55 protein-coding genes and 2 tRNA genes (1 of these 57 running past the window's edge) are annotated in these 56,453 nt (G+C 65.8%); 24 read left to right on the forward strand and 33 right to left on the reverse strand.

Going from position 1 to position 56,453, the window contains the following annotated elements:
- Nucleotides 1-112: 112 nt before the first annotated feature.
- The gene (locus tag ON062_RS10340; protein WP_274647064.1) at nt 113-577 is read right to left on the reverse strand and encodes a DUF3817 domain-containing protein; all 465 of its coding nucleotides are present in this window, start codon (nt 575-577) and stop codon (nt 113-115) included.
- A 60-nt stretch (nt 578-637) separates the two neighbouring features.
- Between ON062_RS10340 and ON062_RS10345 the strand changes: the two genes are divergently transcribed.
- Nucleotides 638-1,756: a class I SAM-dependent methyltransferase gene (locus tag ON062_RS10345; protein WP_274647065.1), complete on the forward strand. Its 1,119-nt coding sequence runs from the start codon at nt 638-640 to the stop codon at nt 1,754-1,756.
- A 1-nt stretch (nt 1,757) separates the two neighbouring features.
- On the opposite strand, the gene ON062_RS10350 is transcribed toward ON062_RS10345, so the two are convergent.
- From ON062_RS10350 to ON062_RS10365, 4 genes are read right to left on the reverse strand one after another with little or no spacing between them, the layout of a single operon-like run.
- Nucleotides 1,758-2,144 carry a hypothetical protein gene (locus ON062_RS10350; RefSeq protein WP_274647066.1) on the reverse strand — a complete coding sequence of 129 codons (387 nt, stop codon included), beginning with the start codon at nt 2,142-2,144 and terminating at the stop codon, nt 1,758-1,760.
- Between the two features lie 12 nt (nt 2,145-2,156).
- On the reverse strand, nt 2,157-2,732 hold the full coding sequence (locus ON062_RS10355; RefSeq protein WP_274647067.1) for a flavin reductase family protein: 576 nt from the start codon (nt 2,730-2,732) through the stop codon (nt 2,157-2,159).
- The gene (locus ON062_RS10360) at nt 2,729-3,778 is read right to left on the reverse strand and encodes a methionine synthase (RefSeq protein WP_274647068.1); all 1,050 of its coding nucleotides are present in this window, start codon (nt 3,776-3,778) and stop codon (nt 2,729-2,731) included. Before ON062_RS10360 ends, ON062_RS10355 begins: the two co-directional genes overlap by 4 nt.
- Before the next feature lie 19 nt (nt 3,779-3,797).
- Nucleotides 3,798-4,790: a putative oxygenase MesX gene (locus ON062_RS10365; protein ID WP_274647409.1), complete on the reverse strand. Its 993-nt coding sequence runs from the start codon at nt 4,788-4,790 to the stop codon at nt 3,798-3,800.
- A 124-nt stretch (nt 4,791-4,914) separates the two neighbouring features.
- On the opposite strand from ON062_RS10365, the gene ON062_RS10370 reads away from it, so the two are divergent.
- Nucleotides 4,915-5,856: a LysR family transcriptional regulator gene (locus ON062_RS10370; RefSeq protein ID WP_274647069.1), complete on the forward strand. Its 942-nt coding sequence runs from the start codon at nt 4,915-4,917 to the stop codon at nt 5,854-5,856.
- 15 nt (nt 5,857-5,871) lie between these two features.
- Here the strand turns inward: ON062_RS10370 and nrdF are convergent, their stop codons facing one another.
- The 4 genes from nrdF to nrdH are packed head-to-tail and all read right to left on the reverse strand — an operon-like array spanning nt 5,872 to nt 9,720.
- A complete protein-coding gene (gene nrdF / locus ON062_RS10375; RefSeq protein ID WP_274647070.1) occupies nt 5,872-6,846 on the reverse strand; it encodes a class 1b ribonucleoside-diphosphate reductase subunit beta in 975 nt (324 codons plus the stop codon).
- 33 nt (nt 6,847-6,879) lie between these two features.
- Complete coding sequence (gene nrdE, locus ON062_RS10380) at nt 6,880-9,036, reverse strand: class 1b ribonucleoside-diphosphate reductase subunit alpha (RefSeq protein ID WP_274647071.1); 2,157 nt, start codon at nt 9,034-9,036, stop codon at nt 6,880-6,882.
- Complete coding sequence (gene nrdI, locus ON062_RS10385) at nt 9,018-9,482, reverse strand: class Ib ribonucleoside-diphosphate reductase assembly flavoprotein NrdI (RefSeq protein ID WP_274647072.1); 465 nt, start codon at nt 9,480-9,482, stop codon at nt 9,018-9,020. The genes nrdE and nrdI overlap by 19 nt, the downstream gene beginning before the upstream one ends.
- 4 nt (nt 9,483-9,486) lie before the next feature.
- Entirely contained in the window at nt 9,487-9,720 is a 234-nt protein-coding gene (gene nrdH / locus ON062_RS10390; protein ID WP_274647073.1) for a glutaredoxin-like protein NrdH, read from the reverse strand.
- 359 nt (nt 9,721-10,079) lie between these two features.
- Between nrdH and ON062_RS10395 the strand changes: the two genes are divergently transcribed.
- The gene (locus ON062_RS10395; RefSeq protein WP_274647074.1) at nt 10,080-11,285 is read left to right on the forward strand and encodes an MFS transporter; all 1,206 of its coding nucleotides are present in this window, start codon (nt 10,080-10,082) and stop codon (nt 11,283-11,285) included.
- Here the strand turns inward: ON062_RS10395 and ON062_RS10400 are convergent.
- Nucleotides 11,278-12,279 carry a TIGR00341 family protein gene (locus tag ON062_RS10400; protein WP_274647075.1) on the reverse strand — a complete coding sequence of 334 codons (1,002 nt, stop codon included), beginning with the start codon at nt 12,277-12,279 and terminating at the stop codon, nt 11,278-11,280. The genes ON062_RS10395 and ON062_RS10400 overlap by 8 nt on opposite strands.
- A gap of 77 nt (nt 12,280-12,356) precedes the next feature.
- Here ON062_RS10400 and ON062_RS10405 point away from each other — a divergent pair, with 77 nt between their 5' ends.
- A complete protein-coding gene (locus ON062_RS10405) occupies nt 12,357-13,535 on the forward strand; it encodes an acyl-CoA dehydrogenase family protein (protein WP_274647076.1) in 1,179 nt (392 codons plus the stop codon).
- Nucleotides 13,536-13,551: 16 nt separating this feature from the next.
- Here the strand turns inward: ON062_RS10405 and ON062_RS10410 are convergent, their stop codons facing one another.
- Nucleotides 13,552-13,851 carry a hypothetical protein gene (locus ON062_RS10410; RefSeq protein WP_274647077.1) on the reverse strand — a complete coding sequence of 100 codons (300 nt, stop codon included), beginning with the start codon at nt 13,849-13,851 and terminating at the stop codon, nt 13,552-13,554.
- Nucleotides 13,852-13,925: 74 nt separating this feature from the next.
- On the opposite strand from ON062_RS10410, the gene ON062_RS10415 reads away from it, so the two are divergent.
- The 4 genes from ON062_RS10415 (at nt 13,926) to ON062_RS10430 (ending at nt 17,000) form a co-directional block, all read left to right on the forward strand.
- A complete protein-coding gene (locus ON062_RS10415; protein WP_274647078.1) occupies nt 13,926-15,197 on the forward strand; it encodes a DUF445 domain-containing protein in 1,272 nt (423 codons plus the stop codon).
- Between the two features lie 69 nt (nt 15,198-15,266).
- Complete coding sequence (locus tag ON062_RS10420) at nt 15,267-15,635, forward strand: gamma-glutamylcyclotransferase family protein (protein WP_274647079.1); 369 nt, start codon at nt 15,267-15,269, stop codon at nt 15,633-15,635.
- Nucleotides 15,625-16,533, forward strand: a complete 909-nt coding sequence (locus ON062_RS10425) for an arginase family protein (protein ID WP_274647080.1) — start codon at nt 15,625-15,627, stop codon at nt 16,531-16,533. The genes ON062_RS10420 and ON062_RS10425 overlap by 11 nt, the downstream gene beginning before the upstream one ends.
- Nucleotides 16,530-17,000 carry a histidine phosphatase family protein gene (locus ON062_RS10430; protein WP_274647081.1) on the forward strand — a complete coding sequence of 157 codons (471 nt, stop codon included), beginning with the start codon at nt 16,530-16,532 and terminating at the stop codon, nt 16,998-17,000. The genes ON062_RS10425 and ON062_RS10430 overlap by 4 nt, the downstream gene beginning before the upstream one ends.
- A gap of 16 nt (nt 17,001-17,016) precedes the next feature.
- Here ON062_RS10430 and hutI read toward each other — a convergent pair whose 3' ends face one another.
- The 3 genes from hutI to hutH are packed head-to-tail and all read right to left on the reverse strand — an operon-like array spanning nt 17,017 to nt 21,589.
- Nucleotides 17,017-18,303 (reverse strand): imidazolonepropionase, encoded by a 1,287-nt coding sequence (gene hutI, locus ON062_RS10435; protein WP_274647082.1) that lies wholly within the window; start codon nt 18,301-18,303, stop codon nt 17,017-17,019.
- Nucleotides 18,300-20,006: a urocanate hydratase gene (locus tag ON062_RS10440; RefSeq protein ID WP_274647083.1), complete on the reverse strand. Its 1,707-nt coding sequence runs from the start codon at nt 20,004-20,006 to the stop codon at nt 18,300-18,302. Before ON062_RS10440 ends, hutI begins: the two co-directional genes overlap by 4 nt.
- A gap of 23 nt (nt 20,007-20,029) precedes the next feature.
- Complete coding sequence (gene hutH / locus ON062_RS10445) at nt 20,030-21,589, reverse strand: histidine ammonia-lyase (RefSeq protein WP_274647084.1); 1,560 nt, start codon at nt 21,587-21,589, stop codon at nt 20,030-20,032.
- Between the two features lie 62 nt (nt 21,590-21,651).
- Here hutH and ON062_RS10450 point away from each other — a divergent pair, with 62 nt between their 5' ends.
- Entirely contained in the window at nt 21,652-22,419 is a 768-nt protein-coding gene (locus tag ON062_RS10450; RefSeq protein WP_274647085.1) for an IclR family transcriptional regulator, read from the forward strand.
- A 9-nt stretch (nt 22,420-22,428) separates the two neighbouring features.
- Here the strand turns inward: ON062_RS10450 and ON062_RS10455 are convergent, their stop codons facing one another.
- The 4 genes from ON062_RS10455 to ON062_RS10470 are packed head-to-tail and all read right to left on the reverse strand — an operon-like array spanning nt 22,429 to nt 27,324.
- Entirely contained in the window at nt 22,429-22,905 is a 477-nt protein-coding gene (locus tag ON062_RS10455) for a YbaK/EbsC family protein (protein ID WP_274647086.1), read from the reverse strand.
- 46 nt (nt 22,906-22,951) lie between these two features.
- Entirely contained in the window at nt 22,952-23,842 is an 891-nt protein-coding gene (locus ON062_RS10460) for an LLM class flavin-dependent oxidoreductase (RefSeq protein WP_274647087.1), read from the reverse strand.
- Nucleotides 23,843-23,871: 29 nt separating this feature from the next.
- Nucleotides 23,872-26,025, reverse strand: coding sequence for a beta-galactosidase (locus ON062_RS10465; protein WP_274647088.1), 2,154 nt, complete (start codon nt 26,023-26,025; stop codon nt 23,872-23,874).
- Between the two features lie 3 nt (nt 26,026-26,028).
- Complete coding sequence (locus ON062_RS10470; protein ID WP_306802486.1) at nt 26,029-27,324, reverse strand: glutamyl-tRNA reductase; 1,296 nt, start codon at nt 27,322-27,324, stop codon at nt 26,029-26,031.
- On the opposite strand from ON062_RS10470, the gene hemE reads away from it, so the two are divergent.
- Genes hemE through hemL form a run of 6 tightly spaced genes read left to right on the forward strand, consistent with a single transcriptional unit; the run spans nt 27,304 to nt 33,476 of the window.
- Nucleotides 27,304-28,362: a uroporphyrinogen decarboxylase gene (gene hemE / locus ON062_RS10475; protein WP_274647090.1), complete on the forward strand. Its 1,059-nt coding sequence runs from the start codon at nt 27,304-27,306 to the stop codon at nt 28,360-28,362. The genes ON062_RS10470 and hemE overlap by 21 nt on opposite strands.
- Nucleotides 28,355-29,572, forward strand: a complete 1,218-nt coding sequence (locus tag ON062_RS10480) for an NAD(P)/FAD-dependent oxidoreductase (RefSeq protein ID WP_274647091.1) — start codon at nt 28,355-28,357, stop codon at nt 29,570-29,572. The genes hemE and ON062_RS10480 overlap by 8 nt, the downstream gene beginning before the upstream one ends.
- A 28-nt stretch (nt 29,573-29,600) precedes the next feature.
- Nucleotides 29,601-30,287, forward strand: coding sequence for a hydrogen peroxide-dependent heme synthase (hemQ, locus tag ON062_RS10485; RefSeq protein ID WP_274647092.1), 687 nt, complete (start codon nt 29,601-29,603; stop codon nt 30,285-30,287).
- On the forward strand, nt 30,284-31,201 hold the full coding sequence (gene hemC / locus ON062_RS10490) for a hydroxymethylbilane synthase (RefSeq protein ID WP_274647093.1): 918 nt from the start codon (nt 30,284-30,286) through the stop codon (nt 31,199-31,201). The genes hemQ and hemC overlap by 4 nt, the downstream gene beginning before the upstream one ends.
- A complete protein-coding gene (gene hemB, locus ON062_RS10495; RefSeq protein WP_274647094.1) occupies nt 31,198-32,163 on the forward strand; it encodes a porphobilinogen synthase in 966 nt (321 codons plus the stop codon). Before hemC ends, hemB begins: the two co-directional genes overlap by 4 nt.
- Nucleotides 32,160-33,476, forward strand: coding sequence for a glutamate-1-semialdehyde 2,1-aminomutase (gene hemL / locus ON062_RS10500; protein WP_274647095.1), 1,317 nt, complete (start codon nt 32,160-32,162; stop codon nt 33,474-33,476). The genes hemB and hemL overlap by 4 nt, the downstream gene beginning before the upstream one ends.
- Before the next feature lie 53 nt (nt 33,477-33,529).
- Here the strand turns inward: hemL and ON062_RS10505 are convergent.
- The 4 genes from ON062_RS10505 to galU all read right to left on the reverse strand — a co-directional run bounded on the left by ON062_RS10505 (nt 33,530) and on the right by galU (nt 36,177).
- Nucleotides 33,530-33,602: transfer RNA gene (locus ON062_RS10505), tRNA-Ala, on the reverse strand.
- A gap of 63 nt (nt 33,603-33,665) precedes the next feature.
- Complete coding sequence (locus tag ON062_RS10510) at nt 33,666-34,577, reverse strand: large exoprotein (protein ID WP_274647096.1); 912 nt, start codon at nt 34,575-34,577, stop codon at nt 33,666-33,668.
- A 58-nt stretch (nt 34,578-34,635) separates the two neighbouring features.
- On the reverse strand, nt 34,636-35,265 hold the full coding sequence (locus tag ON062_RS10515; protein ID WP_274647097.1) for a GNAT family N-acetyltransferase: 630 nt from the start codon (nt 35,263-35,265) through the stop codon (nt 34,636-34,638).
- Between the two features lie 24 nt (nt 35,266-35,289).
- Entirely contained in the window at nt 35,290-36,177 is an 888-nt protein-coding gene (gene galU, locus ON062_RS10520; protein ID WP_274647098.1) for a UTP--glucose-1-phosphate uridylyltransferase GalU, read from the reverse strand.
- Between the two features lie 84 nt (nt 36,178-36,261).
- On the opposite strand from galU, the gene ON062_RS10525 reads away from it, so the two are divergent.
- Genes ON062_RS10525 through mscL form a run of 3 tightly spaced genes read left to right on the forward strand, consistent with a single transcriptional unit; the run spans nt 36,262 to nt 37,627 of the window.
- On the forward strand, nt 36,262-36,858 hold the full coding sequence (locus ON062_RS10525; RefSeq protein ID WP_274647099.1) for a 5-formyltetrahydrofolate cyclo-ligase: 597 nt from the start codon (nt 36,262-36,264) through the stop codon (nt 36,856-36,858).
- 15 nt (nt 36,859-36,873) lie between these two features.
- The gene (locus tag ON062_RS10530) at nt 36,874-37,149 is read left to right on the forward strand and encodes an FmdB family zinc ribbon protein (RefSeq protein ID WP_274647100.1); all 276 of its coding nucleotides are present in this window, start codon (nt 36,874-36,876) and stop codon (nt 37,147-37,149) included.
- Nucleotides 37,150-37,201: 52 nt separating this feature from the next.
- A complete protein-coding gene (gene mscL, locus ON062_RS10535) occupies nt 37,202-37,627 on the forward strand; it encodes a large conductance mechanosensitive channel protein MscL (RefSeq protein ID WP_274647101.1) in 426 nt (141 codons plus the stop codon).
- Nucleotides 37,628-37,851: 224 nt separating this feature from the next.
- On the opposite strand, the gene ON062_RS10540 is transcribed toward mscL, so the two are convergent.
- Entirely contained in the window at nt 37,852-41,547 is a 3,696-nt protein-coding gene (locus tag ON062_RS10540) for an AAA family ATPase (protein WP_274647410.1), read from the reverse strand.
- A 198-nt stretch (nt 41,548-41,745) separates the two neighbouring features.
- Between ON062_RS10540 and ON062_RS10545 the strand changes: the two genes are divergently transcribed.
- Nucleotides 41,746-42,285 (forward strand): methylated-DNA--[protein]-cysteine S-methyltransferase, encoded by a 540-nt coding sequence (locus tag ON062_RS10545; protein ID WP_274647102.1) that lies wholly within the window; start codon nt 41,746-41,748, stop codon nt 42,283-42,285.
- Nucleotides 42,286-42,334: 49 nt separating this feature from the next.
- On the opposite strand, the gene ON062_RS10550 is transcribed toward ON062_RS10545, so the two are convergent.
- Together ON062_RS10550 and ON062_RS10555 are read right to left on the reverse strand one after the other, a co-directional pair.
- Complete coding sequence (locus ON062_RS10550; RefSeq protein ID WP_274647103.1) at nt 42,335-43,957, reverse strand: cation acetate symporter; 1,623 nt, start codon at nt 43,955-43,957, stop codon at nt 42,335-42,337.
- Nucleotides 43,954-44,304, reverse strand: a complete 351-nt coding sequence (locus ON062_RS10555) for a DUF485 domain-containing protein (RefSeq protein ID WP_274647104.1) — start codon at nt 44,302-44,304, stop codon at nt 43,954-43,956. Before ON062_RS10555 ends, ON062_RS10550 begins: the two co-directional genes overlap by 4 nt.
- Nucleotides 44,305-44,448: 144 nt before the next feature.
- On the opposite strand from ON062_RS10555, the gene ON062_RS10560 reads away from it, so the two are divergent.
- The 5 genes from ON062_RS10560 to ON062_RS10580 all read left to right on the forward strand — a co-directional run bounded on the left by ON062_RS10560 (nt 44,449) and on the right by ON062_RS10580 (nt 47,521).
- Complete coding sequence (locus ON062_RS10560; protein ID WP_274647105.1) at nt 44,449-45,294, forward strand: LuxR C-terminal-related transcriptional regulator; 846 nt, start codon at nt 44,449-44,451, stop codon at nt 45,292-45,294.
- Between the two features lie 17 nt (nt 45,295-45,311).
- Nucleotides 45,312-45,662 (forward strand): Lsr2 family protein, encoded by a 351-nt coding sequence (locus ON062_RS10565; protein ID WP_274647106.1) that lies wholly within the window; start codon nt 45,312-45,314, stop codon nt 45,660-45,662.
- A 127-nt stretch (nt 45,663-45,789) separates the two neighbouring features.
- The gene (locus ON062_RS10570; RefSeq protein ID WP_274647107.1) at nt 45,790-46,068 is read left to right on the forward strand and encodes a Fe-S cluster assembly protein HesB; all 279 of its coding nucleotides are present in this window, start codon (nt 45,790-45,792) and stop codon (nt 46,066-46,068) included.
- Nucleotides 46,069-46,145: 77 nt separating this feature from the next.
- Nucleotides 46,146-46,451 carry an AlpA family transcriptional regulator gene (locus tag ON062_RS10575; protein WP_274647108.1) on the forward strand — a complete coding sequence of 102 codons (306 nt, stop codon included), beginning with the start codon at nt 46,146-46,148 and terminating at the stop codon, nt 46,449-46,451.
- Nucleotides 46,448-47,521 (forward strand): hypothetical protein, encoded by a 1,074-nt coding sequence (locus tag ON062_RS10580; RefSeq protein WP_274647109.1) that lies wholly within the window; start codon nt 46,448-46,450, stop codon nt 47,519-47,521. Before ON062_RS10575 ends, ON062_RS10580 begins: the two co-directional genes overlap by 4 nt.
- 13 nt (nt 47,522-47,534) lie before the next feature.
- Here the strand turns inward: ON062_RS10580 and ON062_RS10585 are convergent.
- From ON062_RS10585 to ON062_RS10620, 8 genes are all read right to left on the reverse strand, one after another.
- Nucleotides 47,535-47,606: transfer RNA gene (locus ON062_RS10585), tRNA-Arg, on the reverse strand.
- 58 nt (nt 47,607-47,664) lie between these two features.
- Complete coding sequence (locus ON062_RS10590) at nt 47,665-48,408, reverse strand: formylglycine-generating enzyme family protein (RefSeq protein ID WP_274647110.1); 744 nt, start codon at nt 48,406-48,408, stop codon at nt 47,665-47,667.
- Between the two features lie 76 nt (nt 48,409-48,484).
- The gene (locus ON062_RS10595) at nt 48,485-48,847 is read right to left on the reverse strand and encodes a nuclear transport factor 2 family protein (protein WP_274647111.1); all 363 of its coding nucleotides are present in this window, start codon (nt 48,845-48,847) and stop codon (nt 48,485-48,487) included.
- Between the two features lie 39 nt (nt 48,848-48,886).
- Nucleotides 48,887-52,291: an error-prone DNA polymerase gene (locus ON062_RS10600; RefSeq protein WP_274647112.1), complete on the reverse strand. Its 3,405-nt coding sequence runs from the start codon at nt 52,289-52,291 to the stop codon at nt 48,887-48,889.
- A 24-nt stretch (nt 52,292-52,315) separates the two neighbouring features.
- Complete coding sequence (locus tag ON062_RS10605; protein ID WP_274647113.1) at nt 52,316-53,959, reverse strand: DNA polymerase Y family protein; 1,644 nt, start codon at nt 53,957-53,959, stop codon at nt 52,316-52,318.
- Nucleotides 53,959-54,687, reverse strand: coding sequence for a hypothetical protein (locus ON062_RS10610; RefSeq protein WP_274647114.1), 729 nt, complete (start codon nt 54,685-54,687; stop codon nt 53,959-53,961). Before ON062_RS10610 ends, ON062_RS10605 begins: the two co-directional genes overlap by 1 nt.
- 133 nt (nt 54,688-54,820) lie before the next feature.
- Nucleotides 54,821-55,318 carry an HNH endonuclease gene (locus ON062_RS10615; protein WP_274647115.1) on the reverse strand — a complete coding sequence of 166 codons (498 nt, stop codon included), beginning with the start codon at nt 55,316-55,318 and terminating at the stop codon, nt 54,821-54,823.
- 342 nt (nt 55,319-55,660) lie between these two features.
- Nucleotides 55,661-56,453: the 3' portion of a M23 family metallopeptidase gene (locus ON062_RS10620; RefSeq protein WP_274647116.1), read on the reverse strand. It continues 155 nt past the right edge of the window; the window shows 793 of its 948 coding nt (coding positions 156-948); its start codon lies off the right edge, out of view; its stop codon occupies nt 55,661-55,663.

Raw genomic sequence — 56,453 nt, forward strand, 5'->3', positions numbered from 1 at the left:
CAACCCCACCAACCCACAAATCCACCCCACACCCCGGGCGTGTCGCACCCCCGGGGTGCTGACCAATCGGCCGGTGACGACCTGATCAAGGGGTGAACTCCCGAGACTCGCACTAGTCGCGTCCCCCGGGAGGCCCGATCAGCAGCAACACGGTGAAGACGACCACGACACCGGCGCCGAGCAGGAGAGCCAGTACCCATGGTCGCCCGAGGAACCAGCGCATCACGCGGTCGTGCCACGCGCTATCACGGGGATCATCCGTTGCGACGATGCGCCACTCCCCTTCGAGTCGGCGGGTGCGGTGCAACCAGATTTCGACGGGGATCGTCGCGTATGGGATCACGGCGCTGACGATCGCGGTCGTGGTGGGGCCGATGCGCCACCGCTGGTTCTTGGCAACCAGCACGGCGGTTGCGGCGTACGCGAGAAAGACGAAGCCGTGGATCCCGCCGCCGATAGACACCGCAACATCCAGCCCCGCTGTCGCCCGCAGGATCAGACCGGCGATGAGCAGCGTCCACGACACCGCCTCCGCGATCGCCAAAGTGCGGAAAAGGGCAAGGGGTGTACGGAACACGTTTCTCCTCGAACGTCGGGTGCCCTCAGCCTACGTCCCCGCCCGCAGTACCGTTGAGGGGTGACAATCTCGCTCGATACGCTGCGCCGTTGGCCGGATCTCGAAGGGCCCGACCTGCACGCGGTGGACGCCGCGGATCGGCTGATCCTCGATGAGTCCGCACCCGCGCGCGATGTCTTTTCTCCCCACGAGATCGTCGTCATCGGAGACAACTACGGCGCGCTCACGCTCGGAGCAGCGAAAGCGGCTCCGCGCAGTGACGGCCGCCGTATCCGCGTGCATCAGGACCCGCTCACCGGTGAACGAGCGCTTGCTACCAACGCAGCAAACGCGGGATTCGATGCGTTCCAATCGCTCCCCCTGAGCCCCGACCTCGTGCGCGATGCTCGCGTGGTGCTCATGCGCCTCCCCCGCGCACTTGAGGCGCTGCGCGATATCGCCGGACTCGTCGCCGCACACGCATCACCTGATGTCGTGGTCTTCGCGGGCGGACGAATCAAGCACATGACGCTCGCCATGAACGAGGTGCTCCGTGAGCACTTCTACACGGTCGACGTCACGCACGCACGACAGAAGTCACGAGTGCTGATCGCCCGCGGCCCACACAACGGGCGCGACCCCGTCCCGCGCCGCGCCGCGCACGATGGGATCACGGTGTGTGCATACGGCGGCGCCTTCGCCGGGGCATCCATCGACATCGGCACACGATTCCTGCTGGAGAATCTGCCGGCGGAGACCCCCATTGACGGCACCGTCATCGACTTCGCGTGCGGCACCGGAATCGTCGCGACTACCCTCGCGCTACGTCACAGTGAGCTCGAGGTGTATGCGTGCGACCAGTCGTACGCCGCGGTCGCGTCCGCCCGCGAAACCGCACGGGCCAACTCAGTGGATCAGCGCATCAACGTCGTGCGCGATGACATGCTTGCCAGTCAAACCGCAGGGTCTGCGTCGTTCATAGCGTTGAACCCGCCGTTCCATGTGGGCGCTGCGCTCTCGGAGCACATCGCGCCGCGCATGTTCGAGGACGCTGCGCGAGTGCTACGCCCCGGAGGCGAACTTCGAGTGGTGTGGAACTCGCCGCTTCAGTACCGCGCCGCGCTCGAACGCATCGTCGGCCCCACGCGGCAGATCGCGCGCAACAGCAAGTTCACTGTCACCTCATCGCTCAAGCGCTGAGTTAGCGCGACGGACGCGTCGACCAGTAGGCCCAAGCCACGAGCACGGGCTGGAACAGCAACCGCACCAGCCGCTTGCGATCCGTGTCCAAACCGAAACCATCGCGCCTCTTCGTGTACTGCTCGATGTTTCCGGGGAAGACGGCCACGAAGAACGCGGCAAGAATGAGTCCGATGCGACTGCGGGAACGCGGGAGCGCAACCAGTGATGCACCGAGCATGACCTCGACGACGCCGGATGCCACGACCACGGCATCCTTGTCGAGCGTCGTGACCTCGGTGGTCCAATCAGGAACCTGGGCTTGAAATTCCTTTCGGGCCCAGAACAGGTGGCTAATCCCGGCGAAAACCAGCGATCCTGCCAGGAGCCATCGCGCAACCGTCTTCATACAGCGATCGAATCACACCTCGATGCGAGAGTGCGTGCCAAGCCGGTGCCAGGTGCGGTTGTGATACACCAGTGGTTCACCGTGCTCGTCCGTGTCCACGTCCCGCTCGATGTGCGATTGCAGCGCGTGGGCGGCGATGACTGTCGAGGTCCCGGCATCCATTCGCTCGATGACCGCGCAACGCACCCACGCCCGCACATCGCGGTAGACCGGCTCGCCCGTGACCAGGCGCGACCAACGGTGCGTTGCCGCAAAGCGATCGATCCCTCGTTCGGCACCGAGTTTGGCCAGTTCCAGGTCGTTCGCGTCAAGGAAGTGGACCACGACGGTCTCGGCACGCGCGAGTACATCGGATGCCGAAGACATGGCCGAGATCGAGAAGATCAGCAGCGGTGGATCGGCACTCACCGACGAGACCGACGTGGCGGTGAGCGCCACAGGTCCGTCCCCCGCGTCAGCGGTGATGACCGCGACTCCTCCCGGGTGCCCGCGGAAGAGAGCCTTGAAGTGATCGGGCGACAGCGACGACGGGAAGCCGTGCGCCGATGCCGGATCATCGCCGTGTGCCGGGGTCGCCGTGGAGCTCATGACACAACGCTCAGCTGCTGCGCGGCCAACTCTTCGCGGAGGATCGCGGTGCCGGCGCTCAGCGCGCTCAACTTCTTGAGTGCCACGTCCCTCGGGAGCGGGGCCATGCCGCAGTTCGTGCTGGGGATGAGCTTGTCGGCATCGACGAACGCGAGGGCCTTGCGGAGGGTGTCCGCTACCTCTTCGGGTGTCTCGACGACCTCGTTTGCGACATCGATGGCTCCGAGCATGACCTTCTTGCCGCGCAGGATCTCAATGAGGTCCATCGGCACATGGGAGTGCTGGCATTCCAGCGAAACGATGTCGAGGGAGGAGCGCTGCAGGAGCGGAAAGGACTGCTCGTACTGCCGCCACTGCGATCCGAGTGAGGCTTTCCAGTCGGTGTTCGCCTTGATCCCGTACCCGTAGCAAATGTGCACGGCGGTCTCGACGCGGAGTCCTTCGGTCGCCCTCTCAAGCGCCGCGACGCCCCAGTCTTTGACCTCGTCGAAGAATACGTTGAACGAGGGCTCATCGAACTGGATGATGTCGACTCCGGCATCCTGGAGTTCCCTCGCCTCCTGATTGAGGATCGTTGCGAATTCCCATGCCAGTTTCTCGCGGCTCTTGTAGTGGTCGTCGTACAGAGTGTCGACCATCGTCATCGGGCCTGGCAGAGTCCACTTGATCGGGCGATCGGTGGCTTGGCGAAGGAACAGTGCATCGTTGACGAAGACAGGATGCTCGCGGGTCACCGAGCCGACGACGGTCGGGACGCTCGCATCGTAGCGATCGCGGATGCGCACGGTCTTGCGGTGCTCGAAGTCCACTCCGCTCAAGTGCTCGATGAACGTCGTCACGAAGTGCTGGCGAGTCTGCTCACCATCGCTGATGATCTCGATGCCCCGACGGGTCTGTTCCTGAACGGCGACGCGCAGTGCATCCTGCTTGCCTTCGCGTAGCGCCGTGCCCTCTAGCTTCCACGGGGACCAGAGCGTCTCGGGCTCCGCGAGCCACGATGGTTTGGGGAGGCTCCCGACGATCGAGGTGGGAAGGAATGTGTTCATGATCGAGAAGCTCCGTTAATCAGCCGACGGGTACGGACCGGTCACTGGCCCACTGCTCCAGCAGCTCGCGATGGGGTGTGATGAAGTGCTCATCGGTGTACGCACCCTGCGTGGCGGCCAGGTGGCTGCGCTCAACGCGGTCGTACGCGATGTCAGTCTGCGAGTGGTTGTGCGCGTCCAGGCTCGGTCGATAGACCGTTGCGGCAGCGGAGTTGGCGTTGTAAATCTCAGGGCGGTAGATCTTCTGGAAGGTCTCCATGGCACTGATCGTCCCGATCAACTGCAGGTTGGAGTAGTCGTTCAGCAGATCGCCGCGGTGGTAGAACGCGAGAGGGGCAACGGCGCCGCGCGGCATGAAGTAGCGCGCCTTCAACCCCATCTTCGCGAAGTACTCGTCCGTAAGGGAGGACTCCTCCTGTTGGTACTCGACGCCGAGCACCGGGTGCCGGTTCGCCGTGCGGTGGTAGGTCTGGCTCGTCGAGACGCTGATGCAGATGACCGGTGCCTGCGGGAACAGTTCCCGGTAGGGCTCGGATTCGAGGAAGTGCTGGAAGAGCTTGCCGTGCAGATCACCGAAGTCGTCCGGAATCGTGGGGTTCGCCTTGTCGGTGTTGACGGCGGGCAGTCGCACGCTGAAGTCGTAGTCGCGCACGTAGGAAGAGAAGTTGTTCCCCACAATCCCGTGGCGGCGGGTGCCCGTCCAGGTGTCGATGATCTGCACATCGAGAACCTCGATGAGTGGGAACTGCTGATCAGCGTCCGCCACGGCGAAACACAGTTCTACCGAGATGATGTCGAGCTGCACCGTGTAGCGGTCTCCGTGGGGGTTATCCCACGAAGCGAGGTCGTTGAAGCGGCGATCGATCATCGTCAGCGCGTTTCTGAGATTCTGCGCGCGATGCTCTCCGCGCGCCAGGTTCGCAAAGTTCGTGGTGGCGCGGGAGTTCTCCGACGGTGAATAGTTCTCGTCAAAGCGTGTCGTCGTGATGTTGAACGTGAAGGCGTTCGCCATGAGTGTCAATCCGGTGGATGTCGATCGGCCGGGCTCGGCCTGCGGAGGTGGTCCATCCATGGTGCAAGCACGGTCAAGCCATCGGGTAACTCACGAAAACTATCCATAGATATAGGCTTTACCTATGGCCAAGGCGACGAGCGGCGTCACGCTGCAGCAACTCCACTACTTCATCGAGGTCGCGGCCGAAGGGTCAATTTCGGCCGCAGCCGACCTTCTCTACGTCGCACAGCCCACCATGTCTGCAGCGATGAAAGACCTCGAAGCTCGCGTCGGTCGGGCGCTGCTCGTCCGCTCCGCTCGAGGCGTCAGCCTCACGACCGATGGCGCCGAGTTTCTCGGGTACGCGAGACAAGTGGTTGAGCAGGTGTCGCTGCTCGAGCAACGCTATCTCGGCCGACCGCCGTCACGGCGCCTCCTCGGCGTGTCAGCGCAGCACTACTCGTTCGTGGTCGATGCGTTCGTCCGAATGGTCAAGGCTTCCGGCGCGATCGAGTATGAGTTCGCGCTGCGCGAGACACGCACGTGGGACATCATCGAAGATGTCCGCACCCTTCGCAGCGAGATCGGGGTCCTTTACCGGAACGACTTCAACCGCAAGGTCATCGACAAGCTGCTTCGGGACTCCGGACTCGCCTTCCATCCCTTGTTCCTTGCCGAACCGCACATCTTCATTTCCCGACGCAATCCGCTCGCCGCTCAATCGCGCGTAACGCTCGACGATCTTGCGGATGTTCCGCGGCTCACCTTCGATCAGGGCGCGAACAACTCGTTCTACTTCGCGGAGGAAATCCTCTCGACACTGTCGAGCAAGCAGGAGATCCGCGTCGCCGACCGCGCCACGATCTTCAACCTCATGATCGGCTTGGACGGTTACACGATTTCGACCGGAATCATCAGCGATCAACTCGATCCTGAGATCGTCGCCATTCCGCTCGACGTCGATGAGCGGATCGAGATCGGCTGGATCGGTCACGCCTCGATCCCACTCACCGAACAGGCCGAGCGCTATCTCACCGAAGTCCGGGCAGTCGTCACGAGCTTCGGAGTTGCGGTCCTCGGCTAACTACCTCTACAACGCTCAGAAATCCCAGTCGTCGTCTTCCGTGGCTTCGGCCTTGCCGATGACGTAGGACGAACCTGAACCCGAGAAGAAGTCGTGATTCTCGTCTGCGTTGGGCGACAGCGCTGACAAGATCGCCGGGTTCACGTCGGTGACGCTCGCCGGGAACATCGCCTCGTAGCCGAGGTTCATGAGCGCCTTATTGGCGTTGTAGTGCAGGAACTTCTTCACGTCCTCGGTGAGGCCCACACTGTCGTAGAGATCCTGCGTGTACTGCACTTCGTTGTCGTAGAGCTCGTACAGCAGCGAGAACGTGTAGTCCTTGATGTCGTCACGCTCAGCCTGGGTGGCCTTCTCCAGACCGCGCTGGAACTTGTACCCGATGTAGTACCCGTGAACGGCCTCGTCACGGATGATCAGACGGATGAGGTCCGCAGTGTTGGTGAGCTTCGCGCGGGATGACCAATGCATCGGAAGGTAGAAGCCCGAGTAGAACAGGAACGACTCGAGCAGGGTCGATGCGACCTTGCGCTTGAGCGGCTCGTCCCCGCGGTAGTACTCCATGACGATCTGAGCCTTCTTCTGAAGGTTCGGATTCTCAATCGACCAGCGGAAGGCCTCGTCGATCTCCTTCGTCGAGCACAAGGTCGAGAAGATCGACGAGTAGCTCTTGGCGTGCACCGATTCCATGAACGCGATGTTCGTGTAGACGGCTTCTTCGTGCGGCGTCAGCGCGTCGGGGATCAGTGAAACTGCTCCCACGGTGCCCTGAATCGTGTCGAGCAGCGTAAGCCCGGTGAACACGCGCATCGTGAGGGTCTGCTCTTCGGGCGTCAGCGTGTTCCACGATTGGATGTCGTTCGACAGCGGCACCTTCTCGGGCAACCAGAAGTTGTTCACGAGGCGGTTCCACACCTCGAGGTCCTTGTCGTCCTGGATGCGGTTCCAGTTGATCGCCTGAACGTGGTCCAGGAGCTGCAGCTTTTCAGCCATCGTCGTCCTTGTCTAAAGTCCCTGATCAGCGCGTCACAGCATGCAGCTGACGCACTCCGTCATGTCGGTTCCCTCGAGCGCCAGCTGGCGCAAGCGGATGTAGTAAATGGTTTTGATGCCCTTGCGCCATGCGTAGATCTGCGCCTTGTTGATGTCGCGGGTAGTCACGGTGTCCTTGAAGAACAGCGTGAGCGACAGGCCCTGGTCCACGTGCTGGGTCGCAGCGGCATACGTGTCGATGACCTTCTCGTAGCCGATCTCGTAGGCGTCCTGGTAGTACTCCAGGTTGTCGTTCGTCATGAACGGCGCCGGGTAGTAGACGCGGCCGAGCTTGCCTTCCTTGCGGATCTCGACCTTCGAGGCGATCGGGTGGATCGAGCTCGTCGAGTTGTTGATGTACGAGATCGAGCCGGTCGGCGGCACCGCCTGCAGGTTCTGGTTGTAGATGCCGTGTTCCTGCACGCTCGCCTTGAGCGCCTTCCAGTCCTCCTGCGTCGGGATCGGGATGCCGGCGAAGAGATCCTTGACCTTCTCGGTCGCCGGCTCCCAGATCTGGTCGATGTACTTGTCGAAGAACTCACCCGTCGCATACGTCGAGTCGGCGAAACCGTCGAATGCTTGGTTTCGCTCGATCGCGATCTGGTTGGACGCGCGCAGAGCGTGGAACAGCACGGTGTAGAAGTAGATGTTCGTGAAGTCGATGCCCTCTTCAGAGCCGTAGTGCACGCGCTCACGAGCGAGGTAGCCGTGCAGGTTCATCTGCCCGAGACCGATGGCGTGTGAGCGGTCGTTGCCGTCCTCGATCGAACGCACCGAGCTGATGTGGCTCTGGTTGCTCACGGCCGTGAGCGCGCGAATAGCGGACTCGACGGTCTTGCCGAGGTCGCCACCGTCCATGGCCAACGCGATGTTCATCGAGCCGAGGTTGCACGAGATGTCCTTGCCGATCTCGGCGTAGGACAGGTCTTCGTTGTACGTCGTCGGCGTGTTCACCTGCAGGATTTCGGAGCACAGGTTCGACATGTTGATCCGACCCTTGATCGGGTTGGCCTTGTTCACCGTGTCCTCGAACATGATGTACGGGTAGCCGGACTCGAACTGGATCTCTGCGAGGGTCTGGAAGAACTCGCGAGCGTTGATCTTTGTCTTCTTGATGCGGGGATCGTTGACCATTTCGCGATACTTCTCGGTCACCGAGATGTCGCCGAAGGGCACGCCGTAGACCTTCTCGACGTCATACGGCGAGAACAGGTACATGTCCTCCGCGTTCTTTGCCAGCTCGAACGTGATGTCGGGAATCACGACACCCAGCGACAGGGTCTTGATACGGATCTTCTCGTCGGCGTTCTCACGCTTCGTGTCAAGGAAGCGCAGGATGTCGGGGTGGTGGGCGTTGAGATACACCGCACCCGCGCCCTGGCGCGCACCGAGCTGGTTTGCGTAGCTGAAGCTGTCTTCGAGCAGCTTCATCACCGGAATGATGCCGCTGGACTGGTTCTCGATCTGCTTGATCGGCGCACCCGACTCGCGGATGTTCGACAGCAGCAGTGCGACGCCACCGCCGCGCTTACTCAACTGGAGAGCGGAGTTGATGCCGCGCGCGATCGACTCCATGTTGTCTTCGATGCGCAGCAAGAAGCAGGACACGAGCTCACCACGCTGCGCCTTGCCAGTGTTGAGGAAGGTCGGGGTGGCCGGCTGGAAGCGTCCCGAGATGATCTCTTCGACCAGCTCGATCGCGAGCTTTTCGTCACCGTCGGCCAGGCCGAGCGCTGTCATCACGACACGGTCTTCGAAGCGCTCGAGGTAGCGCTTGCCATCGAAGGTCTTGAGCGTGTAGCTGGTGTAGTACTTGAACGCCCCGAGGAACGACTCGAAGCGGAACTTCTTTCCGTAGGCGAGGTCGTTGAGCTGCTGGATGAACTCGAACGAGTACTTCTGCAGCACCGCCGGCTCGTAGTACTCCTTCTCGACGAGGTAGTCGAGACGTTCTTTGAGCGAGTGGAAGAACACCGTGTTCTGGTTCACGTGCTGCAGGAAGTACTCCCGCGCCGCGCGCTTGTCGGCGTCGAACTGGATCTTTCCGTCGGCGTCGTACAGGTTCAGCATCGCGTTGAGGGCGTGGTAATCCAGTCCCTCGAAACGTGCCTCTGTCTTGAAGGTCGGTGTGCTCACCGCGGTGTCTGCCATCGTTCTAGTCCCTCGCTTACGCGTTCTACGTCTTCCGGCGTGCCGAATACCTCGAGCCTGTACAGGTGCGGCACGTTGCACTTGCGGCTGATGATGTCTCCGGCGAGACAAAAGTGTTCGCCGAAATTTGTGTTGCCCGCGGAAATCACTCCGCGGATGAGACTCCGGTTTCGCTCGTCGTTGAGGAAGCGGATCACTTGCTTGGGGACAGCGCCCTTCTCGACGCCTCGCCCCTGGCCTCCCCCGTAAGTGGGAGTGACCAAAATGTATGGCTCATCGACCACGAGGGCCGGATCCGACGGATGCAACGGGATCCGGGCCGCTCGGACGCCCAGCTTCTCGATGAAGCGTGCTGTGTTGCCCGACACGCTCGAGAAGAACACCAAAAGGGGCGTCGTGGTCTCGTTCGAGGCAACCGATCCACGCTGCGCGACGGCGGTTGCCACGATGTCACGCGAGACGCGAAGCGAGCTCGTCGATCTTGTCGGGACGGAAGCCCGACCAGTGGTCTTCATCAGTGATGACGACCGGCGCCTGGAGGTAACCCAGCGCCTTGACCTGCTCCAGTGCTGCCGGGTCTTCCGACAGATCGAGCACGTCGTATTCGATGCCCTTCGAGTCCAGTGCGCGATAGGTCGCGTTGCACTGCACGCACGAAGGCTTTGTGTAAACGGTGATCGCCATATGGATCCGTTCTCCCCTCACATCCGGTGATCTCTCCGGTAGGCCCCCCACCGGGAGTCCAATACTACATATGGGTACCGACATTCGATAGCACCACAAGGGCTAGTAGTTACATCGGTGTGATTTTCCACTGCTCTCCCCATGTTCAACACAGGTTCTCCACCGTTTCATCCACAGGACGCGACATCGCCTGACGTGCCGAAAGTGCCTGAATTCCGCCAGTTTCCCTCGGGCCTCAGACATCCATCCACAGGTTCGCCCCTCCACGCGTCCGCAGCCATCGGATCTGCCTGTGGAAAGCGCGCGCGGCGTGTCGCGGCGTGTCGTGTCACTGGCCCCCTCAGCGCTAACGTGTAAAGGTGGCGGGCTACGGCGATCTTCTCAAGACACCCGGGGTCGGGCGCATCATGGCGGCGCAGCTGACGGCGCGCTTCCCCAACGGCATGACGAGCCTCGCGATCCTGCTGCATATCGAGCAGGTGACCGATTCATACGGCGCTGCCGGACTTGTCCTCGCCGCAACATCGGTCGGCCAAGCCGTTGCTGGGCCCGTCACGAGTCGGTGGATGGGCATATGGGGAATGCGTCGAGTCCTCACCGTGACCACGATCGTGTGCGTACTGGCGATCGCGGCGATCGCACTCGTGCCGATGGTGCTGGCCGGCTACATGGCGGTGGGCCTGATCGCAGGACTCGCCACGCCCCCTGTGCAGTCGGCCGTGCGCACGATCTACCCCAAGATGGTGACCTCACGTCAACTCACCCCGCTGTTCTCCCTCGATGCGTCCTTGCAGGAGATCATCTGGATCTTCGCGCCGGTCGTCATCACTCTCGTCGCGACGCAGGCGGGCACGGTACCGGCGCTCCTGCTCATCGTCGTGATCTTGGCGGTCGGCTGTGCGTGGTTCATCCTTTCGCCCGAGGTCGGTCGAGTGCGCATTCCGCGTAGTCGACGCCCGCTGGGCCGCGTTCTGCTGAAGCCGCCCGTCGTCCTGGCGACCATCGTCGGTTTCCTCATGATTGGCGCATGCGCGGCCGTTGAAGCGGGCGTCGTGGCCACGTTCGGCCATGACGGTCTCGAGGCGGGCCTCGTCTTGGCCGTATTCGCCGTGGGAAGCCTCGCAGGCGGCCTCGCGTTCGGCCACATCCCGATCGGGCCATGGGCGATGGCGCGCCGGCTCGGCATCCTGACTCTGGGGCTCGTCCTCACGATCGTCTCTCTCAACGTGTGGTGGCTAGGAGGAACGCTGCTCATCGCGGGAATCGGCATCGCCCCGGCCTTCGCGGTGCTCTTCGCCATGACATCGGTCAGTGTGAAGTTCAGTGAGACGGCCGAGGCCTATGGGTGGATCGGCACCGGACAGCTCATCGGCGCCGCTGCCGGATCAGCCGTCGCCGGGTTCCTGATCGACGGGGTGGGGCCGCAGGGCGCATACATCGCAGCAGCCGCGTTTTCTCTCGTCGGCCTGCTCGTCGCGATCGTCTTCGTGCGCGGCTTCCCAGACCTGAGAGGTCGCGACGCCAGTCCGATCCCTGACACCGAACCGGTCTCGACGATCACCTGATCACGGGATACGACACGGCCGGAGCGACCTCGATCGTCACGTTGACGTACGCGGGAACTTCGTCGTCCAGCGCGGTGCGCAGCGAGTCGATCGACGGGATGTCGCCGTCGCTCGTCGTGACTTCGACAGTCGCGGTCACTCCACTCCACGTCACCCCGATCACCTGGGCGTCGGGCTCATCCACGAGCCACTCCCCCGTGACGTCGCGGATCACATTCGTCCAGTGCGCCAGCGCCACAGTCACAGACGTGTTGATTGCCAGCGGGATCGTGATCACCAATGTCAGCACCGCCACGACCGTGTATGCACGTCGGCGGTTGGCCGTGCGCGACGAGCCGATCTCTTTGGCGTAGCCGGCGATGGTGAACACCACGCTTCCGGCGATCACCAGCGACACGACGTTGGATGCGAAGAGAAGAAACGCGCCGAACGCGTCGTCCCACGCGCCCTGACCGGCGCACACACCGACGACCCCGAGGGGTGGCACGAGCGAAATCGAGATCGCGACACCCGGAAGCACCGCGCTCAAGTCACGACGGCACATCGCGAATGCACCCGCGGTGCCGGTCGCGAGGGCGGCGAGAAGGTCGAGCAGTTGCGGCGAAGTACGCCCGACGATCTGCGAGTTGGTGTCGAGTTCAGCCGGGTCGGAGATATATGCCGAGAGCAGCATCCCGATCAGCACGACGATCACCACGCTACCCATGACCCACAGGAACGATCGCCCCACTAGACCTCGCCTCCCTGTCACGAGGCCTACAGCGATGCCGAGAATCGGGGTGCCGAGGGGCGCGATGATCATGGCGCCGATGACGGTGGCTGTCGAATCCCCCAGCACCCCCGCACCGGCGATCACCGCCGACAGGACGAGCATGATGAGGAATCCCGTCCGCTTGCCGAGGGCATCGCCGCGTCCAAGATCAACCGCGTCACGGAGTGCGTCGGCAGGCTGGCGCTGAGACGGCGGGATCAGCGTACGGGCGATGACGTTCATAGCCACATTCTGCAGCGCACACACCGCGGTTCCCGCGTATTCGCGCGAAGGCTCACCGGCAGGGTCACAATGGCTGTGTGACCGCTCGATTCGACCCCACCGAATACCTCTCAGACGAACTTCTCGCACGCATCCACGCGCGGGCTGCCGTCCACGACCGCGACAACACCTTCCCCGATGCCGATCTGGACGAGCTCCGCGACGCGGGCTACCTGTCGATCCTCGTCCCGCAAGAGATGGGAGGCGCCGGCTTGGGGTTGGCGGAAGCATCCGTTCTGCAGCAGCGGCTCGCGGGCGCAGCCCCCGCGACGGCCCTTGCCATCAACATGCACCTGGTGTGGACGGGCGTGGCGAAAGTCCTCGCAGATCGCGGTATCGATGACCTGCGCTTCGTGCAGGCTGGGGCCGCCGCCGGCGACGTATTCGCATTCGGCATCAGCGAGGCGGGCAACGACCTCGTCTTGTTCGGCAGTGACACGGATGCCACACCCCACCCCGATGGCTCGTACACGTTCCACGGCACGAAGATCTTCACCTCCCTCGCGCCGGTATGGACGTACCTGGGGCTACACGGACTGGACACGACATCGCCGGACGCCCCGCGCATGGTGTACGCCTTCGTGCCCCGCACCGAGGTCGCCGACGGCCGGATCGTCATCGCCGACGACTGGGACACGCTGGGGATGCGCGGCACGCAATCGCGCACGACGCGACTACAGGGTGCCATCGCGCCGGCCGACCGTGTCGTCCGCCGCATCGAACCGGGGGCAAACCCGGACCCCATTGTGTTCGGCATCTTCAGCGTCTTCGAGATTCTGCTCGCATCGGTGTACACCGGAATCGCGCGGCGCGCGCTGGACGTTGCCGTGACGACCGCGCACTCCCGCCGATCCAAGAAGAGCGGAAAGACCTACAGCCAGGATCCCGATATCCGGTGGCGCATCGCCGACATGGCGCTCCGCTACGACGCCCTGCCACCGCAGATCGACGCGCTGTGTCGCGACCTCGATAGTGGCGTCGATCGCGGCGCCCAGTGGTTCGCAGCGCTTTCGGGCGTCAAGCACCGCGCCGTGACGGCAGCCAAAGCGATCGTCGACGATGCCGTGCTGGTCGCGGGTGGCTCGTCGTACTTCGCCGGAGCGGAACTCGGCCGCCTCTACCGCGATGTGTTGGCGGGGATGTTCCACCCATCGGATCCAGAATCCGCGCATTCGACGGTAGCGGCGGCGTGGTTAGGCCCCATCGAGCCCGCCTGACGGCATCCCCCTCGAATCAGCGCGCGAGCGCGTCCCAGTCGACGTCGATGTTCTCGGGTGCCGACACCGAGACCCGAGCGGGCAGAACCGCGCCGACAGTTGGCCAGTACTTGCGTGAGGTGACCACGGCCGTGTGAACGGTGGTGTCTGGCACCCCGGGTGCCCGCGCGATCACTTCGAGCGCGCATTCCTGATAGCGCGAGCGACCGGTCGGAGCGGAAGCGGCGACGATCGTGATGTGACCGGAGACGGCGTCGGCCATCGGATCGGCAAGGAGCTTTTCGAGCTGATGGGTGATGTCGTCGATCTCGCTCATTCCGCGAGCCTAACCCGCACCCCGACCGTTCGACACGCGTCCGCGACGGACGAGGACCGTGCGAGGATGGCGCCATGGCACGCACACCCACCGCGCTGCTCAGCCCCGCAGACCAAGAACGTCGGCGGGCGCTGCGCGTGATGAAGGCCGTCGCACTCGGAGCGCTGCTGTTCATGGCCGTGGTGTTCGTGTTCTCGTTCATCTGGTCACAGGAGGTGCCCGCACTCGCCTACGTGCGGGCAGCTGCCGAAGGCGGCATGGTGGGCGCGCTCGCCGACTGGTTCGCCGTGACGGCTCTCTTCCGGCATCCGCTCGGCATCCCCATCCCCCACACGGCGATCATCCCCAAACGCAAGGATGAAATCGGCCGCACCCTCGGGCAGTTCGTCGAAACGGAGTTCCTGCGCGAAGCGGTCGTGCGCGAAAAGCTCGAATCCGCCGCGGTTGCCGCGCGACTGGGTGAATGGCTGGCCGAGCCCGCGCACGCGGAGCGCGTCACCGCCGAGGGCTCGGTGATGGCATCCGGAATCCTGCGCGCGCTCAGTGACGACGACGTCCAGCAGTTGATCGAGCACATGGCGCGCGAGCATCTCATCGCCCCCGAGTGGGCACCGCCGCTGGGCGAATGGCTTGAACGGATCGTCGCCTCCGATGCGCACCACGGCGCGGTCGACATGGCGGTCGACAACATCGCCACGTGGCTGGCGACCCACCAAGAGGTGTTCGTCGGACTCTTTTCGCGACGGCTTCCGGGCTGGGTGCCTTCGATCGCGCATCGCCTTATCGATGACACCGCATACAAGGAAGCAGTCGCCTTCGTTACGGCGATGCAAAACGACCCGCATCACCCCGCACGAATCGCCATCGACGGCTATTTGAGCAGACTCGCCGGCCACCTGCAGTCAGATCCGGCAACGATCGGCCGGTTCGAGGATGCCAAGTCGGCAGTGTTCGACAGCCCGCGCACGCGAGAGCTCGCGGCGCGCGCATGGGACGCCGCGAAGAGCGGGCTCCTCACCGCGCTCGACGACCCCGAAAGTGCTCTGCGCCGGCGTGCAGTCGCCGCCCTGACCGACCTCGGCGACCGCCTGCAGACCGACACCGCATTGCAGCAGCGCCTCGACGCGTGGGTGAGTGACGGCGCGGCGTTCCTCGTCGAGCGGTACCGCCACGACATCGCGTCGATCATCACCGACACGGTCGCCCGTTGGGATGCCGATGAGACCACCGAGAAAATCGAGCTGATGGTCGGGCGCGATCTGCAGTACATCCGACTCAACGGCACCATCGTGGGCGCACTGGCGGGATTGGTAATCTTCGCCGTTGCACACGCCGTGTGGGGATGATTCGCACCAAGAAACTTCGCACCAAAGAACACCGTGCACATAGCACCCCGACGCGGGTAGCCTGGGCGCGTGGCCGCCGACCAGCTCCTCTTCAGCTACGGGACGCTCCAACATCCCGAAGTTCAGCTCGACACGCTCGGGCGGCTCGTGCACGCCGAACCCGATTTCCTCCCCGGGTATACCGTCGACTACGCCGAAATCGAAGACCACCGAGTTGTGGATCTTTCCGGGCTCTCCACTCATCCGGTCGTGCGCGCGACCGGGAACCCGCTCGACAAGGTCGCGGGGATGGCGCTATGGATCACCGAAGACGAGCTCGATGCCTGTGACGAGTATGAGGTCTCGCTGTATCACCGCGTCTGGGCGCGACTGTCGAGTGGTCGTTCGGCGTGGGTATACGTCGCGGTGACGCACGCCGACCGAAACGGTGGCGACTGACATCGACGCGACCGCTCTCCCCCATGACCCGCTCTGGCCGCGCGCCGGTGGATGGCCGTCCGTCACACCGGGGGCGCAGTATGACGCCGTGCTCGTCGGAGTGCCCACGTGGCGCACCTCGCTTTCTCCCACCCAGGCCCACGCCACACCGGCCGCGGTGCGCGCGGCGCTGGATCGCTACAGTCCGGCACTCGTCAGCCCCGGGCCACACGATCTGACACACGCGCGGGCGTTCGCCGACGCCGGAGACATCGTCGATCCCGATGGCGACGAAGGCGAAGCACGCGTGCGCTCCCGTTGCGCAGACCTTGCCCAGCGCAGCGGACTCGTGATCGCTGTCGGCGGCGACAACTCGCTCACCTGTCCGGTGGCACTGGGCGTCGATGCTGCTGGTCTCATCACGCTCGACGCGCACTACGACCTGCGTGACGGTGTGAGCAACGGTTCGCCGGTGCGCCGCCTGATCGAGGCCGGCATGGACCCGCGCCGGATCGCGCAGATCGGCATCTCGGACTTCGCGAACTCCGCCGCCTACGCACGTCGCGCGCAGGAACTCGGGATCACCGTGATCACCGTCGATGATGTGCGAGATCGCGGCATTGCTGCGGCGGTGAACACGGCGCTGGCGGTCGCCGGCGCGGGCAGAGGCGGCATCCATCTCGATATCGATGTTGACGTCTGCGATCGTTCTGTCGCGCCCGGATGCCCCGCCTCCGTTCCCGGTGGGCTCGCTGCGTGGGAATTGCGGAAGCTCGTCCGACTCATCGGCTCACACACGTCGGTGCGCAGTGCCGACATCGTTGAAGTGGATGCCACGGCCGACGCCGCCGACGGCCGCACCGTTCGACTGGCGGCGCTGTGCATCCTGGAACTTCTCGCCGGAAAGGCCCTCACATGATCCGACTCGCGCTCGTTCGCCATGCCAAATCCGACTGGGGCGACCCGGCCCTCCCCGACCACGACCGGCCCCTCAACGCCCGCGGACTCAGCGATGCGCCGCGCATGGCCGAACAGTTCGCCGCGAGCGGGTTCACCCCCGAGGCGATCCTGTCGAGCACCGCGCTGCGCGCGCGCACGACAGCTGAGTTCTTCTCCACCGCACTCGGCACGCCGGTCCGGCTGCAGCGACGTTTGTACGGAGCATCCGCTTCAGATCTCCTGCGCTCAGCCACCGAAAGCGACTGCCGAGCCGTGATGGTCGTCGCCCACGACCCCGGCATGACAGCGCTCGCCGCCGCGCTCTCCCGCGATCGCATCGAGCACATGCCGACCTGCGCGGTCGCGACGTTCACGTGGGACACCGATGACTGGGCTGTGGTGGATGCTGTAGACCCGGCGGACTGGTCGCATCACACCCCGCGCTGACGCGACGTGTCGCGTATCAGTGCGTTCGACACGGCGCGCTTCCCCACGCACGCTCACTCGGCGTGACGATCTCGCCGCCGCGCCACACCCGTGAGACCAGCGGAACACCGGGCCGATAGGCAAGGTGTACGCGGGAGGGCGCGTCGAGCATCACCAGGTCGGCGCGCGCTCCCACCGCGAGGTGCCCGACGTCTCGGCGACGCAGCGCCCGCGCTCCGCCCGCCGTTGCCGCCCACACCGCTTCTGCGGGGGTCATCCCCATCTCTCGAACCGCCAACGCGATCATGAGTGCCATCGAACTGGTGAAACTCGAACCCGGATTGCAGTCGCTGGCGAGGGCGAGTGTGACCCCCGCGTCGATCAGCCGCCGAGCCGACGGATACGGCTGACGGGTCGAGAACTCGACGCCCGGCAGCAGGGTGGCCACGGTCTCGCTCGCGGCGAGGGCTGCGACATCCTCGTCCGTCAGGTACGTGCAGTGATCGACGGATGCCGCGGCGTACTCGACCGCGAGGCGGACTCCGTCGCCGTAGCCGAGTTGATTTCCGTGCACGCGCGGCAGCAAACCGGCGGCAACGCCTGCTCGAAGAATCTCCCTGGACTCGTTCGCCGTGAACGCTCCGTCCTCGCAGAACACGTCGATCCATCGAGAATGCGGGGCACACGCACGCAACATGTCGCCGACGACGAGCGCCACGTACTCATCCCGCCGTTCGGCATACTCCGCGGGGACGACGTGCGCGCCGAGAAAGGTCACTTCGGGCGTGACCTCCGCGGCCAGGCGTGCCATGCGTGCCTCGTCGTCCACGGTCAGTCCATAGCCGGTCTTGATTTCGAATGTCGTGGTGCCCTGAGCCTGAAGCTCCGCGACGAGCGCGGCCAATCGCGCTCGCAGCTCGGCGTCGCTGGCCTCGCGAGTGGCGGCAACGGTTCGGCGAATGCCGCCCGCTGCGTACGCCGTGCCGCTCATCCGAGCCTCGAACTCGTCGGAGCGGTCCCCCGCGAAGATCAGATGCGTATGGCTGTCGACGAACCCGGGAATGACGGCGCGCCCCCCGGCATCCACCACCTCGACGCCCGGAGGAACACGCTTCGTCGAGACACGGTCGTCGCCCCGAAACACACTGTCCGCCGCCGTGTCCCATCGCGCAAGCCGTGTCTCAGCGTCGGCCGCGGCACCCACCCACGCGATTCGGCCATCTTCGATGAGCACGGCGGCATCGTGCCGCGTGCCGCACTGATCCCCGGCGACCGCTACGTTCGTGGTCAGTTCAGAGATGTGCGTGATCAGCGTCGAGGTCATGGCATCGGCACCACAAGACCGCGTTGGTGCGCCACTTCGCGCGCCCGCTCGTACCCGGCGTCTACGTGCCGCATGACACCCGTTCCGGGGTCATTTGTAAGTACGCGCTCGATCTTTTCGGCCGCAAGTGGGGTGCCGTCGGCGACGGTGACCTGACCGGCATGGATGCTGCGCCCGATGCCGACGCCGCCGCCATGGTGGATCGACACCCACGATGCCCCCGAGGCGGTATTGAGGAGGGCATTCAACAACGGCCAGTCGGCGATGGCATCCGAGCCATCTGCCATGCCTTCCGTCTCACGATAGGGGCTCGCCACCGAGCCCGCGTCGAGATGGTCTCGACCGATGACGATGGGACCGGCAAGCTCACCACTGGCGACCATCTCGTTGAACTTGAGCCCTGCGAGGTGTCTTTCTTTGTACCCGAGCCAGCAGATCCGCGCCGGCAAACCTTCGAAGTGCACCGTGCTCCCCGCCTTTTCAAGCCAACGCACGAGCCCGGCGTTGTCGGGGAAGAGCGCCGCGACAGCCTCATCGGTCTTGCGGATGTCGTCAGGGTCGCCCGACAACGCCACCCAGCGGAAGGGGCCGCGACCCTCGGCGAACTGTTCGCGGATGTACGCGGGAACGAAGCCGGGGAACGCGAATGCACGGTCGTACCCGCCCAGTTCTGCTTCGGCGCGGATCGAGTTGCCGTAGTCGAACACCTCGGCACCGGCATCCTGAAATCCGACCATCGCTGCCACGTGCGCCGCCATGCTCTCCCTCGCGCGCCGCGCGAAATCCTCGGGATCATCGGATGCCGCACGCTTCCACTCTTCGAAGGTCATCCCCTGCGGCAGGTAGGCCAGCGGATCGTGGGCGCTGGTCTGATCGGTCACGATGTCGACCGGCGTGCCACGGGCCAACAGGTCGGCGAACACATCGGCGGCATTGCCGACGAGCCCGACAGAAAGCGCCTCGCCGGCGTCTTTGGCGGCGAGGACGAGCGTCACCGCCTCATCGAGGTCGGTGGTGTATCGGTCGAGGTAGCTGTGCTCGACGCGGCGCGCCAAACGCGACTCGTCGACGTCGACAATAAGTACGGCCCCCTGGTTGAGCGTGACGGCGAGCGGCTGAGCCCCGCCCATCCCTCCGCAGCCGGCCGTGAGGGTGAGCGTGCCCGCCAAAGTGGCCGAATCGATGTCACGACCGGCCTTACGCGCGAGCGAACGCGCGACAGCAGCGAACGTCTCGTAGGTGCCTTGCAAGATGCCCTGCGTGCCGATGTAGATCCACGAGCCGGCCGTCATCTGGCCGTACATCGTCAGGCCGAGCTGCTCGAGCCGGCGGAACTCGGGCCATGTCGCCCAGTCCCCGACAAGGTTCGAATTGGCGATGAGTACTCGAGGGGCCCACTCGTGGGTGCGAAAGACGCCGACGGGCTTACCCGACTGCACCAGCAGCGTCTCGTCTGGCGCTAAGTCGTCGAGCGTCCGCACGATCGCGTCGAACGCCGCCCACGACCGCGCGGCTTTCCCCGTGCCGCCATACACGACGAGGTCCTCGGCATGCTCGGCCACATCAGGGTCGAGGTTGTTCATCAGCATGCGTTTGGCCGCCTCCGCACCCCAACTGCGCGCGGTGCGCTGGTTCCCGCGAGCGGCTCGCACCGTACGGGGGCCACTCGCGCCCGCTGATTCCGAGATCTGCTGTTCTGACATCATCGTCACCTTTCTGCCCTGCCCTAGAGCGGGTGCACGCTCGTCAGGTCGTCTAGGGTCTCGGCTGCAGCACGGACGATGGCCCCCGAGGCGACGAGCGCAGCCACCGCGTCGATGTCGGGTGAGAGGAATCGGTCGGGTCCCGGGCCGTCGGCCACCGTCCGCACGAGATCTCGCACTGCCGCGGTCGCCGGGGCCGGCGCAAGGGGTGCGCGAAGGTCGAGAGCGCGCGCCGCGGTGAGCACCTCGATGCCGAGCACGCGCGTCAGACCATCGATCGAGCGACGGAGCTTGCGCGCCGCGGCCCACCCCATCGAAACATGGTCTTCCTGCATGGCGGACGACGGAATCGAATCGACCGATGCGGGGGCGGCAAGACGCTTGAGCTCCGAGACGATGCCGGCAGCGGCATATTGCGCGATCATCATCCCCGAGTCGACCCCGACTTCGTGCGCCAAGAATGGCGGAAGCCCGTGATTTCGCGCGGGATCGAGCGCACGGTCAGTACGCCGTTCAGAGATGGATGCCACGTCCGCCGCGGCGATCGCAAGAAAATCCAGCACATACGCGACCGGTGCACCGTGGAAGTTGCCGTTCGACTCCACGCGCCCATCGAGGGTGACCACGGGGTTGTCGACGGCCGAGGCAAGTTCTCGCGACGCGATGAGCGCGGCGTGATCGGCGGTGTCTCGTGCTGCACCGTGGACCTGCGGCGAACACCGCAACGAGTAGGCGTCCTGCACCCGCGTGCAGACGGAGGGGTCGCGGTGAGACGCCATAATGCCCGAACCCGCCAGCAGTGAGCGCAGACGCGCGGCCGATACCGCTTGACCCATCTGCGGGCGCAGCGCCTGCAGATCGGCGGCGAAGACCGCATCGGTGCCGAGCTGCGACTCCACCGACATCGCCGCGGCGACATCGGCCGTGTCGAGGAGGATCTCGAGATCGTGGAGCGCGAGAAGCAGCATCCCGAGCATGCCGTCGGTGCCGTTGATCAGCGCCAAACCTTCTTTCTCGCGCAGGCGCAGTGGCGCGATGCCCGCGCTGGCGAGAGCCTCGGATGCCGCGACGAGCTGGCCCCCAACGCGCACGTGCCCTTCCCCGAGCGCGGCGAGGGCCACGTGGGAGAGTGGCGCGAGATCGCCCGAACACCCGAGGGAACCGTACTCGTAGACCACGGGTGTGATGCCCGCGTTGAGCATCGCGGCGTACGTCTCGACGACGTCGATCCGGACGCCGGTGCGCCCGGTCGCCAGCGTCTGGAGTCGGAGCAGCTGAAGGGCCCGGACGACTTCGGCCTCTACTTCCGCTCCTGTGCCCGCCGCGTGTGACCGGATGAGACTCGCCTGCAGCGTGTGGCGGCGCTCGGGCGCGATGAATGTCGTTGCTAGGGCGCCGAACCCCGTCGATATCCCGTAGTGGGGTGCGGGGTCATCCGCGAGTGCATCGATGATGGCGCGACTGGTTGCCACGCGGCTCAGTGCTTCGGGGGCGAGTTGCACACGGGCACCGTGGCGAGCGACGTCGACGACATCGCTCGGCCGAAGCGGTGCACCGCCAACGATGACAGCGGGGGAAGGCATGGACACAAGTCCACACCCCGCTGGTGGCGTTCGCCACGGCTTCGTGACAGTGTGTGTCTGGTATGCCAGACAATCCAGGTGATCGACCCCAGGTACCGGCTGCCGAGCAGACGCTGCGTATCTTGACGTTTCTCGCGCGCCAGCGCGGGCCCGTTGCGGCTCGGACCATCGCCGAAAACCTCGCACTGCCACGATCGACGGTGTACCACTTGTTAGCCGCGATGCACGCGCACCGCTTCGTCGTCCACGTCGAAAGCGAGAGGCGCTGGGGCCTCGGCACCGCCGCATTCGAACTTGCGGGCGGATTCTCGCGTCAAGAGCCGCTGGCGCGTCTCGGACGCCCCGTTGTCGCCGCCCTCGCCGACCGCGCCGGCCAAAGCGCGCACCTCGCCGTGATGACCGGTCGCGACGTGCTCTACATCGTCGAAGAAAGAGCGCCTCGTGCACCCGCGCTCGTGAGCGACGTCGGCGTGCGCCTCCCGGCTCATCTCACCGCCACAGGTCGCGCCATGCTCGCGGCAATGCCGCGCGAGCAGGTGCGAGCACTGTACCCCGACGCCTCGTCGTTTGCCGACCGCACCGGGCGCGGCCCTCGCCGTCCAGGCGAACTACGCGAGGTGCTGCGTGAGGTGCGGGCAAGCGGATGGGCGAGGGAAGACGGAGAGGTCACGTTGGGCTTCCGCTCCGTCGCCACGGTCGTGCGCGATCACGTCGGGTGGCCGGCTGCCGCCATCGCGGTGACGTGGAGCGATGACGCCGGCGACGCCGACCTCGCGGCACTCACCGCCGACGCAGCAGCCACGCTTTCCCGCCGCATCGGCGGACACTGAGCTGGCAGATCAGTCGACCCGCGCCACTGTCCCACCGGTCAGCGCCACGAGCTGGTCGTAGGTCAGAGGGAACACCGTATGAGGCGTGCCGCCGGCGGCCCAGATCTCGTCGTACTTGGCGAGGGCTTCGTCGACGATGGTGGTCAGCGCGGACGGATGCCCGGTGGGGGCGACGCCGCCGATCGCCTGCCCGGTCGCCTCGCGCACCTGCTCGACGGTGGCACGCGTGATGTTGTCCCTGCCGAGCCGCTCGGCGAGCGCCCGGGTGTCGACGCGGTGTGCGCCGCTGGTCATCACCAGGAGCGGCTCACCATCGGACCAGAACACGAGGGAGTTCGCGATGGCGCCCACGTCGATGCCGAGTGCGGCTGCCGCAAGCGCAGCGGTGGATGCCGCATCCGGTAAGACCACGATCTCTCCGGGGATTCCGGCGGCCCGAAGGGCATCGTGGACGAGTCGGCTACGGGCCGGGAGGTGCGCGCTCATGCGTTCAGCCTACGAGACCGTGCACGACGGCTGCGGCGCGCGCGGATCAGCGCCATGACGGCAAACGCGCGGCGACCTCGTCGAGCACCGCGCGACTGCCGGCATACAGTCCGTGTGCGCGCGGCCAGTGCGCGACCACATCGGTGAACCCGCATTCGGCTGCGCGTCCCACCGCGTCTTCGAACGCGTCGACGCTGGACAGACTGTAACGCGGGTCCGAATCCAGCAAGAGAGTGCGATCGATGCTGCGGGTGTCACGTCCTATCCGCTCGCACGCGTCATCGAGACGCCGCGAGAGTTCTGCGACCCGCGCCCACCATGCGGCGTCATCCTCGATGGTTCCGGCGGTAGTCACCCACCCCTCCCCCGCGCGCGCAGCGAAGTCGAGCGCCTTCGGCCCCTCCGCCGCGAGGTGGAACGGCATGCGCGGGCTCTGGGCTGGTTCGCCGACCATGCGCGCGCCCACTGCCTGGTACCACCCGCCCTCGCCCGAGATGCCACCCTCTGAGTCATCCCCTTCGAAGCGGAGGAGACGATCGAGGAGTGTGGTGAACTCCGTGAACCGATGCAGGCGCTCCGCCGGGGTAAGCGCGTCCTGGCCGAGCACCGTCGCATCGAATCCGGTGCCGCCCGACCCGAGCCCGAGAATCAGCCGTCCGCCCGAAATCTGGTCGACCGTCGCGATGTCTTTGGCGAAGGGCACCGGATGCCGGTAGTTAGGCGACGCGACGAACGTACCGAGCGTGATCGTCTTCGTTACCATCGCGGCGGCCGTGAGAGTGGGCACCGTCGCGTGCCAGCGTTCTCCCGCGAGCGAGCGCCACGAGAGGTGGTCGTACGTCCATGCGTGGTCGAAGCCGTACTCTTCTGCACCACGCCACAACTCCGCAGCGGCGGGCCAGTCTTCTTGCGGGAGGATGCAGATTCCGAATCGCATGTTCGGAGTCTATGCGCGCTCGGTATCCCTCACTCCGGGAGTCGCACCTCGGCGACCTGCACGCAATGCGCGCGAACGACCCGCGCTCCGTCTGGGCGACCCGTACCGACGAACACGGGGGCGTCTTCGGCTTGGGGCAGGACGTCTATCCGCAGGACAGACGGTGCCGCACCGGCATCCTCCCCCGCACAATCGACCCAGGGAATGCGCCACTCGTTTCCGTTGTAGATCGCGTCCGAAACGAGGTGATCTCCGCGCCACGCCCGCGCGAGGTCGCCCTCCCACTCGATCACGACGGTCGCGGCGGTCTCTGTCGGAAGCTCGGGGAGGGCGACCTCGAACGTCGCGGCCGCGGTCCAATCGGTGGGCACCGACGCGCGCTGCATCGGACCAAGACGCGGTAAGGGCGCCGCTCCCGCAGCGCGGGTGCGCGAGACGTGGAGTTCTGCTGCGTCCACTACCGCGCGAGCGCACTCGCTCCACCCCGCCTCGGTCAGCCGCCGAGCCGAGACCTCGCCGTACGCGAATGCCCCGCCCCCATCGATGACGCCGTCGGTGAGAACGAGGGTGCCGTCGTGCGTTGTCGCCTGGAGCGAGTCGGCCACACTCAACACGAGAATCCGTGCACGTACCCCCGATTCATCGGCAGCGCGTACTTCCCACCATCGCCCGGGGCCACTCATCGACATCGGATGAGCCTCGAGATCCACCGCGAAGTCGACCTCGACGCCGTCGACCTCCGCCAGCACCACGAGCGGTGCGCCACGCCACATGGTCTCGGTGATCGGCTGTGCCGTCGCCCATTCGATGAGCGCGTCGCCCACGGCGAGCCGGAACGGCCAGACGAAGGTCGCCCCCTGCGGAATGTCGACCGAGGGAAAGCGCACAGCCCCCGCCTCGGTCTCGATGACGAATCGCGTATCAGGATGTGCTGCCAAGAGCGTATGCGGCTGGTGACCGATGCCGAAGAGGAATCCGCGATGTCCGTCGGAGCGCACGGACCAACGCAGCCCCGCGATGTCAGGGACATCGGGCGCATCCAAGGGAATCGTTGCAGGCATGTCGGCGAGCGCCCGGGACCACGTGCGAAGCATCTCGTGTTGCCGGCGCAGAAGGTACCAACTCTCGCGAGGCGCGCCATCCACCGTGAGGGGTGCGCTGAAGTCGTACCCGATATCCAGGAAGTCATTCGGGTCGCCGTCCGCGTGATTTTCTTGGAGACGAACCCCCGGGTTCCGGCCGTCGGAGTACATGTAGTACCCCTGCCAGACGCTTCCGGAGGCGAGCTTGGTCATCGCCACCGCGTCAATGTCGGCGCCGACGACGTGCGGCCGACGGTGATAGGCCGACACCATGCCAGAACCCAACTCGCATGTGACGAACGGCGTAGCCTCGAGATCCGCGCTTCCTGATCCCATCACTTCGCGATGGTCGGCGCCAATACTGTCGTCGTCGCGCCGCAGCGTCGGGTAAAAGTTGCTTGCGCTGCGCTCGTCATGCGTGATCGAGGCGTCGATCCAGAACGAGTCGGTGTAGCCGCCGTACATCCCGAGCACGTCGGGCGGCACATCCGCGCCGCCCCATGCGGTCGCGGTCCACAGCGGTGCACGCACACCGACCCGCTGCGCCATGCGACGAAGGGTCGCCAGGTGCTCAGGACGGTCGTACAGTTCGTTGTCGACCTGCACCGCGAACAGATTGATATCGCGCACCTGCTCGGCGAGCGCCGCGTACCAACGCTCAGCCTCCGCCAGATAGCGCGGGTCGTCACTGCGCAGGGTGACGCCGGTACGTACCAGCCAGTCCGGAAGCCCTCCGTGGCGAGACTCTGCATGGACATACGGGCCCACGCGCAGAACGATACCGAGGCCGAGGTCTTCCGCGATGCGCAGAAAGTGCCGGAGATCGAGATCACCGTCGAAGGACACATGCCCCTGCTCGGGCTCGTGATGATTCCAGAACACGTACGTGGCGATGTGTGTGAGGCCCCCGGCGCGCGCGGCGACCAATGTGCGCCGCCACTGCGAGCGCGGAATACGAGAGAAATGAATCTCGCCGGACACGAGCATGCGCGGGGTGCCACCAATGACGATGTTGCGCGTGGTCACCGCCACGTCATCGGCACCCAGGGGTGTCTGACGGGCGGGCGCCGGCGTGGCGACGGACAGACGATGCAGCGACACGGGTCAGGCCGAGGCGTCCCACTCCGCGCGTTCGTCGACCGCGAGCGGCGGTTGCCCCGGCACGTCGATGCCGTGGAGCGTTTCCAGCGCCGTCAGCACCTCATCGATACGACCGTCGACGGCGCGCTCGCGAATGCGAACCGAGGGCGCGTGCATGAGCACCCCGGCGAAGTGCCGCAACGCACGTTCCACATCGTCGGATGCGCCGCGCGCGCGGGCACGAGCGAGTTCGGACTCGAGCACACCCATCACCTCGCCCCGTAATGCCGTGATCGCGGGACCCGCAATGCGATCCGCGGTGAACTCGTTAGCCGCGTCGCCCACGAGCGCTCTCGCGTCATCATGCGCACGGAACTGTTCCAGCGGCGCGTGCAGTCGGATCGTCTCGAGATCGAGGAGTTCCACGCCCTCGACCGCTCCCACCGCCGGGTCGACGTTGCGCGGCAGCCCGAGGTCGATCACGAGCACGCGGCGACCGGGGACGAACGCCTCTGCATGCACCACGGCATCGGTTGTGCACGTGATGATCACGTCGGCCGCGGATGCTGCCTGCGCGAAGTCGTCGTAGACCTTGAGAGCACGACGCGTGGCGAAACTCGCCGCGCGTCCCGACGGCGAGAAGACGCCGATGTCGACGGCCCCGCGTGCGCGGACGGCATCGACGGTGACGGACGCGTACTTGCCCGTCCCGACGATCAGCACGCGGGCCTGGGCCCACTCGCTCACGCGGCTCGAGGCCAACTCGAGCGCAAGCCGCACGAGAGAGCGGTGCTTGCCTTTGATGTTCGTGGTGTTGCGTACGCCACGGCTGGTGTGAGTCGCCTTCTGGAACAAGCGCTCCAGCTCCCCACTGGTCGTGCCGGCGATGCGGGCGTCATCCAGTGCGCGCCGCACTTGCCCAGAGATCTCGTCTTCGCCGACGACGATCGATTCGAGCCCGCTCGTGACCGCGAACAAGTGGTGTGCGGCATCCGACCCGTGATGAACCGCCAGCGACGCGCGCAGGTGATCGGTGTCGATGTCGCTGGCCGCGGCCATCGCCTCGACGACCGACTCGACGGCGACCGCATCGCCGCCCGTCAGCGGTTCGTCAACGTCGAGATACGCCTCGAATCGGTTGCACGTGGCAAGCACAACGGCTCCCGTAATGAAGATTTCGTCATCCACGAGGGCACGGGCGGCTCGGGGCGCCCCGAGGGAGAGGCGCTCCAGGATGTCAAGACTCGCGTTCCGATGGTTCGCGGTGAGACAGAGAAGCACGAGCCTAATGTTAACAGTGTGCCCCTGAACAGTTCCCATCCTCTGGTCGCCCGCCGCAATACTCCGCCCGCGTTGATTCGTGCATTCCGCGGCGAACGCCCCGAACGCACGCCCGTGTGGTTCATGCGCCAGGCGGGGAGATCGCTACCCGAGTATCGCGAACTCCGCGTCGGAACCGACATGCTCGACGCGTGTCTGCAACCCGAGCTCGCCAGCGAGATCACCTTGCAGCCCGTCCGTCGACACGGCGTGGACGCCGGAATCTTCTTCAGCGACATCGTGATCCCGGTGAAGCTCGCCGGTGTCGATGTGCGCATCGTGCCCGGCCGCGGCCCCGTTCTTGCCGAACCGGTGCGCACCGCCGCCGCGGTGGCCGCCCTCCCCGAACTCGACCGCGCCGCGCTCGCGCCGATCCGCCAAGCCGTCGCGCTGACGGTGGCGAGCCTCGGCGACACCCCGCTGATTGGCTTCGCCGGCGCGCCGTACACGTTGGCCTCGTACCTCGTCGAAGGCGGGCCATCCAAAGAACAATTGAAGACGCGGGCGCTCATGCACTCCGACCCGTCCACATGGGCCGCCCTGCTGTCGTGGTGTGCTCGAGTCACGGGCGCGTTCCTCGCCGCTCAGATCGAAGCGGGCGCCTCTGCCGGGCAGCTCTTCGATTCGTGGGCCGGCTCGCTGAGCGTGGCCGACTACACGCAGAACGTCGCCCCGTTCTCGGCGCAGGCGTTGGAGTCCGTGCGAGGACTGGATGCTCCCCTCGTGCACTTCGGCGTCGGCACCGGTCCGCTGCTGCCGGCAATGAAGGCGGTCGGCGTCGACGTGATGGGCGTCGACTGGCGCCTCCCGCTCGACGAGGCTTCGCACCGGCTCGGTGGTGACGTTCCGTTGCAAGGGAACATCGACCCTGCCCTGCTCGACGCACCGTGGTCGGTGCTGGAGGCGCACGTGCGAGACGTGCTCGATCGAGGCAAATCCGCACCTGCACACGTGGTGAACCTCGGCCACGGGGTTCCGCCCGAGACCGATCCGACAGTCCTCACTCGCATCGTGGAGTTCGTGCACTCGTATGAGTGACTTCTCGGTCATCGGCGGTGGTGTCGCCGGGCTGGTTCTCGCACGGGACCTCGCGCGCGCGGGAGCAAGCGTGACCGTCTACGAGGCTGCTGCACGTCTCGGAGGCACGGTGGCCTCGCACGTCGTCGACGGGTTGACTCTCGACGCGGGAGCAGAGAGCTTCGCCGTCCGCGGCGACACCGTCGCCGCGCTGCTGGGCGAGCTCGGGCTTGCGGGCGACATCGTCACGCCGCATCCCGGCCCGGCATGGCTGCAACCGGCAATCGGCGAAGCCGTCCCCCTGCCCCGAACCGGACTGCTCGGCATCCCCGCCGATATCCGCGCCGACGACGTCGTGCGCGTTCTCGGCAGCGCGGCGGCAGAGCGCGCGGCACACGCCGACGCCGCCCCGCTCGGCGAGATCCCTGCGACTCTCGGTGCGCTGGTGCGGGATCGGCTGGGCGCCGACGTCCTCGACGCGCTTGTCTCCCCCGTCGTGCGAGGCGTGCACTCCCAGCATCCCGACGACCTTCCCCTCGAACGCGCGCATCCGGGCCTGCGCGCCGCGCTCAGCGCAACCGGCTCGCTCACTGCCGCGGTCGCGCAAGTGCGCGGCACCGCCGCGCCAGGGTCAGCCGTCGCGGGGATTCGCGACGGCATCCATCGACTCATCCCCGCGCTCGAGCGCGACCTGCGGGCCCACGGGGGAACTGTCGTCTTAGGCGCTCGCGTCACCGACGTGCCCTCCCTCCCGGGTATTGCCGTTGCCGCGGCCCCGGGCGTCACGCAGCCGGCTGGGCCGGGCCGGCGCGTCACGCTGGTCACGCTCGTCGTCGAACAGCCAGCCCTGGATGCCGCACCACGAGGAACCGGACTGCTCGTCGACGAGGCGGCACCCGTTGACGCGCGTGCACTCACGCACGCGACGGCGAAATGGGCGTGGCTGCGCGACGCCGCCGAGGGTCGCCACGTCTTGCGGCTGTCCTACGATGCCGCGCCAGCGCAGCCCATTGACACAGCCATCGCCGACGCTCAGACGCTCCTCGGAGTGCCTCTTACCCAGGTTCGAGATGCGGCCGTGGTCACGTGGACGAGACCGGCTCCGGCCGCGCCGATCGACGGGCTCCCTCTCGTCGGCGAGACCGTCGCAGGCTCTGGGTTGGCGGGCATCATCGCCCATGCTCGCCGCACGGCCGCGGGTCTCGTCGCCCCTCCCCCGCCGGTTGGCTGATTGGCGCGCGAGCGGCGAGGATAGAGGGATGAACGAAACGCCTGTCGCCGACGCCTCCGCCGCCTCTGAACCCACGGGGTACACGCTGTGGGCGGTGTTCTGCCGCGACGGCGCTCAGCCCGCACCCATCGGCGATCTTGCCCCCGCTGTGGCCGAGGTCGAAGCCATGGGTGTCACGGTTCGCGGCTGGTACGACGTCTCGGGCCTCCGCGCCGACGCCGACCTGATGGTGTGGCTGCACGGCGGTCAGCCCGAAGTCCTGCAGGCCGCGCTGCGCACGCTGCGACGCGCCGAGCCGCTGTCGGGGCTGCTCCCGGTGTGGAACGCCATGGGCGTGCACCGCGATGCCGAGTTCACCGCGAGCCACCTGCCCGCCTTCATGCGCGACAAGGAGCCCGAAGCCTGGCTGACCGTCTACCCGTTCGTGCGCTCGTACGACTGGTACATCCTCCCCGAGGACGAGCGCCGCGCCATGCTCGCTGATCACGGGCGAAAGGGCTCGGAGTACCGCCAGGTTCTCGCGAACACGGTGGCAGCGTTCGCATTGGGCGATTACGAGTGGATTCTGGCACTCGAGGCACCCGAGTTGGTCGACCTCGTCGATCTGATGCGCCACCTGCGTCAGACCGAAGCCCGCCGTCACGTGCGCGAAGAGGTTCCTTTCTTCACCGGGCGCCGCATCTCGATCGACGAAGTCGCCGAGGTGCTCTCGTGAGCAATTCCGTCGTGCGTATCGGTACGCGAGGCAGTGCTCTCGCCCTCACACAGACCGGCATGGTGGCCGACGATCTCGCCGATGCCACTGGCGCCCGCACCGAACTGGTGACCATCACCACGGACGGCGACCGTTCCAAAGAGCCGCTGTCGCGCGCGGGTGGGGTGGGCCTGTTCACCGGCGCGCTGCGTGACGCTCTGCTCGCCGACGAGTGCGACATCATCGTCCACTCGCTGAAGGACCTCCCCACGGCTCCGCACGACGACCTCGTCATCGCCGCGATCACCGCCCGCGTGGATCCCCGGGATGCGCTGTGCGCGCGCGACGGCCTGACCCTTGATCAGCTCCCCCAGGGCGCACGCGTCGGCACCGGTTCGCCGCGCCGCGTCGCGCAGTTGCGCGCACGTCGCCCCGATTTCGAGGTGATCGACATCCGCGGGAACGTCGACACGCGGCTCGCGCGTGTGACCGTTGGGGATCTGGATGCCGTCGTCCTGGCCTCCGCAGGGCTCACCCGCCTGGGCCGCACCGACGTCGTGACGGAGTACCTCGACGCCGATGCGTGGCCGACGGCCCCCGGCCAGGGCGCGCTCGCGATCGAAGTGCGCCGAGGCGAGGAGTCGCTGGTCGCGGCGCTCGATCACTCTGAGACCCGCGCCGCCGTCGAAGCCGAGCGCCACGTGCTCGCGATTCTCGAGGCTGGATGTTCGGCACCGCTCGGCGCGCGCGCCGTCGTGGACGCCGGGCTGCTGCTGCTCTCTGCGAGCGTCTACAGCCTCGACGGCACCCGCGTGCTGACCTCGTCACACGGCGCCGTCTGGCCCGACGACGGCGCACCGCTCGATGTCGCAGGAGCGGTAGCCCGCGATCTTCTGGCCGACGGAGCCGCTGAACTGACAGGAGCCTCCGCATGATCGTCCGCCCGCGCCGCCTGCGCTCCACGCCCGCCCTCCGACGTCTCGTCACCGAGACGCGCGTGCACCCAGCCGACCTGGTGCTCCCGATGTTCGTCCGTGAAGGGTCGGGCGACCCCGTGCCGATCTCGTCGATGCCGGGCGTCGTTCAACACACCACCGAGTCGATGAAGCCCGCACTCGCGCGCGCCGCGGCCGCCGGCATCGGCGGCATCATGTTGTTCGGGGTTCCCGAGCACAAGGATGCCACGGGGTCCGGCGCGGACGACCCGGCCGGCATCCTGAACGTCGCGACCCGCGTCGCGGCCGCGGAAGTCGGCACCGACCTCGTCGTGCAGACCGACCTGTGCCTGGACGAATTCACCGACCACGGCCACTGCGGCGTGCTCGATAGCCGCGGCGCTGTCGACAACGACGCAACGAACGAGCGCTACCGCGCCATGGCGCTCGCGCAGGCCGAGGCGGGATCTCAGCTGCTGGGACTCAGCGGCATGATGGACGGTCAGGTCGCCGAAGTGCGCGACGCACTCGATGCCGCCGGGCACACGGACCTGCCGATCCTGGCGTATGCGGCGAAGTACGCCTCGGCGTTCTACGGTCCGTTCCGCGAAGCCGTCCAGTCCTCGCTCGTCGGCGACCGTCGCACCTATCAGCTCGACCCTGCGAACCGCCGCGAAGGCCTCCGCGAGGCCGAGGTCGATGTCGACGAGGGCGCCGACATCGTGATGGTCAAGCCCGCCATGAGCTACCTCGATGTCCTCGCCGACGTCGCTGCCACGAGCCCCGTACCGGTGTGGGCGTACCAGGTGTCAGGCGAGTACGCGATGATCGAGGCCGCCGCTGCGCAGGGGTGGATCGACCGTCGACGAGCGATCGAAGAGTCGATCGTCAGCATCCGCCGTGCCGGTGCTGACGCCGTGTTGACATATTGGGCTGTAGAAGTGGCGGAGTGGATTCGATGAGCACCAACCAGACCGAGTTCGACCGCGCCCGGGCGGCCATGCCCGGCGGTGTCAACTCCCCCGTGCGCGCCTTCGGCTCGGTCGGCACGACACCGCGCTTCTTCGTCTCGGCATCCGGCCCGCGCGTCACGGACGTCGAAGGCCGCGAGTACGTCGACCTGGTCGGCTCGTGGGGCCCCGCAATCCTCGGGCACGCACATCCTGCCGTCGTGAAGGCGGTTCAGGATGCCGCGACCCGCGGCCTGGGATTCGGAGCGTCGACGCCGGGCGAGACGGCGCTGGCCGAGCTGGTCGAGGCCCGTATCACGCGCGACGGCGCACGTCCCATCGAGAAGCTGCGTCTCGTCTCAACGGGCACCGAAGCGACGATGACCGCGATCCGCCTGGCTCGCGGGGCCACCGGGCGCGACCTGGTGGTGAAATTCGCCGGGCACTACCACGGACACTCGGACGGGCTTCTGGCTGAGGCGGGCTCAGGAGTGGCGACGCTCGCGATGCCGGGCTCAGCGGGTGTTCCGGCGCCGATCGCCGCGCAGACACTCGTTGTCCCCTACAACGACCTCGACGCGCTGGGTGAGGTCTTCGCCGCGCGCGGTGACGACATCGCGGCGATCATCGTCGAGGCTGCCCCCGCGAACATGGGAATTGTGCCCCCCGCCCGCGGTTTCAATGCCGCCATCGCTGATCTGGCGCATGCCCACGGGGCGTTGCTCATCCTTGACGAGGTGCTCACCGGGTTCCGGGTCGGTCCTGCCGGCTGGTACGGCATCGACCCCGTCGCATTCGCCCCGGACCTGATCACCTTCGGCAAGGTCATCGGTGGCGGGATGCCGCTGGCCGCCCTGGGCGGTTCTGCGGCGCTCATGGACCTCTTGGCACCTCTCGGGCCGGTCTACCAGGCGGGAACGCTCAGCGGCAATCCTCTGGCCGTTGCGGCGGGCTTGGCGACGCTCGAGAACCTCGACGCCGCCGCGTACGGGCGCATCGATGCCGCGGCTGCCCTGATCGCACAGGCGACGGCATCCGCTCTCTCCGCCGAAGGCGTCGCGCACGTGGTGCAGTCCAGCGGAAACCTGTTCTCGGTGCAGTTCACCGCGACGGCGCCGCACCACTACGACTCGGTCAAGGCGCAGGATGCGTTCCGGTACCCGGCGTTCTTCCGGGCGATGCTCGACCAGGGCGTGTCGCTTCCGCCGTCTGTCTTCGAAGCCTGGTTCGTCTCGGCGGCGCATGATTCCGAGGCAGTGAGCCAGATCATCGATGCGCTGCCGGCCGCGGCGAAGGCTGCCGCCGAGGCGACACCTGCGACATAGCCGACCGGGCATACAACAGCGCCGGCCCTCGTTTCCGAGAGCCGGCGCTTTTGTGGACCTGAGGGGAATCGAACCCCTGACCTCCTCGATGCGAACGAGGCGCGCTACCAACTGCGCTACAGGCCCGTGAACCTCGAAAAGGCTATCACGCTCTGACGCGGCACTGAGACCGCGAGAGGCCGCGGTGCGTCACCCTGCGGCACGACGAGCGAGCAGTTCGCGCACGTGCGCTTCGATCTCGGCGTCATCGACATACCCCATGCGAGAGTAGGCGCTGGGCGCGGCATCGGCGTCGCCGTTACGACCCTCGCCGGCGGCCGCTCGCGCCACTCGGGCGGTGTCGATCGACGGCGGCTTCTGGGCGTCTGCCCGCTGGCGTATGTCTTCTTCGAGCGCAGCTCGGCGCAGCGCGTCCCGCGCTGCCTCGCCGTCCAGGACGGCAGCTGCCTGCGACCCGGCGGACGCCGTCAGCGGGCGCGGGATCGAACGCGGAGCCCACTGGCGGGGCTGCGTCTCAAGCGCAACATCCTGGACTGTGGCGACGGGGCGCGCGACGGGGGGCGCGGCTCTCACCGCGGCGCGAGCCCCGACGCGGGCCATCCGATTGAGCAGGAGAGCTGACGTAGCCAGGCCCACGGCGCCGGCCCACAGCAACAGCTGGTTGCCGGTCAGGACGACCTGCACGCCGCCCCACACGCCCACGGCGACCGAGACGACGGCGAAAACGGTGAGCGCGAGACGGAAGCGTCGGCGGGCGCGAGCCTGTCGTGCAGACGGCGCCGCACGCACGGCGAGGCGCTCCATGCGTGCATGTTCGAGGTCGATCCGCGACTGTTCCAGCGCCGCACGTTCGCGATTTGCGGTCGCCTGACGCGCCAGTTTCTGCTGCGCCATGGCCGTACGGGCATTCAGTTCGAGGTGAACTTCGGCGGGTGTTTCGCTCGTCTCAGCGAGCACACGCAACGCCTGATTCAGGCGAACCGCATTGCGCTCGGCCGCGTCGTACTGACGTCGGCCGTACCAAGAGGGGAGCAGATATACCAACCACAACAGGGTCGCGACCAGAACGATCACGCCTCCACCCCACACCTGCCCACCCATGGAGTAAACGGTAAGCGACCTGGGCGCCGGCACGCCGCAGGGGTATGCGCGTGTCGCGCTATGCCTGCATCAGGTCACTCGGCGGCACGGCTGCCGCATCGCGCGGTGCGCGCCCTGACACCCACCGCTCGAGCACACCGTGCGGCACGTCTTCGCGCACGAGCGCGAAGCAATAGTGGTCGCGCCAGTCGCCATCAATGTGGATGAACCGTCGGCGCAGGCCTTCGTACCGGAAGCCGAGCTTCTCGACCACACGCAGGCTCGCGTGGTTCTCGGGTCGGATGCAGATCTCCATGCGGTGCAGACGCAACTCGGTGAAGCACACATCGGTCGCCAGTGCGACAGCGGTGGGGGTGATGCCCTTGCCCGCGAATCGCCGGCTCACCCAGTAGCCGATCGTCGCCGAGGCGAGCGACCCCCGTGCGATGCCCCACACATTGAGCTGACCTGCGATCTGTCCGTCATGCTCCATCACGAATGGCACTCCGCCGCCTTCGCGATACTGCTGGAGCAGGCGGCGCACCCCCAACCGCATGTCGAACGACACGGCACCGTCGGGGTTGGTCGCCTCCCACGGGCGCAACCAGTCGCGGTTCGTGAGGAGCTCGTGCTGCAGGATCTTCGCGTCGCGCGGCTTGATGAGCCGAATCGACGTCGCACCGTGGGTGCGAGGTGCGCTTACATCCACCGCCACCCCCTCGAGCAGGCGACGTCAGAGCGTCGCAGCGAACTCCTTGAACCACGGCCGCAGGTCAGGTCCGAGATCCTCCCGGTCCGCAGCGAGCTGCACGATGGCCTTGATGTAGTCCAGCCTATCGCCGGTGTCGTAGCGGCGGCCACGGAACACGACTCCGTAGACTCCGGGGCCATCGGGATCTGCGGCCATCTCCTGCAGGGCGTCGGTCAGCTGGATCTCGCCCCCCTTGCCCGGCTCAGTACGCTCGAGAATCTCGAAGATGGACGGCGGGAGCACGTACCGCCCGATGACGGCCAGGTTGGACGGAGCATCCTCTTTCGCCGGCTTCTCCACCAGCGCGGACACGCGGACGACGCCCTCAGCGTCGGTGGGCTCGACCGCGGCCGCGCCGTACATGTGGATGTGATCGGGATCGACTTCGAGCAGGGCGATGATCGCCGCACCGGTGCGCTCGTGCTCCGCGAGCATCGTCGTCAACAGAGGGTCACGCTCATCGATCAAGTCATCACCCAACAGCACCGCGAACGGCGAATCCCCCACGTGAGACCGTGCGCGCAGCACCGCGTGCCCCAGACCCTTGGGCTCACCCTGGCGAACGAAGTGGATGTCGGCGAGATCGGTCGACTCCTGCACTTTCTGCAACCGCTGACGGTCGCCCTTCTTGAGCAGATTGCTCTCGAGCTCGGGAACCGAGTCGAAGTGGTTCGAGAGGTTGTTTTTGTTGCGGCCGATGATGATCAGGATGTCTTCGATACCCGACTGCGTGGCCTCTTCGACCACGTACTGAATCGCCGGTTTGTCGACGACGGGCAACATCTCTTTCGGCATCGCCTTGGTCGCGGGAAGGAAACGGGTGCCGAGTCCGGCTGCAGGAATAACCGCTTTGAAGGGCTTGGAGCTCATGCCGCATACCTTACCCATCGCCGATGACACGGATGTTTCGCGGCATGATCGGGTAGCCTGCCGCGACCGCTTAGAATCGAGGTCATGTCGGATGCCATCGCAGATGCCAAGCGCGCGCTGCGCGCCGAACTGCGAGAACGGCGGCAACTGATGTCACAGCAGGCCATGGAATCGGCTGCACACGGCATCCGCGAGCAGCTCGATGTTCTCACCAACGAGTTGGGGGTGCAGTCGATGTCGTGTTTCCTCTCAACACCCAGCGAACCCGGGACGCATGAGTTCGTGCGCGGCGCGGTCGAGCGCGGCATCCGTGTCCTTCTCCCCATCACCCGCGCGGACGGGCTCCTCGATTGGTCTGTGGTCACCGACGACACGTCTGTTCAGGAGGGCCTGTTCGGAATCCCGGAGCCCGACGGCGAGCTGCTCGGGCCGATCGCTGTCGATGACGTCGACCTCCTCGTGATTCCTGCCGCAGCCGTCGACAAGACGGGAATGCGTCTGGGCTGGGGGCGAGGCTACTTCGACAAGACCCTCGGATCGATGGAGCAGCGCCCGCCTGTCTATGCCGTCGTCTTCGACTCTGAGTTCGTCGACGCCGTACCTCAAGATCTCCACGACCAGCCGGTGACCGGCATCGTGACACCAACGAGAACCCTCACCCTCGCGCCCGAGCGGCGCTGACACGCACGGAGAACCATGCCCACCTACGCCTACGCCTGCAAGAGTTGCGGACACCGCTTCGACGCCGTGCAGTCATTTTCGGACCCGACGCTGCGCGAGTGCCCGGAATGTGCAGGCGAACTGCGCAAGGAGTACGGGTCGATCGGTGTGACCTTCAACGGCTCCGGCTTCTACCGCACGGATTCACGCGCCTCCGGCTCGTCCGGCACCTCGGCTTCCGACAGCGGGTCGTCGAGCGCTGTATCGTCCAAGAAGTCCGAGTCCACGCCCGCCGCGGCGTCAACCACGTAGAGTCTCACCAACGCAGCAGTCCGACGCTCGTCGGCACGAATCAGGGGGAAAAATGATTCAGGGATTCAAAGAGTTCATCTTCCGAGGCAATGTCATCGACCTGGCAGTCGCCGTGGTTATCGGCGCCGCATTCACCGCGATCGTGACGGTCGTTGTCGAATCGCTCATCAATCCGCTGGTCAGTTTGTTCTTCGCCGCAGACAGCCTGGCGACCGCGCTGACCTTCACCGTGCCCACGCTTTTCGGCGGCACGGCGACGTTCTCGTTCGGCGCGATCCTCGCCGCGGTGCTCAGCTTCCTGTCAGTCGCAGTCGTGGTCTACTTCGTGTTCGTTCTCCCCATGAACAAGGCACGCGAACGTTCCGAGGCGAAGAAGGGCGTTGTCGCAGATGAGACGGCGCTGCCGACCGAGACGGAACTGCTGATCGAGATCCGCGACCTGTTGCGCGCCCAACAGGGCCAGGCGCCCCGCGCGTAACTAAGGCAAGAGCGCCCCGACGTTCGCCAGGATCACTTCAATAGTGCGGCGGAACGTCTCGGAAGAGTTGCGCATCGTTCGGGCCGCTTGCGCCCTTCGCCGTTGACGGTCGGGACGCGGCATCCGATTCTCGTTCATCTGCCGGCGCAGGTTCTGCGGTCGTCCCGGGTGCTGGTGTCAGCTTTGCTCGACGCGCCCCCGCGACCCGCTCAATGCGTTGCCGCTCATTCGAAGACATCGAGCGGCTGCGTATCGTTGTCGGCCTTGGGCGTTTCGGGAGCCACTCCCAGAAGTGCGGCGATGCGGGATGCCACGGCAGCCGTGTCGCTGTAGAGGTCGAACGAGTGGACACGCACGTAGTGCCAGCCGAGCCTACGCAAGATCTGGGGGCGCAAGCGCAGGGCCTCGCGCAACGACTCACCGATCGTCTCGGGGTCACTCTCCACAACGACCGCTTTGCCGTCGTACTGAGCGACGAGCGGCAGGATGCCGCGGTAGTGCACATCGACAGACAGTCCCAACCGCCGAAGTTCGCGGGCCAGACCGCGCGTGAGGGGATCAGCCAGGTCTTCCAACCGGGCGTCGCGGGCGCGGCTGGCCAGATTGCCAAGAATCGACATGAGCGTCGCCGCACCGTACTCGAGTCGACCCTCATCGAACGCTGAGGGGCGGATCGACGAAACCATGACCATCGACCGACGCGCGCGCGTCATTCCCACAGTCAGCAATCGCTCGCCATCAGGGGTCGAGAGGGCGCCGAAGTCGCTGAGCACTCGGCCGTGCTTGGTGAGGCCGAACCCGAGCGAGAAGATCACACGGTCGCGGCTCTCGGCCACGGACTCGTCGAGGGTGAGCACCGCAAAGGGTTCTGCGGTCTCGCGTCCCACGAAATCCGCCACGTCGCTACGGCCCGCGAAGGCCGCATCAACGGCGGCGCGGACGCGCTCGGCATGCTTTCGACTGGCCGTGACCACCATCAACGACTCGTTGCCGCGGTTGACGGCATGCTCGACCACGAGAGTAACCACGCGCCGCACCTCGGCGTCGGGGCTCTCGACCGCGCCGCTGATCGGGTCGGGCGCCCCGCTTCCGCCTTCGACGTAGTCGACGGTGAGGCTTCCCCTGCCGAGGTACGAACCCGCCCACGGGAACGAGACAATCTCCCCACCGTAAAAGGCGTCGTTCACCAGTTCTGCGAGATCCTCCCCGCCAGCACGGTAGCTGCGGGTGAGCGTCTCCACCGGCAGCAGTTCGGCCAGGCGCTCGAACACGCTGATGCTGTCGAACGGCAGATCATGTTCATTCGGCTCAGCGGTGGGCGTTGCAGCGACAGTGAAAGGCGTCGGCTTCTGCGTCACCGGATCACCGAGCACCACGACCTGGCGGGCACGCCGCAGTGCTGGCGCCGCCTCTGCCAAACACAGCGATGTTGCATCGGCCACGATGACGACGTCGAACGGCTCGTCGGGAAGGCGCGGCACATCGTACGGTGACGCCAACCACACCGGCGCAAGCGATCGCAGCAGACTCGGAGCGACACGGGACAGCTCCCGTGCCGTCGCGGCACCCGACTTCAGGGCTGTCTTCAACGCCGCCGCTTCGTCCGGGAAGTCGACGATGGCTATACGCCATTGCGTGGCCAGTCGGTGAGCAAGCTGGTGACCGGATGCAGCGGCATGCGCCTCGTCGACAAGGCGGAAGTCGCGCTCCAGGCGGTCGACGATCGCGGTGTTCGCGCCCAGCAAGGTGCGGTCGGTGCGCAACAGGTGCTCGAGCGCTGACTGCCACCACGCGTACTCGAGCTCATCAGCCACGTGATCTTCGGGCACGTGTCGTACTGAGAGCTCTTGGAGCAGCGGGCCCAAGCCGAGTGCGTCGAGTTCGTCCCGGAGGGTCGCCCGTTCGACCAAATTGTCGAACACGTCCGAATCTGCTGCCAGGGCTGCCAGCGTTCGCACGAGATCGGCGACGGGAAGAGCGACGAACCGGTCGGCGCCTGTGCGCCCCAAGGTGCGGTCGAGTTCGTCGAGGTCGGCCACGACCCGTTGCCACGCCACGTGAGTATCAGCGAGACCCGCCGGCACGTCGGGCACGACGCCCGCGTCGACGAATCGCTGCCACTGCGTGCGCTGATGTTGGATGCGCAGCAGAGCGTCGTGCATGTCGGAGATATGCACCCCCGGGCGCACATACTCTTTCGACAGTCGACGCAAGCGACGGCGATTTGCCCCACTCATCGAGGGCGCGTCACGGCGCGGGCCGTGCGCGTGAATCAGTTCCCCCAGCGGCCGCTCGAAAACGGTCAGGCTGAAGCGATCCAGAGAGTCGCGGATTCCCTGCAAAAGCGTCAGGTACTCGCCCAGCTCCTCAATGGTGGTGAACGGGCGCATGTGCGTACGCGAGACCAGGGCATATCCGCGTTCGAGCAGCGTCGGAACGTCGCTGCGGTGCAGCTTTCCGGCCAGCGCGTGTGCGGCACGCGCCTGCTCGGTGGTGTCGAACGACACGCCGTACCACGGCGAGTCGTCGGGTCCGAAGCGGAACTCCCCCAACCGCGCAGCCGCCGCGAGTGTCGACGCCGCGTCCTGTCGCGTCGTCGCGAGCTTGGACAACGCTCTGAGGTCGAAGCGCGCGGTCGTCGAGGGCGGCGTGTCCCGCTCGGCGAGCAGTGCGAGCGCTCGCAGGATTTCGAGCACCGACACACCGAGTTCGGGATGCCGCGCGGTGACCGCTCCGCGATAGTCGCGCAACACCCCTCGCAGCCGCACGAGCGCATCGTCAACCTCGGCAACCTTGGGCGCCTGAGCCTTCTCATTGCGCCCGATTGCGCGGATCAGATCGCGCTTCAGGTCGCCCGGGGACAGCGCGAGCGCAGGAAGACCAATTCCGGCGAGCCTGTGGCGTACGCCATCGAGCGTGGAACGGCGCGGACTGACCACCATGACGCGCTTGCCCTCGCGAACAAGAGCCCCCAGTGCGTTGATCACAGTTTGCGTGCCGCCGGTGCCCGGCAACGTGTGCACCGCAAGAGACTGCCCCGCAATGATGCGATTCAACACGCGCTCTTGCTCGGAATCTGCGTCGAGGAGGAGCGTGTCGGCGGCAGGTGGGCGCTCGTCGAGCGGTGTCGGGGCCGGGACATCGCGCACCGTCGTAACGGTCTCACGGTCGTCGGCGTGACCTGCGAGCGCGTTGAGCACGGGATGATCGAGATCAGTCACGTCGCGAGCCATGGCTCCGGCAACGTCTGCGAACGTCGACACAAGGAGACGGGGCACGACGACGAACGTCGGGAGCGAGGCGGTGATCGCGCGGAGGTGGTCGATCACCGGTTGAGGCTTGAAAATGCCGCCGTCATAGGCGAGGGCGGCGAGACCAGCGGCATCGATCTCGATTCCGAAATGAACCCGAAGTGCGCGAATGAGTTCGGGGTTGACGGTGAAGATACCCTCGAGCTTCAGCTCGAAGTCGGAATGGTGGCGGCGAATCCGCAACGGGCGTAGCAAGACGGGCGCCGTGCAGGCCATTCCCCCGATGCTCCACTTCGCGAACCCCACGCCCAGCCGAACGGAGTCGATGCCGCGGGTCGTCCGCAGTTCGACGTTCTTGGCGGTGATTCGCTCTGCCGCCAACCGCGCGTTCCGGAGCGCAACCTCGTCGCGGAACAGCCCCGACAGCAATGTCGACCGCCCCGTGATGAATTGCGGCAGGCTCCCCGGGTGGGCTTTGGTGATCTCGATCGCCGCATCATCCACGTCGGAGAAATGCAGCAACGTGGAGCGTCCGCCCAGTTGAGCCGCTTCCTGACGGAGTCGGTCGCGTTCGGTGTCGGCCACGTGCACAACCCGTGCGTCGGGGTCAGCAATGCCGAGGTCACTCGGTGTTACCACTGCCACCACCTCGGCCTCATCTGCGCCTATCACGACGCTGCCTTCTGCTCGCCACACACGAGCAACCCTAGGCGCGCAATGCGTGGAGCACTTGCAGGCGAAGGGAGTTTCGCGGTATTGGGTGGCATCCCGCGGGCCCCCTCCTCCCCAGGAAGGAGCCACCAATGCGGAGCGCACAAAGATCCCACCTGAAGCGAGCGGATGCCACTTCCCCCTCACAATGGGCACATGACGCTCTCCACCTCCTTCCGCTATCGGGTACACCCCTCCCCCGTCGGCGACATCATCATCGTGGCCGGCGATCACGGTGTGGTCACCTTGCATCCATTCGAGGGGCCGCTCTACGCCGAAATTGCCCGCGTATCACTGGCCGTGCGCGCCCCGCTCGAACCGGACAACGAAGACGCAAACGACAGCACGTGTGCCCAGGCCGCCGCGCAACTCGACGAATACTTCGCCGGCGAGCGCGACACGTTCGATGTCGCCTTGGATTGGAGTAACGTGCGCGGCTTCACCCGCGCCGCACTCGAGGCGGTATGCGACATTCCCTATGGGGAGACCGCGGGCTACGGCGAAGTGGCGATCGCTGCGGGTAGCCCTCGCGCGGCCCGAGCCGTGGGGACGGCGTGCGCGACGACGCCGTTCTCGATCGTCGTTCCTGTTCACCGCGTCGTCCGCGCCGACGGTTCCCTCGGCGAATACGGCGGACGGCCTGAGGTGAAGCAGTTCCTTATCGACGTGGAGCAGGGGTACTCGTCACGCACGTGATGCGGCCCGGACGACACCCGCCGTCCGGGCCGCATTTCCCCCCGCCTGGTTAGTGGTCCGTCGCCTTTTCGGCACCGAAGCCGGTCAGCGAGCGCACCTCCATCTCGGCCGCCTTCCGTGGATCTTCCTTCTTATTCGACAGCACGGAGCCGAGCCAGCCCAAGAAGAATCCGAGCGGAATCGAGACGATGCCCGGGTTGTTCAGCGGCCAGATCGCCACGCCGACGTCCTTGAATACGCTCGTCGGCGTGCCCCAGAACACCGGGGAGAGCACGATCAGGACGATGGCTGCGGCAAGCCCGCCGTACATGCTCCACACCGCGCCGCGCGTGGTGAATCCACGCCAGAACAGCGAGTAGAGAATGGTCGGCAGGTTTGCCGACGCAGCGACCGCGAACGCCAGTGCCACCAGGAAGGCGACGTTCTGGCCCTGGACCCCGATCCCACCGATGATCGCCAGCACGCCGATCACGATGACTGTCCGCCGCGCGACCTTGACCTCCCCGTCCGGTGGCACGTTGCCCTTCTTCACCACGTTCGCGTAGATATCGTGCGCGAACGATGCTGCCGCGGTGATCGTGAGCCCTGCGACCACGGCCAGAATCGTCGCGAACGCGACCGCAGAAATGAAGCCGAGGAGCAGCGGGCCGCCCAGAGCAAATGCAAGGAGCGGTGCGGCGGAGTTCACCCCGCCCGGTGCCTCCTTGATCGTCTCCGGGCCGACGAGTGCGCCTGCGCCATAACCGAGGACGAGAGTGAGCAGGTAGAACAGGCCGATGAGCCAGATCGCCCAGACAACCGAGCGTCGTGCTTCTTTCGCGGTGGGAACGGTGTAGAAGCGCATGAGAACGTGCGGCAGGCCCGCGGTGCCGAGCACGAGCGCCAGCGCCAGGGAGATGAAGTCCCAGGGCTTGGCCCCGTACTGGACGCCCGGACCCAGGATGGCGTCCTGCGGGTCAGTCGTCGACGCGGCGACCGCGCTTTCGAGGAGCGTGTTAAGGCTGAATCCGTTGAGCGCGAGCACCCAGATCGTCATAACGACGGCGCCGCCGATCAACAGGAATGCCTTCACGATCTGCACCCACGTGGTGCCCTTCATTCCCCCGACGAGCACGTACACGATCATCAGCACGCCGACCACCGCAACCACGATGGACTGCCCGACCTGGTCGCCGATGCCCAGCAGTAGCGAGACCAGTCCTCCCGCGCCTGCCATCTGCGCGAGCAGGTAGAAGAAGCACACCGCGAGCGTGGTGATGGCAGCCGCCATGCGAACCGGCGTCTCCTTGAGGCGGAACGACAGGACGTCGGCCATCGTGAATTTGCCCGTATTACGCATCAACTCCGCCACGAGAAGCAGCGCGACCAGCCACGCCACAAGGAAGCCGATCGAATACAGGAAGCCGTCATATCCGTTGATCGCGATGGCGCCACAGATTCCGAGGAATGACGCGGCCGACAGATAGTCTCCGGCGATCGCGAACCCGTTCTGCGGCCCGGTGAACGAGCGACCAGCAGCGTAGTAGTCGGCCGCCGTCTTGTTGTTCCGGCTTGCCCTGATCACGATGAAGAGCGTGACGGCGACAAAAGCGCCGAAGATCGAAATGTTCAGAATCGGATTGTTTTCCACGGTCTGAACGGCGGCATCGACACTGCCCAAAAACTCATTCATGCCGCGTTCTCCTTCTGCTCGAGTTCATCGCGCAGTTTGCTCGACAGCGGATCCAGCCGGCGATTGGCGAAGGACACGTACGCCATCGTGATGATGAATGTGGTGGCGAATTGGCCAAGCCCGAGCAACAGTCCAACGGTGATATCACCCCACACGCGCTGCGACATGAATTCGGTCGCGAAAGACGACATCAGCACATAAGCGAAGTACCAGACGAGGAACGCCACGGCCATCGGAAACACGAAGCTGCGCTGACGCTTCTTCAGTTCGACGAATTCGGGCGATTCCTCGACTTCGACATAATCGATGCCGCCCGGCGGTTGGGTAGCGTGGGGGGTATCTGACATGTGGCCTCCTTGCCTCATGAAAGGGCGCAACGTCGCGCCGGTGGGGGTTCCCCGGTCAGAGCCGCTTTCGAGACCAACCGGGTGGTATGGTCGACGCTACGAAAGCGGCACCGCAGCCGTTACCCCCGGAAGTAGGTAGTGCGTGTGATCACGCCGTCTCCCCCCGACAATGCGCCTCGACTGGTCGCACACGCCGTGTCTGAGCTTGCGCGCCGCACGCGGTTTCCCGTCGCGTTCGGCGGGCTCGAGACCGAGGGCGCGATCCACATCACGTCGATTTGCGGCGCCCGCACCCGCAACCTCGATGGCCTCGTCGTGCAAGCCTCACGGGGTCTCGGCGGGCGCGCATTCGTCGAGAAGCGCCCCCGGCTCGCCCTTGACTACGCCTCTTCCCGCGCAATTACCCACGACTACGACACCGTTATTTTGGGCGAGGGGATCGCCACGCTCTTTGCCGTGCCGATCATGGTCGCCGGCAATGCGCGCGGCGTGCTGTACTGCGGGTCGTGGGGGCAATCGCCCGTCGGAGACGTCGTTGCTCGCCCGGCGATCGCGGTGGCAGACGAGCTGGCTACCGAATTACGGATCAGCGATGAAGTCGAGCGGCGGGTGAACCGTATGCCGGCGCGCACCGATATGCCGCCGGCGCTGAGGGAAGAGCTTCGCTGCAGCTACGCCGAGCTGCGGCGGGTCAGTGCGGGAATCAGCGACGCCGCGTTGCGCGCCGAGCTCGCGAAGATTGAACAGCGCCTCGCTGTGCTGTCGTCGGATCACACGATGCCCCCGCGTCCGGAAATCCGGCTGTCTCCGCGCGAGGTCGATGTCCTGGCGTGCGTGGCCGTCGGCGCCACCAATGCCGAAATCGGCACACGCCTCGGACTCAAGGAAGCCACGGTGAAGTCCTACCTGCAAACGGCAATGTCGAAATTGGATGCCACCACGCGGCACTCTGCTGTCGCGGCGGCACGACGCGCTGGCGTGTTGCCGTAATCCCCTAAGGTGACGTTATGGCCCGAAGAATTGTGCACCAACTCGTCGATGATCTGGATGGAACAATCCTCGAAATAGGCGACGGCGAGACCGTCACCTTTTCGTTGGACGGCACCGCGTATGAGATCGACCTCACCCAGGCCCACGCCACCGCTTTGCGCGAGGCATTCGCGCCCTATATTGACGCGGGACGCCGCGTGACGTCATCCCGCACGGCAAATTCCGGTCCGACTCCGCGTTCGCGTCGCCGCAGCGGCCAACAGGACTATTCCGCCGTGCGTGCATGGGCAAAAGAAAACGGGCATCAGGTTTCCGAACGAGGCCGAGTTCCGGCATCCGTCATGGAAGCCTACGAGGCTGCTCACTGAGCGCTCTCCCCTCGCGAACCTCCGTATCCGGTGTGAATAACGTGATTCGGCGCGGTCTCCGGTTGCGAGTCGCGTGAATTCTCGGAATCGTGGCCGGTCCGCAACCCGCGAACCGAAGGAGAAAGCAATGCTCACCCTGACCCCGACCGCGGCTGAAGCCGTCAAGACCATCGTCGCCCGCGTTCCGCAGATCGATGACGGCGGCGTTCGCATCCGCGATACGGGAGCCGAAACCGGGTTCGAACTCAGCGTCACTCCGGCACCCGAGTCAGAAGACACTGTCGTCGTGACGGAAGGCGCGCGGGTATTCCTCGACGCCACAGCAGCGGCCGCGCTGGATGACCGAGTGCTTGACGCCGAGGTCGGCGACGACGGATCCGTGCGTTTCGCGCTGAGCGCGGCATAGCTCGCAAGATGTGACAGAGGGCCCCGCGCTGTGCGGGGCCCTCTGCGTATGTGCGGCCCGGCCGCTAACATGCGCTCATGCCCACAGATCGTCCCGAAGTCATGACCGTTGCCGATGTCGCCGCGAGGTTCGGGGTCTCCGAGTCGACCGTACGCGTGTGGTTGACCCACCGCGATGCGGGGGCGACGGGCGGCGTGCCGTCGGTGCTACCCGCGCCGCTCGCGCGGGGCGTGGTCTGGTTGGCCGCAGACATCGAAGAGATCGCACCGATCGTCGAAGCCCGTAGCCGCAAGGGCGGGCGACCGCGCGCGACGCCTGAGCCCGCCGATGTCGAATCGGGTGCCAGCGGCTCGACTGAGGCGGGCAAAGACGGAACCCCATGACCCGGCCGCCACACCGGTGGGTCGAGTGTCGCGTCGGCACGACCCGCATTCAGCTGAGCACACGTTCCCCCGTCGCGGTGGTTCGCGCAGCGGAAACTACCACCCTCACCGCGACATGGAGCGACCTCGATGTCGGTTCGCGGAGTGTGTCTGCGACGATCCTTGCCTCACCCACCGGTGCGTGGGTGCTCTATGCGCCGGACGAGTCCGAACCGCCGCACCCCGACCAGGGCACCGGGGCGGCCATCCACGTGAACCCCTGCGCTGAAGTGACGCGCTTCGTCCGGGTGCCGTCTCGCCAGGCGGCGGGTGCGACATGCCACGGGCTCTGGCTCACCGACGCGACATTTCCGGACCCGCGCGACGACCGCGCATGGACATGCCAGGCAGTCGTTCACGTGCTCGATGTCGACGGGACCATGCACGCGCTCGCCACAGACCGAAGGCTCGCGCTCGCCATGAACTCTGTCGATGGGGATGCCGCGCACCTCACGTTCTATTCAGGAAAGCCCCGCGCAAAACGCGACGGGTTCGGAGGAGCGTCCTATTCGTACGAGTACACGCGAATCTCTCTCCCCGCAGGGCACTTGCCCACATCGATCGCGGTTGGCGACTATGAGGCAGAGGCGATCGGCGAGCATGCGATGTTCGATGAGATGATGCGTCTGTCGCCACACGAGATCGATCCACCCGTGCCCGCCCCGAGCGTCGCGTGGGACCTTGTGACGTTGACGCACGATGAGATCAGAAGTGCCGTGGATGCCGTGATCAAAGAGTTTGGCGACCTTGACTCGTTCTGGCACGGCGACGCCGGCGAGACGCATCCTCTCTCCGACGGCCTGAGCATGCCGCGGGTGGTGGCGATCGGCCCGTGGCCCGACACTCGCGTCGAGGTCTCGTTCACGCATCCTCACTACGCGGATGGTCGGATGCGCCGCACGCTAGGGGTGTTCGACGAAGCCGGCCGGGTCATCCCACCGCTGTACGCCTCGGTGCACTTGATGGAAGACCTGGACACGCGCCGTCTTCCCCCGGCCAGTGCGGCACAGAACGGCATCCTCGACATCTGAGCCCTCACGCGAGTGCCCCTGGAGGGACTCGAACCCCCAACCGTTTCCTTAGGACGGAACTGCTCTTCCATTGAGCTACAGAGGCTGGCCTGACCCAGTCTACCGACCCTCGCACACCGGCCCGGCACGGAGACACATTCCTGTCAGCGCCGCGGCGTCCAGCCCAGCGGCAGCGGACCGTCCGTGTCTGCCCGCTGCTGGTCGGCGACTGCGGACCAGCCCTGCGCGGCATCCATCCCATCGAATCCGCCGCGCGCCACACGAAACCCGACGTCATCGTGATGCATGCGGGGAGCACCTCCGCGGCGGGTCGATGCCCTGACACTCCAGGCGTCATCGGCGAACCCTCCTCCGCGGAAGACACGGTACGAGTCGTAGCGCGCTGGGTCGAGGAGATCCCAGCACCACTCCCATACGTTGCCCAGCGTGTCGAAGAGCCCGTGCAGATTCGGGAGCTTTGCCCCGACATCCTGCGGCGCCGTGACACCATCGGCGCTGGTCCACGCGACCTCGGCGAGCGGACCATAGTGCGGCCCCGTGGAACCCGCACGGCAGGCGTACTCCCACTCTGCTTCGGTGGGCAAACGATAGCCGTCGGAATCGATGTGCCACGTCACGTCTTCGCCGTCGAACGTGTACGCCGGGTCGAAGCCTTCCCATTCTGATGCGGCATTGCAGAATCGGATGGCGCGCAGCCATGACACGTCAGCGGCTGGGCGGCGCGGGTAGCGTGCGTTCTCGCCAATGATCTCGGCGAGCTGCTCTTCGGTGACGGGGAAGACGCCGATCTCGAACGACTCCAGCTCAACCCTGCGTTGCACCTTGCGTCGCGCGTCGTGAAGCGTGACGCTTCCGGCCGCGATACGGGCCATGTCGATTTCGGTCACCGCGGCCTAGCGACGCTGGTCGAAGAGGATCTGGTTGCTGACCGAAAATTTGCCGAGCATGCCTACTCCCCCGCTCTCATGCTTCCTGCGGAAACCACCAGTCCTGAAACTCGCATGCTTTCCCTGACTCATCAAAGCGCACGAGCCAGACGTTCGCATACGCTCCCGCCTTGACCCCGTCAGTGTAGGTGGTCGTCCCTCGAATGACGGCGTGTCCCGGTGTCTCGAGATCGACGCCACCCGAGTAGCTCCAGGTCTCGGGGGCATCACGCTCCTCATCCCAGAGTGCCACGATCGCGTCGATTCCCGTCGCAGGGTCGAGGTGCCGCGCGCTGCCGCGATAGGTGGCGTCTTCGGTAAAAAGTGCACGGATACTGTCACCGTCATTCGTGCGCCACGCATCGAGGTAGCCATCGAGGAATCGCTGTGCGTTACTCATGGGTCGAGCCTGGCACGATCGACACGCGCGCGTCGAGCATCAGCGAAAATCGCGCGATTGATGGTGCACGCTCACCTGAAGGTCTTCGAACCGATCGGCCAGCAGATTCGTCACGCCCTCGGGTGAGCGTTCGAGAATGCCTCTGACGATCAGCGCTGGCGCATCGCGCACGACTCGCCGATACCTGTTCCACACCCCCGTCGAGCAGATCACGTTCACGAGTCCGTGTTCGTCTTCGAGGTTGAGAAAGGTGATTCCGGATGCCGTCGCCGGGCGTTGCCGGTGTGTCACGAGCCCCGCCACTTCGATGCGCCTGGTGCTCTCGTGCGTGCGCGTCCCGCGCGAGGTGATCACTCCGCGCGCATCGAGCGCCGATCGATAGTGGGTCATCGGATGATCATCGGTCGAGATCCCTGTTGCCCAGAGATCGGCCGCGAGCTTTTCGTAGCTCGACTGATCCGTGAACAGCGGGGGCTGTACGGCCATCACCGTGTCTGGAAGAAAGTGTGCGCGATCCTGCGCCGCAGCCCCCGCGAGCCAGATCGCCTCGCGCCGGGACAACCCCAGGCACTCGAATGCGCCCGCGGTGGCAAGCGCCTCGATCTGGGCCTCGCTCACATCGGTACGCCGCACCAGATCGCGAAGATCGCGAAAATCACCATCTCTCTCCCGCGCATCCACGATGCGCTGTGCGACGGCACGCCCGATGCCTTTGACTGCCGCGAGTCCCAGGCGTACCGCGACGTGCCCGTCGCGACGATGCGCTTCGTACTCGTCCGGCGCGTTCGCGTCGAACTCTCCCGTGGGTGGCTGCGTGCGCGACGCGCACGATGCTCGCCCCGTGGGTTCACGCGGTGACGCGTCCCCCTCGAGCAAGGGCTCAAGGAGCGGCTCCACTCCCGAGCGCAGCAGGTCAGGGCGACGCACCTGCACGCCGTGACGACGGGCATCGGCGACGAGCGACGCCGGCGAATAGAAGCCCATCGGCTGCGCCCGCAGAAGTCCTGCCAGAAACGCTGCGGGGTAATGCAGCTTGATCCACGACGAGGCATACACAAGCAGTGCGAACGACAGCGAATGCGACTCGGCGAAGCCGAAGTGAGCGAATGCCTGGATCTTCGCGTAAATTGCGTCAGCATCGTCACCTAGGAGACCGTTCTCGGCCATCCCCGCATAGAGCTTGGCCTTCAGCGAATCGATGCGCTCGATGCCACGCTTGGATCCCATCGCACGGCGCAAGAGATCAGCATCCTCTCCGGTGAGTCCCCCTACGGCCATGCCCATCTGCATGAGCTGCTCTTGGAAGACCGGGATTCCCAAGGTGCGCTCGAGCACCGGCTTCAACTTCGGGTGCGCATAAGTCACTTCCTCAAGCCCCAACTTGCGCTTGACGAAGGGATGCACGGCGCCACCCTGAATGGGACCGGGACGAATCAACGCGATCTCGATCACCAAGTCGTAGAAGCGCCGTGGCTGCAAGCGTGGAAGCAGGCCCATTTGGGCCCGCGACTCGACCTGGAATACGCCGATCGAGTCGGCACGGCACAGCATGTCGTACACGGCGGGCTCTTCTTTCGGCAAGGTCGAAAGTTCCCACTCTTCCCCCGTCGCCGCGCGAATCATGTCGAAGCAGTACTGCAGCGCCGCCAGCATCCCGAGTCCCAAAAGGTCGAACTTCACCAGACCCATCCACGCGGCATCGTCTTTGTCCCACTGGATGACCGTGCGGTTCTCCATGCGCGCGTGCTCGATGGGCACCACCTCACCCACCGGCCTGTCGGTGAGAACCATTCCTCCCGAGTGGATACCGAGGTGCCGCGGTGCCTTCAACAGTTCGGCCGCGAATTCGATCACCTGGCCGGGAATGTTGTGATCGCCCAGCGTCTTCAGACCGCCCCACCCTTCGATCTGCTTCGACCACGCATCCTGTTGGCCGGGCGAGTGCCCGAGCGCCTTCGCCATGTCACGCACCGCGTTCTTCGGTCGGTATTGGATGACGTTCGATACTTGCGCCGCGCGTTCACGCCCATATGTGGAATACACCCATTGGATGACTTCTTCTCGTCGATCCGAATCGAAGTCGACGTCGATGTCAGGTTCTTCATCACGCAGGCTCGAGAGAAACCGCTCGAAAGGCAGGTCGTAAGCAATCGCGTCGACAGCCGTGATGTCGAGCAGGTAGCAGATCGCGCTATTGGCTGCCGACCCTCGGCCTTGACACAGGATGCCGCGCCGCCGCGCCTCTTGCACGATGCCGTAGACGATGAGGAAGTACCCGGGAAAATCCTTCATCTCGATCACCCCAAGCTCTTTTTCGATCCGAAGGCGATCGTCCTCTTTCAGATCGGGGTACTTCCGCGGAACCGCCTGCCACACCAGGTGGCGAAGCCACGACATGGGGGTATGGCCGTCGGGCACCGGCAGCTTCGGCAGCGCGGGCTTTGCCCGGCGCAGAGGGAAGGCGAGCTCGTCAGCCAGTTCGACGGTACGAAAAACGGCATCCGGATGCCGCACGAACCGCTCCGCCATCTCGGCTCCACTACGCAGATGCGCACTCGCGTGCGCGGGGAGCCATCCGTCGAGTTCGTCGAGGCTGCGATTCGCACGCACCGCGGCGACCGCGGCTGCCAACATCTGTCGCTCGGGGGCCGCGTAATGAACGTTGTTGGTTGCGAGCGTGGGCAGCCCGCGCTCTCGTGCGAGCCCGACGAGCAGGTCGTTGTGCCGAGCATCCAGCGGATTGCCGTGATCGATCAGTTCGACGAACACCGAGTCTCGACCGAACAGATCGACGAGTCGATCGAGTTCACCGGCGGCTGCGGCGGCGCCTCTTGCCTCCAGCGCCTGTCGCACGGCGCCTTTGCGGCAACCGGTGAGCACGGCCCAGTAGCCCGCCCCCTGGTCGGCGAGCTCGCCGAGGTCGTAGACCGGCCGCCCTTTCTCCTCACCCTGCAATTGAGCGTGCGTGATCGCCTTTGCGAGCCGGTGATATCCCTCCTCGCCTCGAGCTAACACGAGCAGGTGCGCACCGGCTGGTTCGGGATGCCCCTTCTGCGGTGCGGGAAGGTCCAACGATAGTTCGGCCCCGAACACAGTCTTGAGGCTCAGCGTTTCGGCCGCCTCCGCAAAGCGGACGATGCCGTAGAACCCGTCATGATCGGTGATCGCAAGCGCGTGCAGACCCAGCCTCTCAGCTTCTTCGACGAGGTCTTCCGGCGAGGAGGCCCCGTCGAGAAACGAGAATGATGAGTGCGCATGAAGCTCGGCATAGGGAACTGCTTCTTCGGGACGCTCGATGCTCGGCGCGACGTACGGTCCGCGCTTATGCGACCACGCGGGGCTGTCGCCGCCATCGACCCCGGCCGGCGGACCACCCGGACGGCGACGATCACTGAGGATGCGCTCCATCTCTGACCATGGCACTGACGGATTGTTGAAGCCCATCAGCGTGCCTTTCTCTGAGACCGGTCAGTCATAGCGCGCCTCAGCCAGCCACGCGCCGTGATCGCACACCAACAGCCAGGCGACACCGTCGGCATCCACAATCTGAAATCGGTGCGCTCTGCGCGCTCTGGCGGCATCCCACCCTCGCTCGATCACAGGCCAGGGGCCAGCCCATTCGACAATCGCGCGCGTACGGCCACCGTGAGTGAAGCGCGCTGGCACCGCGGAAAGCATGCCCCGGTCATCAACGTCAACGGCAAACCCGCCGAGTGAGGCTACGTCCACGGCCTCTTGAGCCGAGAAGACGGTCGTCGGCAGCGGATCGGGAAGACTGCCGGGCCAGGGGCGAGCGCGCTCTTTCGCAACGACCGCGCGATCACCCCACGGCACGAGCACCTGCCGTTCAGCCAGCCACCTGCCGCCGCCGACCTCCGGTGTGAGCACACCCTGATGACCAAGCATCGCCTGCACGCGCGAGAGTGCATGGTGCACCCGTTCTTCCGGACCTGAACCGAAAATCGCCGGACGATGGTGATGTGCCGCATCCACCGCCTCGGGTGAGATGCGCACCAGCGCCACGCCGCTGCGCATCCGGCCATCATCTTCGCCGAGTTGCCAGCGCACTCGGTCGACCACAGCGGCCGCGTCGAATGATGTGGGATGCAACCACACCCGCTCGCTGCGCTCGCCTCGATCACCGACAAGCTCGACCCGTAGTTCGGTGCAGACGAGATCAACCGCACCGATGCCTGCGATGAACTCGTCGACAGCCACACGAATACCGAAGGCCACTTGTTCTGCGATATCGAGCGGTGGCTCGAAGGCCACCTCGCGCTGCAACTCAGGCGGGGGTACCCGAGGCTCGATCGTCCGTGAATCGCGGCCTCCGGCCAACGCGTGCAACCGTACGCCGCGATCCCCGAAGCGCTCACGCACACGCTCATCACTCATTGCTGCGAACTGGCCAAGGGTGTGCACGCCCAACCTGGCAAGCAGGCTCACTAGATCGCTCTTCGCCTCGGTACGTGCTGGCGTGCGCGCCCGGCCCCGGCCATTCGATGTCGCGGCGCTCACGCTGAGGTCGGATGCCACGCCCAGCACCGCTACCGGAAGCGGCGCGAGAAACGCCGCTGACTCCCCCTCAGCCACGATGCACACCGGGTCGTGTTCACCAGCCAGCCGCGCTGCCTGCTCGGCGGTGAACGGGCCGTCGGCGATGCCAGCACGCACACCGCCCATGCCCTTTTGCGCCACCCCGCGATCTCGCAATGCCGCCATCAGCGTCATCGCGGCTTCGCGCTCGCCTCCGTAGTACCGCGCCGGGCCTCGCACCCGCAACGCGCACAGGCCCGGCCGGATGATCTGCACTCCGGGTGCGCGCTCTTCGAGACCAGCGACCACCGGAGAAAATGCCCGATAATCCCGCGTCGCGTCGCTCGGCACGATCACCAGCCGCGGGCATCGCGCCTGCGCATCACGCCGGCGTTGCCCTCGACGCACTCCTTCGGCACGTGCCGCAGCAGAACAGGCGATCACGGCATTGTTCTCCACGACGGCGATCGGTCGCTGAGGGTTGAGCGGATCAGGACCATCGAGCGCAAGAGCGGTCACCGGCCAATCCGCGAACCACAGCACAAGACTGCGGACCGGCAGGGTCGCGGCATCCATCAGCCCACCGCCCGGATTCGTGGAGGTTCGCCCCCGGCGCGGGTATCTCCGATTTCATCGCGTGCGCCCCAGGCCGCGGTGAGTGGCTCATTTATCTGCGCAACGCTGCCATCGCCCGCGGGCAAGAGAAGTCGTCGGCGTCGCGGGGTCGGCCAGCGCCTGCTCGAGGACGTCACCGTCAGCGAGCGCCCTGAGAGGTATCCATGGCCGCGCCCCAACCCCTCCCACGAGGCCCCCGCCACATCCAGAGTTGCCTCGGCCTGAGGCCACGGCCCTTGTACAAGCAGAACGCCATTGCGGTCGCGCAGTCGCGCCATCAGACGCGAGGCATCGGCATTGCCCGCACGAGAGAGAGGTCGCACAGCGACCACCGGCAGTACCTCGGCCAACGTCGCGGCGACGGCGATCCACCGTATGCCGGGCCGTGGCACCAGCACGACACGACCAAGGTCGACCCCGAGTCGCTCCGCCGCTTCGATCCCCACCTCGGGCATACCGACCATGCCGCACCACGAGCCCTCCTGCGAAGGTCCCGCAATCAGCCCCAGGAGCAACGACATCGCCCCGCTCACCGAATACACCGCCCCCGGCCGGAGCCCTCCACCGGGGAGCAGATCGCTCAGCGCAGGGTGCACGGGCAGCACTGGGGCATCGATCTTTCGCCCCTGAACCCGCTCGAGTTGCGCACGAAGTTGCGCGATCTCGGCTCGCTCTGCCTGTTGAGGCATCCTGTCGCCATCCCTCTAATTAGAACTGATGTTCTAAACTATCATCGTCAAAATCGACAGTACAGAGGGGCTAAGACATCGAGACGCGGCTATTCAGCAGATATGTACGATTCTACGAGTCGTAGAGCAGACGCTAAGCTGCGAGATCAAGGTAAGGCACCCACGAGGGATCGGTGCGATCGGTGCCTCGTACCGTCCATTGCGCCCCGCGAGGCGGCCGCGGAAGAAACCGCAGCTCCCAGTTCATCTCCTGCGGGGTGCGATCACCCTTGATGTTGTTGCACCGCAAGCAGCAAGCGACCAGGTTCTCCCACGAGTCAGCACCCCCGCGCGAACGCGGAAGCACATGATCGATCGTCGAGGCCGACTTGTCGCAGTATGCGCACCGATGACCATCGCGCCGCAGAACGCCGCGGCGCGTGACGGGAACATTGCGACCGCCGGGAACCCGTACGTATCGCGTGAGAATGATGACCGCAGGGCGGTCATACGATCTGCGTGTGCCCCACACGGGATTATCGTCCGCGTGCTCGATGACAGAGGCTTTCTCGTTCATCACCAGCACGAGTGCTCGTTTGAACGACACGACAGCCAGGGGCTCATACCCGGCATTCAGTACCAGAGTGCGCATTGCTCATCCTCTCGAATGGCCGAGACGGCTTCTCGGCTTGTTCGAACTTCGACGCATTCCGCGGGGCGTGAGGGTACAAAAAAAGGCGCTGTCTCACAGACAGCGCCATGACATCACGGAAGATCCGTGCCGTCCGGTCGTGTAATGCCGAAGGACAAGGCGTCCAAGCGCATCCATGGTTCGGATGCGTGGTGTCGTGGCCATCAGCTTCCCTCCGCTTCGTTTCGAGCGTCGGGATCAGGGTAACCCACCCGTGACAACACGAGGGGAATCGTAAGCGAATAGACGAAGAAGGCGTGTCGCGGCACCTGCCCCGACACGCCTTCTCGACAGCGACGTTGATCAGCCAGCGTTGGCCTGCAGCCACGCCCAGGGATCGACGACACCACCGTTGATGTGAACCTCGAAGTGCAGGTGGCATGCCGTCGAACTGCCCGTGCTTCCCACGAGCCCAATGAGCTGACCCGCCGAGACGGACTGTCCAGAAGATACCTGGCGGCTGCCGTAGGTCATGTGGCCATACAGAGTGGACACCTGCTGACCATTGAGAACGTGATCGATAGTGACGGCCACGCCGTAGCCACCGAAGCTCTCCTGCGACACGCGCACGACGCCGCTCGCCGCAGCGTAGAGGGGCGTTCCGCACGAACCGAGCAGGTCGACACCTTGGTGGTAACCCGAGTCCCACAGACCACGGCCCTTGGTGAAACTCGTGATCGGCCATCGCACGGCACCAGAGCCCGGTGAGACCATGTTGACGTTGACCGGAACCGACGCGACGCTCGCGGTCATGCGCGCACGAGCCGCGGCGGCCGCTGCAGCTGCCTCCTTGGCCTTTTCCTCTTCGATCTCTTCCTCGGTCGTGGCCGAGTAGCTGTCGCGCGCGAGGTCATCACCGCTGACATCGGATGCCACCACGAGCGACTGTGCGTCCTCAGACGCCATCTGCTGCACCGTGACAGGCTCTGCTTCCACCGTGCCACCGGTAGCAAACGCCGGCAGCGCAACCGTGGCGACGAGTCCGCCGACCATGCTCAGTACGACAAGACTGCGCAGCGGCTTAGCCACGCGCGACTTCACCGTCGGTCGTGGGGTCGCCGGATGTGCCGCAGGTCGCGCAGACGCCACGGCGGGA

The organism is Microbacterium sp. C7(2022), from assembly GCF_028823665.1.
Classification (GTDB): Bacteria; Actinomycetota; Actinomycetes; order Actinomycetales; family Microbacteriaceae; genus Microbacterium.

What these genes read in the sequence shown, in the direction of transcription:
- ON062_RS10575 (WP_274647108.1), top strand. Translation starts at nt 46,146, where the DNA reads ATGCCCACAGATCGTCCCGAAGTCATGACCGTTGCCGATGTCGCCGCG.
- galU (WP_274647098.1), bottom strand. Translation starts at nt 36,177, where the DNA reads ATGAGCTCCAAGCCCTTCAAAGCGGTTATTCCTGCAGCCGGACTCGGC.
- ON062_RS10555 (WP_274647104.1), bottom strand. Translation starts at nt 44,304, where the DNA reads ATGTCAGATACCCCCCACGCTACCCAACCGCCGGGCGGCATCGATTAT.
- nrdH (WP_274647073.1), bottom strand. Translation starts at nt 9,720, where the DNA reads ATGGCGATCACCGTTTACACAAAGCCTTCGTGCGTGCAGTGCAACGCG.
- ON062_RS10430 (WP_274647081.1), top strand. Translation starts at nt 16,530, where the DNA reads ATGATCCGACTCGCGCTCGTTCGCCATGCCAAATCCGACTGGGGCGAC.
- hemB (WP_274647094.1), top strand. Translation starts at nt 31,198, where the DNA reads ATGATCGTCCGCCCGCGCCGCCTGCGCTCCACGCCCGCCCTCCGACGT.
- ON062_RS10600 (WP_274647112.1), bottom strand. Translation starts at nt 52,291, where the DNA reads ATGGGCTTCAACAATCCGTCAGTGCCATGGTCAGAGATGGAGCGCATC.
- ON062_RS10365 (WP_274647409.1), bottom strand. Translation starts at nt 4,790, where the DNA reads ATGGCGAACGCCTTCACGTTCAACATCACGACGACACGCTTTGACGAG.
- ON062_RS10480 (WP_274647091.1), top strand. Translation starts at nt 28,355, where the DNA reads ATGAGTGACTTCTCGGTCATCGGCGGTGGTGTCGCCGGGCTGGTTCTC.
- ON062_RS10565 (WP_274647106.1), top strand. Translation starts at nt 45,312, where the DNA reads ATGGCCCGAAGAATTGTGCACCAACTCGTCGATGATCTGGATGGAACA.
- ON062_RS10400 (WP_274647075.1), bottom strand. Translation starts at nt 12,279, where the DNA reads ATGAACGTCATCGCCCGTACGCTGATCCCGCCGTCTCAGCGCCAGCCT.
- ON062_RS10450 (WP_274647085.1), top strand. Translation starts at nt 21,652, where the DNA reads ATGCCAGACAATCCAGGTGATCGACCCCAGGTACCGGCTGCCGAGCAG.
- ON062_RS10440 (WP_274647083.1), bottom strand. Translation starts at nt 20,006, where the DNA reads ATGTCAGAACAGCAGATCTCGGAATCAGCGGGCGCGAGTGGCCCCCGT.
- hemL (WP_274647095.1), top strand. Translation starts at nt 32,160, where the DNA reads ATGAGCACCAACCAGACCGAGTTCGACCGCGCCCGGGCGGCCATGCCC.
- ON062_RS10545 (WP_274647102.1), top strand. Translation starts at nt 41,746, where the DNA reads ATGACGCTCTCCACCTCCTTCCGCTATCGGGTACACCCCTCCCCCGTC.
- ON062_RS10360 (WP_274647068.1), bottom strand. Translation starts at nt 3,778, where the DNA reads ATGAACACATTCCTTCCCACCTCGATCGTCGGGAGCCTCCCCAAACCA.
- ON062_RS10455 (WP_274647086.1), bottom strand. Translation starts at nt 22,905, where the DNA reads ATGAGCGCGCACCTCCCGGCCCGTAGCCGACTCGTCCACGATGCCCTT.
- nrdF (WP_274647070.1), bottom strand. Translation starts at nt 6,846, where the DNA reads ATGGCTGAAAAGCTGCAGCTCCTGGACCACGTTCAGGCGATCAACTGG.
- ON062_RS10370 (WP_274647069.1), top strand. Translation starts at nt 4,915, where the DNA reads ATGGCCAAGGCGACGAGCGGCGTCACGCTGCAGCAACTCCACTACTTC.
- ON062_RS10470 (WP_306802486.1), bottom strand. Translation starts at nt 27,324, where the DNA reads ATGGGAACTGTTCAGGGGCACACTGTTAACATTAGGCTCGTGCTTCTC.
- ON062_RS10550 (WP_274647103.1), bottom strand. Translation starts at nt 43,957, where the DNA reads ATGAATGAGTTTTTGGGCAGTGTCGATGCCGCCGTTCAGACCGTGGAA.
- ON062_RS10570 (WP_274647107.1), top strand. Translation starts at nt 45,790, where the DNA reads ATGCTCACCCTGACCCCGACCGCGGCTGAAGCCGTCAAGACCATCGTC.
- ON062_RS10530 (WP_274647100.1), top strand. Translation starts at nt 36,874, where the DNA reads ATGCCCACCTACGCCTACGCCTGCAAGAGTTGCGGACACCGCTTCGAC.
- ON062_RS10605 (WP_274647113.1), bottom strand. Translation starts at nt 53,959, where the DNA reads ATGGATGCCGCGACCCTGCCGGTCCGCAGTCTTGTGCTGTGGTTCGCG.
- ON062_RS10595 (WP_274647111.1), bottom strand. Translation starts at nt 48,847, where the DNA reads ATGAGTAACGCACAGCGATTCCTCGATGGCTACCTCGATGCGTGGCGC.
- nrdE (WP_274647071.1), bottom strand. Translation starts at nt 9,036, where the DNA reads ATGGCAGACACCGCGGTGAGCACACCGACCTTCAAGACAGAGGCACGT.
- ON062_RS10350 (WP_274647066.1), bottom strand. Translation starts at nt 2,144, where the DNA reads ATGAAGACGGTTGCGCGATGGCTCCTGGCAGGATCGCTGGTTTTCGCC.
- ON062_RS10410 (WP_274647077.1), bottom strand. Translation starts at nt 13,851, where the DNA reads ATGAGCGAGATCGACGACATCACCCATCAGCTCGAAAAGCTCCTTGCC.
- ON062_RS10355 (WP_274647067.1), bottom strand. Translation starts at nt 2,732, where the DNA reads ATGAGCTCCACGGCGACCCCGGCACACGGCGATGATCCGGCATCGGCG.
- ON062_RS10610 (WP_274647114.1), bottom strand. Translation starts at nt 54,687, where the DNA reads ATGCCTCAACAGGCAGAGCGAGCCGAGATCGCGCAACTTCGTGCGCAA.
- hutH (WP_274647084.1), bottom strand. Translation starts at nt 21,589, where the DNA reads ATGCCTTCCCCCGCTGTCATCGTTGGCGGTGCACCGCTTCGGCCGAGC.
- ON062_RS10415 (WP_274647078.1), top strand. Translation starts at nt 13,926, where the DNA reads ATGGCACGCACACCCACCGCGCTGCTCAGCCCCGCAGACCAAGAACGT.
- ON062_RS10615 (WP_274647115.1), bottom strand. Translation starts at nt 55,318, where the DNA reads ATGCGCACTCTGGTACTGAATGCCGGGTATGAGCCCCTGGCTGTCGTG.
- mscL (WP_274647101.1), top strand. Translation starts at nt 37,202, where the DNA reads ATGATTCAGGGATTCAAAGAGTTCATCTTCCGAGGCAATGTCATCGAC.
- ON062_RS10460 (WP_274647087.1), bottom strand. Translation starts at nt 23,842, where the DNA reads ATGCGATTCGGAATCTGCATCCTCCCGCAAGAAGACTGGCCCGCCGCT.
- ON062_RS10525 (WP_274647099.1), top strand. Translation starts at nt 36,262, where the DNA reads ATGTCGGATGCCATCGCAGATGCCAAGCGCGCGCTGCGCGCCGAACTG.
- hemQ (WP_274647092.1), top strand. Translation starts at nt 29,601, where the DNA reads ATGAACGAAACGCCTGTCGCCGACGCCTCCGCCGCCTCTGAACCCACG.
- hutI (WP_274647082.1), bottom strand. Translation starts at nt 18,303, where the DNA reads ATGACCTCGACGCTGATCACGCACATCTCTGAACTGACCACGAACGTA.
- ON062_RS10510 (WP_274647096.1), bottom strand. Translation starts at nt 34,577, where the DNA reads ATGGGTGGGCAGGTGTGGGGTGGAGGCGTGATCGTTCTGGTCGCGACC.
- ON062_RS10580 (WP_274647109.1), top strand. Translation starts at nt 46,448, where the DNA reads ATGACCCGGCCGCCACACCGGTGGGTCGAGTGTCGCGTCGGCACGACC.